Raw genomic sequence first — 57,671 nt, 5'->3', positions numbered from 1 at the left:
CTGGTATTTCGTTAAGTGACGTTGAACAAAAGCTAGCAACGAGAGACAAGCTGCGACTTAGTTACTTTTCTCAACAAGAGTATGAGTACTTGTTTTCTGCCGATACGGCCATTGACGCAAGGGCTCTTGCCCGTCTTGCTATTGCTAACGATCGGGGCCTCTCGAGGGAGCAAAAACGCAATGAAATCTTTGGTCAATTAAACGCATTAGATAAGCAAGCAAAAGCGGCATTTCAACCTACCTTAAACATGGAGAAAATTAATCAACTTAAGCAAAAACTTGTAGATTCAGAGTCTCGTTACCACGCCATTGCAGCTGAATTTGGCCATCAGACAGCCGAGCGGTTTTCGGCATTATGGGAGGCGCAAGCACTATGGCAACAACGCGTAGATGCCTACCGCAAATATCAGCAACTCATAAGCGCTAGCGGAATGAAAGAGGATGCACGGCAAGATGCCTTGTCAACGTACAGGCACACTCACTTCTCGAAGACCGAACAAAAGCGGCTGCGAGTGTTAATCGACGCAAATCCGTGAACAGGTATAACCATTCAAACTTTTAATAGTTGTACCCTAATGGAATATGATTTGAACCCATGCGCAAGCAGTACTAGTCTGGTTGTTTACATCCTAACAATACGATATTGCCCATGAAAATTTACGAGACCAAAACAGCGCCTAATCCTCGCCGTGTTCGCATGTTCCTTGCCGAAAAAGGGATAGATAAGTCACAAATAGAGTATGTACAAGTAGATATTCAAAAGGGTGAAAATTTAAGCGCAGAAATGCGCGCTAAAAATCCACTAGGTAAAATTCCTATTTTAGAGTTGGATGACGGTACTTGTATTGCAGAAACCGACGCTATTTGTACTTACTTTGAAGCCATTCATCCTGAGCCTTCATTATTAGGCGCTACCCCTATTGAAAAAGCCACTATTTCGATGTGGCAACGGCAAGTTGAAATGGCGCTAATGTTACAAGTAGGCATGTGCTTTCAACACACCACAGGTTATTTTAAAGACAGAATGGTGCCGGTACCGGAATACGGTAAAGAAGCCGGTATCAATGCCTCGAAGTACTTTAATATTCTCGAACGCCGACTCGAACTACACGAGTTCATAGCGGGAGATACTTTTTCCATTGCGGATATTACTGCGCTATGTGCCATCGATTTTGCACGGGTGATCAATATTCGAATTAAAGATGAACAAACTAATCTACAACGTTGGTACGACAACGTTAGCAGCAGAGCGAGTGCAAAAGCCTAATGATAGATTTATACACCGCAGCCACACCCAATGGTTGGAAAGCGTCAGTAGCACTAGAAGAAATGGAACTCGATTATACTGTGCACGCCGTAAATTTAATGAAAGGCGAGCAAAAAAACGCTGAGTTCCTCGCCATGAACCCGAATGGCAGAATCCCCGTTATTGTGGATAAAAGCGAAGGCGACCATGTGGTTTTTGAATCTGGCGCTATCATGCTTTACCTAGCTGAAAAGACGGGTAAATTTTTACCCACAGATGCCAAAGGCCGAAGCCAAGTAATGCAATGGGTTATGTTTCAAATGGGGGGGGTTGGGCCAATGATGGGGCAGGCGAATGTGTTCCATCGCTATTTAGAAGAAAAAATCCCCATTGCTATCGACCGATATCAAAATGAAGTACGCCGATTGTTTACGGTGCTAGATGGTCGATTGAAAGACAACGAATATTTAGCCGGTGATTACAGCATTGCCGATATGGCGAACTGGTGCTGGGTGCGAACCTATGAATGGTCGGGCGTGAGCATTGAAGGGCTAGATAATTTAACTCGCTGGAAAAACAGTATCGAGGCACGCCCTGCGGCGCGCCGTGGCGTTGAAGTTCCCAATAAAATCGATAAAGAAGCGTTAATAAAAGGCGCTAAAAAAGTGGTAACCCGATAGCACGTTACTCTAATGTGTTAACGAATCCCTGCGCCAGTACTTTTATGTGCGCAGGGCCTATGCCGCAACATCCGCCCACAATCGAAGCGCCAGCGTTCACCCACGTTTGTGCGTACGCTAAATATTTTTCAGGGGTGACATCCTCACGCAACGTAGACAGCATTTCATTAGCATCGTGCTTTCTAACATGCTCTGAAAAACTATTGGCATAAACACCAATGGGAATATCGGCATTGTGCGAGTGCGTAAACGTAATGGCTGCTTCCATCTCTTCAGGCTGCGAGCAGTTAAACAACACGGCATCCAAGTTTTCTAGTGTGGGCAGTATTGCATTCAGTGGCTCACTAGAACGTAAGGTAACAGGGTTTGAAAAGTCATGACGATTACTGAGTGAGTAAGAAAGCCAAATTGGTTTAGATGAGTGTTTTTTTATTAAAGAGGTTACGGCGATGGCTTCTTCTACCGAAGATACGGTTTCTACAAGCCAAAAGTCGATGTAGGGTGTTTGTGCTTCAATCAACGGCAGCAAAATAGCAGCGAGTTTCTCGGCACAGAATAGCTCAGGTTTGTAAGAGCCAAAAGCCGGAGGAATACAGCCAGCAACAGACACATCACGCTTCTTAGCCATATTGCTGGCAATAGTGGCCGCGCGCTCTGCGAGCGAAAATGCTTGCTCATCAAACTGTTTTTGCCCTATATGAAAAGGCACTAACGCGTAAGTGTTGGTGGTAATAATTTTTGCACCCGCATCCACGAAGTTCTGATGTACTTGGGCTACTAAATCGGGCGCTTCGATTAATGAAAGAGCCGACCATTCAGGTTGCCTAAAGGGGGCTCCAACTTTTTCTAATTCTCGGCCTAATCCACCATCAAGAATTATAACGTTTGACGATGTCCCTACCGATGAGGCTTTTGTAGCCTTGCCTGTGAGTGAAGTTGTAACCACGTTACCCCTGCTTTTGTTTAACATATATACACTAATAGTAGTTCGCGATTAGCGACAAGTTTGCGCTGCCGATAGACTGCGCTTTGCTCCCTACGTTACCTGCACTAATACTACCTTGAGTAACGCCTCGAAGATCAGCATCTTTTAACGCGCTTTGCACGCAGGTAACCAATTCTTGTTTTATATTCTGTGGCATGGCTCCATCGATAATAATGCCATCTAGGTCGAGCATGCTAAATGCGCAATGTGTGGCAAAGGCAATACCCTTGGCTGCCTGTTCCATCCACACTTGAACGATGTGCATAAATTCTGGATTAGTTTTTAATCCAGACCAATGTTCCGGAGCCTCATATAATTTATTGCCATTTAGTCCCGCGTCATTCAGTTGTTTTTCTAGCAAGTATAGCGATGACTGGGTTATTAGTTGTTGCTGTTGGATTTGGGCGTTGGATAAAAAAGGTAAAGAACCAATTGCGCCTGCATTCCCCGATTTTCCAGTAAATAGCTGATTGTTAATGACCAAGCCGCCGCCAAGAAAAGTGCCAACAAATACATAGAGGAAGTGGTTAAATCGATGCGGGTTGCCGAAAGCCATTTCTGCACTACACGCCGCCGTTGCATCGTTACTCACATAGATGGGTAACTCTAGAAGCTCAAAGAGCGCAGCCTGAATATCAAGACGCTTCCATGCTTCTAACGCGTCAGCAGGAGCCCCGGCTTCTTCTGCCCAACTCCAGATTTCAAACGGCATGGCAATGCCTAGTCCGCGGATACGGGTTCGTTGCTCGTTACTGAGCTGTTGCGTTATTACCGACACACCGCGCTGGGTAAATGACAATAAGTGATCGACGGTGGGGTAGTCGACTTTTTCGTGAAGCGACGATCTTACATTGCCAGCCAAGTCTAGCAAGGTCATGTCAAAACTGCGGCGACCAATTTTTAGACCCAATCCAAACGCACCCTCTGCATTCAATCCAAAAGGCACTTTAGGTTGCCCAACACCACCGCGAACCGGCGGCAATCTCTTAACGAGGTCGTCAGATTCTAGTTTTTTAATAATGACCGTTGCCGACTGCGCAGATAAACCTGTGCGTTGCGCGATGTCGGCTTTTGGAATGGCGCCATCTTGACGAATAAGGGTGAGTATATCCCGTTCATTTTGAGTACGGTTGTCTAGTGGGGCAGTTGCACAGTAGTGCATGTCTCTTTCTAATGCGCTTTCTGATGAACCCGTGTGCTCGTGGGATTTTGTCATTTACAGTGTACCTGAATCATTATGGAGTGAATGTTATAACAAACAGCATCAATAAGTCATGGATAGATACTAATTCAATATCTTCAACATAATTCACCGAGGCGAGTTTTTCTCTACCAATCAAGCCGATAGATTACGCATTCATCACTATGGGTGTCAAAGTGATAAAATAATAAATCAACAAGGTTGATTTATCTGTGGTGCTAGTTAATACTATGCCCCAATTAATTAACTATAATTTAACGTGCCCGTCGGAATATCCTTCGGCTACGCTTATTATCCATGACTACAGCGGCATAAAGACTAATGTCATCGCTGTTAGCTTCAGCCAGAGGTGTTTATGAAAATTTTATGTTTAGGCGAAGTACTTATCGATATGTTAAGTGCGGGTGCGGCGGACCAAAGCGAAATGCCAGCAATGAATTCATTTCAGCCATATGCTGGTGGTGCGCCCGCAAATGTAGCGGTTGCTGTTGCTAAGCTTGGCGGCCAAGGCGCTATGGTGTCTAAAGTAGGGGACGATACCTTTGGCCGTTTTCTTCAAGATATGCTTAGCTATCACAATGTAAACACTGATTATGTTTGGAGTACGAAAGACGCCAATACGGCACTGGCCTTTGTTAATCTAGATAAAGACGGTGAACGTTCTTTCGACTTCTATGTTGATAATGCCGCACATAAGCACATTGGCGAAGATGACTTAGCCACGGTTGCCTGTGACGATACTAGCGTGCTGCATTTTTGTTCTGGCTCAATTTCAGGCCCAGAATTGCTACCTGGCACCGACTATATTCTAAATAAAGCCAAGCAAGAAAATATGCTTGTCTGTTTAGATATAAACTATCGCTCAGCGTTTTGGGACGACACAGCTAATGCCCCAGGCCGAATTGACGACGTGGCTAAGAAAGTGAGTATCTTGAAAGCAAGCCGCGAAGAGTTGTCAGAGCTTTACGGTGAAGAAAATGCCCAGACTCACGTACAACAATGGCTAGATAGCGGCGTTAAAGTGGTATTAGTGACTGATGGCGGAGAACCTATTCAGTACATAACAAAAGATTTCAGCGGTACCTTGGCTTCGCCAAAAATGGACGTAAAAGATACGACTGCCGCGGGCGACTCATTCATTGGTGGCTTTTTGTATTTCTTATCTACTAAAGTGGCTAACAGTGCAGAATTCGATAAGTGGGCAAGCAGCTTCGAAAACGTAAGCGAAGCCACCGAGTTTGCTATTCGTTGTGGTGCATACACAGTAACGCAATACGGCGCGTTTAGTGCACTGCCTACCATGGAACATATTGCGAAATAGGGAATGTATTGGCGCACAAAGTGTTGATATGAATATAGAGATATTATTAAAAAAGCAAGGCGAGTATGCCTTGCTTTTTTATTGCCGGAAATACATAGCGATACAATTTAAGCGAAGAGAGTAGGGCTTCTCACCTCTATACCGTTTCGTCTAGATTTAGTTTTGATGGAAAGAGCCATACAAATCGAAAGTAGCAAAATGACTAATGAACTTGGCTCGGGAACGAAATAGTTATCTACGCCACTGTCTGCAACTAAAGCTAGAGATGCGACCCCCGAATTAATTTGCGCCCATTCTAAGAAGGCATCGAAGTGATCTGTGCGAGGTAAAGATAGATTTCGACCCATTATACTGTTGTTTCTGATGAGCTCTTCTGGGTTTAGTGCGCCGCCGCTGTATTCATCGAATAAACCTATCATATGGCCGAACTCATGAGCAGCTATTACCCCTTGACGATTATACGAATAACCTGATGGCCTACCCGTATACCAATGAGTCAAGTTCACATTTCCATCACCTTCAGTGACATAAACAGTATGGTCAGCGCCCGCATTCGTGCTTAACCAATCCACATTAAATACAGTGTCGTAAAAATAAGTACCGTCAGATAAATCAAAGGCATTACTCCAAATGGATTCAATGCCTTCTTCCCATATGTCCCGCAGTGCGCTACCGGGGTCATCATCAGTGAGAAAAACGTCAACATCAATAAGTAAATCCTGATCAACAAAGCCAATATCGTAACTTGCCGTCCACGTAAAATTACCCCAAGGGTTTTGAGATAAAATACTATAGCTGACAGTCTCAGTTGCGATATTAGTAATTAGGCCAGCGTTACTCGCTGTGGAAAAAAGGAAAAGGAAACCAATAAGGCAATGTTTGAACGATCGCGAATACAGCATTATTTTTTGTCCTTGGCGAAGCATTAATTTAGGCTCGCGCACATTTAAAATGTATAACAATTTCTTTTCTAACAGTAAGTTAGATGAAATAGAAAAAGCTAATATACATTAAGTGTAAGCCAAAACTAGCGTTTGTAAAAAAAATGTTTCATTCAGCTCATGATTCAATAAGCGCTTTCACGTTGATAAGTGAGTCAGCCTCGTTGGCAGGCTTATCCCAACGGATACGGTGTATGCGAGGAAATCGTAATGCCACCCCTGATTTATGCCGTTTGGACGGGTGAACCGCATCGAAAGCAACTTCTAGGACCAGCTCTTTTTTTACTTCTCGAACAGGGCCAAAACGGCCTATCGCGTTTCTTCTTACCCAGTTATCTAGCTTCTTAAGCTCTTCATCGGTAAAGCCTGAGTAGGCTTTACCGATAGGCAGTAATTGCTCATCTTGCCATGCGCCAAAGGTGTAATCGGAATAAAAGCTAGAGCGCTTACCGTGCCCTCGCTGGGCATACATCACCACGGCATCGACCACCAGAGGATCTCGCTTCCACTTATACCATTGTCCTTTTGGTCTGCCGGGTAGATAGTGGCTACTTGAACGTTTTATCATCAACCCTTCTACAGCACGGTTTTCACACACCTTTTTGTGTAGCGTTCGAAGCCATTTAGGTGAATCGGCATATAAACGCACTGACAGATGCAAGCGAGAGGGCGTATCTTTGTCTTGAGTACCATTGTGATAAAACCAATCTTCGAGTGCTTGACGTCGCGCGCTAAGGGGGGAGTCGGTTAAATGCTTCCCCTCTAACACCAATGCATCGTAAACAATAAGCCCCGCGGGGTTTGTTTTCATTAACGCGGCAGTGGGCTTCTTCTTATTTAACCTTTGTTGTAGGGCGTTGAAGGTATCTACTTCTTGGTTATGCATCACCAACAGTTCGCCGTCTAGCACCATGTTGCCACTAACACTGTCGAGAAGGTCGGGAAATGCGTGACTGATGTCATCACCAGTGCGGGAAAACAGGGCCTTTTCAGGCTTTTCTTTTGTGGTGTTGCAAACGAGTTGCACCCGAATACCGTCAAACTTATGTTCTATTTGCCATGCTTCGGGGTCGAAATTGTCAATATCGCTTTGTTCAATGGGATGAGACAGCATGACTGGGTGGAAGGTAACCGCGTTACTGATATCAGGTTTAGCCCCGTTACCTTCTAGCCATTCGAGAAGGTCGGTATAAGGCGGTGCGACGCCATGCCATAACTTTTCTATTTCAATGATATCTTGGTTGCCGTAGTCAGCCAAAATCTGTTTGATAGAGCGAGCAGATACACCAATTCGTAGCCCCCGTGTACCAAGTTTTAAGAGTGCCCAGCGCTGAGGTGGGGTCATTATAGTGAGGTAATTCGCCAACGTTGCTGCGACTTTTTGTTTACTTATACTCGCAAACGTATCTACCACTTCAGACAAGCTAGGCAGTGCTTCATCAGGTGCATTTTCAGGCGCTAGTTCGGGCCACAAGTGGGCTACGGTTTCACTAACTTCGCCCACATAATCGTAGCTCATTGCAAATAGCTCTGGGTCTACCCGCTCGGTGATCAGCTTTTTAACTGTATTTCGTTTGAAGAAATCAAACTTAAGCGTACCTGCCATAGCGGCGATTGCCCAGCCCCTATCGGGGTCAGGCGTAGTAGCAAGGTATTGCAGAATAAGCTGTGCTTTGGCTTTAGTGCCTGAGGTGTAGTAAAGCTGTTCTAATAATTCGCTAAACGCCTGCATTACTATTCCTCCTGCGCCGCTTCATCGTAACCTACCAGCGATAGCGCTCGTGCTTTAAACCCCATTTTCTGTGCCTGATATATTAAGGCATCTTCACGACCGTGGGTCACCCATACCTCACTAGGGTTGACTTCGGTAAGGGTTTGCAATAACTCTGGCCAATCACAATGATCTGAAATAATAAGTGGCAACTCAGCGTTGCGTTGCTTAGCTCTGGCGCGAATTTGCATCCAGCCAGACGCCAACACAGCACGAACGTGGGGTAAGCTTCTCGACCACCTATCGGCCAAGGCTGAAGGGGGCGCCAACACGATTTCGCCCGCTAATAACGCCTTATCCTCTACCTCGCTAACCGGAATAATACGACCAAGGGCGATACCTTCTCGTTCATATAAGTCACATAACTTTAGTAGCGCACCGTGAAGATAAATAGGTTTGGCATAGCCGGCTTCACGAAGCGCTAAAATAACCCGCTGGCATTTTCCTAGCGCATAAGTGCCAACTAGATGGCAGCGTGTTGGAAACACCTCAAGGGAGTGCAACAGCTTTTGCATTTCTTGTTCAATTGGCGGGTGGGCAAATACCGGTAAACCAAAAGTAGCTTCGGTAATGAGTACATCGCAAGGTACTACCTCAAACGGCGGGCATGTAGGATCGTGCCTACGTTTGTAATCGCCAGATATCACCAGCCGATAACCCGCATACTCAATGAGCAATTGTGACGACCCTAAAATATGGCCAGCAGGGTAAAAGGTGACCTTTATCTTGCGTTGGCCTTCTTTACTTGGGTCACTGTGACTTTCAGTAGTGGCTACTTCATCAAATTCTACGCTTTCACGATAGGGCACGGCTATCTGTTCTTCAGCCATATCATCACCGTACCGAGTGGTCATAATAGCCATGGTTTGCGGGTGGGCGAATACTCGTTTGTGCCCGGCTCTAGCATGGTCAGCATGACCGTGGGTAACAAGCGCGGTTTCAACGGGCTGCATTGGGTCGATATAAAAATTGCCCGGCACACAATACAAACCTGCGTCGTCTGTCTTCATCCACTTTGAAGGGTGTATTGTATTTTCAGCCGTCATATAAAACCTACATGCTCTTCGTTAGCGTTTCATATAACTACGGTGGTTTTACGTAATTGGTTGAGCGTAGTGGAAAATTAAACTCTTCTGCCGAATGAACGTATACGTACTATTGCTTACCATCGAAACAGCAGAGTAACGAAAAAATTATGGCGCAGGAGAAGTTCGGGCGATGGCATAAAGTTGTGCGCAATTTTTATATCAGAAGACATGTCTGTAAATATGCCTAAGACCAAAGCATCACCTAAGAAAGCAATTGAAACCGGTAGTGGTATTTTGCCCCCGGCGTTTAGCCAATGGTTCAACAATAAAGGCTGGGCGCTTCGAGATTACCAAAAGCAGATGCTTGCGCAAGATAGTTACAATACGACATTATTGATTGCCCCAACCGGAGCTGGTAAAACTTTATCGGGCTTTCTACCTAGCTTAGTCGAGTTAGCTCAATCGCCACAGCAAGGGCTTCACACCTTATACATTTCACCGCTTAAAGCACTAACCCAAGATATTCATCGCAACTTATTGCAACCTATTGAAGAAATGGAATTGCCGATAACGGCAGAAACCCGAACAGGCGATACACCTTCGCATAAAAGACAGCGCCAACGAAAAAAACCGCCAAATTTGCTGCTCACTACCCCTGAATCGCTCATGTTAATGCTGAGCTATGCTGATGCTGACAAACTATTTGGAAAATTAAAGCGAGTCATTATTGATGAAACCCATAGCCTAGTAGCAAACAAGCGAGGAGACTTTTTGTCATTAGCGCTAGCACGGCTTTCAGTATTGTCACCCGACATGAAGCGGGTAGGGTTGTCGGCCACGGTCGCTTACCCAGAAACGCTAGGTGCATGGCTTGCTGGCACAGAAGGCACCGCTAATATCATCAGCGTGAAAGCGGGTGAAAAACCAAAAGTAGACATGCTGCAATCTGAAAACCGTATGCCCTTCGGTGGCTTTATGGCGCGCTATGCCATTACCGATATATATAAGGCCATTGAAGACGCAAAAACCACTTTGGTGTTCGTAAATACGCGGGCCCAATCCGAACTGATTTTTCAAATGCTGTGGGAACATAACACCGCTGCCTTACCCATAGCCTTATACCATGGCAGTTTAAGTAAAGAGCAGCGGCGTAAAACAGAAGCCATGATGTCTAGCGGATTGTTAAGGGCAGTAGTGTGCACCTCGGCGCTAGAGCTAGGCATTGATTGGGGCGATGTAGACAAGGTAATACAAGTTGGAGCCCCAAAAGGGGTAAGCCGAATGCTACAGCGAATAGGGCGAGCAAATCATAGATTAGACGAACCCAGCGAAGCTTTGCTGGTGCCCGCTAATCGCTTTGAAGCCCTTGAATGCCAAGCCGCTATTGATGCAATTAACAAAGGCGAGCTAGATGGCGATGCGCCGCAATCGGGGGCATTGGATATTATCCCCCAGTTTATTGTGAACTGCCTATGCAGCAATGCTGACACGCCAGATACGCTTTACGAGCAAATACTTATGGCGTCGCCTTATCAAGGGCTCAACAAACAAGATTTTGAGAAGTTATGGCAGTTCGCATTGGATGGCGGTAGTGCGCTTAATGCCTACGAGCGATATCAGCGCCTAATGCAAAACGATGACGGTACGTTTTCACCGGCCAACAGGCGGGTAATACAAAGGCATCGGCAGAACATAGGCACTATTGTTGAAGCGGGTAGGCTAAAAGTGAAGCGTATTCGCCGTGGTAATCAAGGCAAAATTATTGGTGAAGTGGAAGAGTACTTTGCCCAGCAACTTACCCCAGGCGACACCTTTTACTTTGCTGGCGAAGTGCTTAAATACGAAGCCATTCGCGATATGCAGCTGCACGCTCGCCCTGCGAAGGCAAAAGAGCCTAAAATTCCTAGCTATTCTGGTGGTCAAATGCCACTGTCGACGTACCTGGCTGATGGGGTTAGAGCAATATTAGCGAATCCCAAGAGTTGGCGTAAATTGCCCGCGCAAGTACGAGAATGGTTGAATTTACAACAACAGTTCTCACAGCTTCCTGAGCCTGAAAAAGTATTGGTGGAGCAGTTTCCTTTTCGTAACGTGAACCATACGTTGTACTACACCTTTGAAGGACGAAAAGCGAACCAAACCTTGGGCATGCTGGTTACCCGTAGAATGGAAAAAATGGGAATAAAGCCATTGAGTTTCAGCGTGACCGACTATGGTTTGTCGATAAGTGCGGTTAAACAGATTACCGATAAGCAACTGCAGCAACTGTTTCAGCCAGATATATTAGGCGATGAGCTAGAAGATTGGATGCTACAAGCGCCGATGTTAAAGCGTTCTTTCAGGCAGGTGGCGGTAGTAAGTGGCTTAACCGAACAGCGTTATCATGCTAGTCAGAAAACCATGAAACAGGTAACGTTTTCTACTGATTTAATTTACGACACGCTGCGTGAGCACGACCCCGATCATATCCTTTTAGCGGTAGCGCGGGCTGATGCTGAACGGGAGTTGCTAGATTTACAGCGCTTAGCAAATTTACTTATTCGCTTTGTTGATAGAACCACGTTAGTAAACTTAGAAAAAGTATCGCCCATGGCGATCCCTATTGTGCTGAACATGCGAAGTGAACAAATTAAAGGGGCGGGTGCTCAGGCGATACTCGAGCAAGCCGATTTATATGCAGAAGCAGAAAATATGCTAGATGAAGTACGGGCTTTGTTGTCTTGAGAATATTAGGTTTGGTCGAGCAGTATTAGCCTCCGAAACACGCCGTAAATACATCCATGTAGGCTCTGCCGCAGCATTCATGCTGCGGAAGGTTTCTAGTGCCAATACTGCTCACCCAGTCTAATTCTATTGGTGTTAAAATGAGTGAATATGAATTGAATACATCCATGTAGGCTCTGATGCAGCATCCATGCTGCATAAGGTTCCATACCCAAGCCAACCCCACGCCACAGCTATAGATGGCTCCATACTTGAGGCTGAAGCAAACACAAAACTTAATTGAATCTGGCAGGCTGGTCTTTACGCGAAGCGGACCTTCTCTGCTACTTTAAAAGGTGGACTGTTGAGAGGGATCAAGGGACATTAGCGTATTAGCAAGCAAAGCTGTTTATTTATCCAAATAATCAGCGTCGCTCCCATATTCCGGAAAACGACCCAATCGTTCGTTTTTTCTCTTTAGCAGTTTATCCAGGTTGCCTGCTTTCCTTGATATAGCAATATGTTAGCTAGTTTGGTATTAATAGTGAAAGTATAAAAGCGAGTGATGCGTTGGCAGAAAAACACGTAATTTGCGCTATATTAAATTGTTAGTTTCAAGGAGAAATTTTGAAAGGTATACCAAGCACTCCAACAGATAATATTTATAAATTCATGGCCATTTCTGGTCTATGGTTTATCGCAGGCTTTATTGCCCTATGCATTTGGTTAATTAACACCCAGATTCAACTAGATAAAGAGGGTTTAAAGTCCCAATCTTATTTCTTTTCTGTAAATATGGAGAGGAAGATAAAAAGACGTTTAGAGTCAATTGAAAATAACGAGTTCGACAAAAATAGGCTTGACTGGGTTAATTCGTCATTTACGCCAGAACGAGAAAAATTATTTATAACTAAAGCTCTTGAAAGCCACCAAGAGGCCATCGAGAAAAACCGTGATATCCTCAATAGCAAAACTGGAGAAGAGCTAAAACTTTTGGAGCGTTGGGATGTAAGGATTGCTGGCTTATTATATATTGCCTTGATGGCTGGCCTAACTGGGATTGGCTTCTATAGATGGATAACAAAGACTCATCTCGTTGATGAAGAGACAAGATCTTTCGATCGAGACATTAAAGAAAAGACTTTAAAGAAGCTAAAATCTGAAGAGCAGGTGAGAGCTCTTGATCGAGACATTAAAGAACAGACTTTAGAGAAGCTAAAATCTGAAGAGCAGGTGAGAGCTCTTGATCGAGATATAAAAGAAAGAACCTTGAGAAAGCTTGATATGGAAATTCAACAACTAAAACTAACAAGTCAATCAACTTCGCGCCTACGGCGCCGGTCGCACTAAAGCGCGCCGGTTATTGAGGCGTTGAAGGTCTGCTCCTTGTCTAAGTGAGCCTGTCAATCTGACTGCCATACTTAAGTCTCCTATTATACAGGAGACAACTCATGGCAATTAAAATCCATACACCTTGGAACAAAAATCGTATTATCGGTCAGAAAAAGCCTCTTCAGATATCACATATATGGGGTATCCGGATTCGCTTGGAGCTTGAAGGACGGACGCGTGAGCTCGCACTGTTCAACCTTGGACTTGATAGCAAACTACGAGGTTGTGACCTCGTTAAACTCAAGGTTTCAGATGTTGTTTGCGGGCGTTCAGTTCTGAGACGCACTCATGTTGTTCAACAGAAAACAGGTAGTCCTGTCCAATTTGAAATAACACCAAACACCGGAGAATCGATCATGGCTTGGGTAAATAAAGCCGGATTGAAAGCATCTGACTATCTTTTCAAGTCTTGGATACATGACGCTGAGCACATATCAACTAGACAATACAATCGCATTTTTCACGGATGGATTGAAAAACTTGGTCTGGATACATCGCTCTACAGCACACATTTAATGCGTAGAACCAAGCCCTATCTGATTTACAAGAAGACTAAAAATCTTCGGGTAGTTCAACTCTTGCTGGGCCATAAAAAGTTAGAGAGCACTGTCCGCTACTTGGGCATCGAGGTAGACGACGCGTTGGAAATATCCGAATCTATTGAAGTTTAAGCTGTATGAGGCTGCTTGTGCAGACCCTTTGTACGTTAAGCCGCTGTACAAATGAGTTTTACTAAACAACTGAGGTGAGCGAATTATGGTGATGAGATAGTCAATTGGGAGTAATCAGCTTGAGGAAATATCTCTATAAAATAACTGATCTTTCGTGGCACCTTTATATTGAGTAGCTAACATGTCATCTATTCATTGAGTGGTAAACTTTAAAATTCAACAAATATTAGTCATATTGCCTAGCATCTATTGAGGAAAATAATGAAGTAGAGAATTATCATGAATTTTTAACGGAAAAACTTTCGCCATGTATTTATGAGAAATTTCACAAATGCATAAGGCCTATTTTCGTATCGTTGGATAACGGAGGAAAAGAGCAAGTCGGCACTGCAACTCTCTTAATAATAAATGGCGTACGTTTATTAGTTACCGCAGCTCACGTTTTTGATCACTTTGAAGATGGTAAACTTTTAATATCACTTGCTAATAAAATTCAATTGCTTCATCCAACATTTTATATTTCTGAAAAAATCAATGGTGAGCGGCGTTTAGATAGATTGGACTTTGCTGTTCAGGCAATGGACAGTAGTTGGTATAAACATATCGATGAGCAAGAATTCATTGAAGAGAAAGATATTACATTGCAAGTCACCCCAATTGCCGATGGTCCGCATATGTGTATCGGATATCCTAATTCAAAGAATAAAAAACGACGTAACCCCAAAACAAATGAAATTATAAAATTACATGTCCTTTCTTATACTGGTCATTCCTGCCTCGACCCAGAAGTCTACGTAAGGGTTGGTTGCAACAGCGAGTCGCATATATTAGTACAATATAGCGATAAAATTCGATATGACTCTAAATTAAACAAAACAGGGCCAATATCAGCACGAGGTCTAAGTGGCGGTCCTGTTGTCATGATGGGAATTCATCAAGATGCTGATGAAATGTTTAAGAGCCAAGCGTTAGGCATTGTCATTGAGTTTAAAAAAAGAGAACAAGTTTTAGTTTGTGTTAGATTCAGTGAAATATTCAAAAGAATTTCTTTGCTACTACATGAGATGAAATCGACTAAAAGAGATCATTCACAATAGGGATTTAACTAATAGGGCAGAGAGTGTCCGCTTTTGACTAATGAGATAAATCCAGCGCCACAATCCTGACCGTCCGCTCCTTGTCTCAAGGTGCCTCTGACGCTGTTAGGCTGCTCCGTACGTATTGCGGTCATTGGGGCATTGATTACTTTGTGTCGTCAACGCGCGAATTTAAGACATTCCCACGACTTATAACAACCTTGAGTTTTCGGTGCCATAGCTGACCAAATTGCTTTCATTGTTGAGAGTTGAGTATCTTTCTGAATATACAGTTGTGGCGGCCTTTCCCTATATTCAGAAAAACCACCCAATCGCGCATTTTTGTCTTAAATACAATTAGCCCAAATTATGCGCAACCTTAGTATTCTTTGACTTTCAGTAAGTTCGGAATGGTGGCAATATGCATAAAATCGAGCACACGCTCGAGAGAAAAATGCGCAATTTTTGCACTATTAAATTGTTATTCCTCAAGGAAGATCCAAATTGAAAAATATAGAAAATTTAAAGCTTTATGAAAAGATGTATCTTTTTGAGATTGAGCGAAGAGAAAAAATCAATGCTCGTCTGAATCTACCAATGGCAGTAATTGTCGCCATTTTTGGGCTTCTATCATATGTGTTTAATTTTGACACAAACTCTTTCTCTCCCTGTGAAAACTTTGTTTTTTATATACTCCTATTATTTGCATCTATTTCGTTGCTTGTAGCGTGCTATCACTTTAAAAATTGCTGGTCGGGGCTGGTCGACCAGTATATGCCTACTGCGAAGGACATAGAAGACTATCATCAAACTTTAGAGTCAACTTACGCAGAGTTTGATGAAAAAGAAGATCTTGTGAAGTCTTACTTCAATAAATTCCTTTTAGAAAGCTACACAGAATATGGCTCTTTCAATGCCAAAAATAATGACTATCGCTCCGAGCAACTTTACTTTACGGTAAGGGCATTGAGCGTTAGTTTGTTTCTAGCATTAATTGCAACGATCGTTTTAAAAATAATGGCTTTAACTTAAGAGGCTAAATATGTCTAAACAACCACCACCTCCGCCACCATCACCTGGACCTCGTAATGTTAGGAACCAAAATGTTCCCAAACCTAAACCCCCAGGGAAAAAGCCATAACGAAACGCAGTAGGCACTATTTTCGGTCATTGATTCGCAAACACGGGGCCGCTTCGCGATAATGGCCACGTGCCCTCGCCCGAAGACTAGTGCTATGCGGCAGATCAAATCAGGCGAACTGTGTAAACAAAGGAAGACAATGAAAGATAAAATGAAATTCGACTCGGACTATGATGAGCCACTTGGTCTTTCATCTGAAGAAACATTCTCGAGAATCAGTTCTTATACGATTTCATATAATATAGGAACTTTACTTGATTTAATCGAAAGAAGGGAGCTTGAGCTTGAGCCAGAATTCCAAAGAAATTTTGTTTGGGATAAGAAAACCGCCAGTCTTTTTATCGACTCTTTACTCATTGGATTTCCTACCCCGAATATGTTTTTTGGTAGGAATTCTGAGAGAGAAGACTTTATCGTTATTGATGGTCTTCAACGATTAAAAACAATTTACTTCTTTGTGCGTGAGGAGTTTACAAGTCAAAGTCAATTTAGGCTGACAGGTCTTAATGATCGTATGTGGGAGGGCATGTCTTTCTCAGAGCTACCTCGAAAATACCAACGCCGTTTGATGAACTCACTTATAAACGCCACTGTAGTAGACGATATAGACTTCAATCCCAATATTGTTCATGAGCTTTTCTACAGAATTAACACTGGAGGAATTCCTCTTACCAACCAGGAAGTAAGAAACTGTGTGTACAGTGGTCCATTCAACAGAATGCTACATGAACTAAATGCCTTTAAGCCATGGAGAAAGCTGTTAGGCGATCCAGAACCTCATAGAAGATTGGCAGATATAGAGTCAATCGCAAGAGTGTTAGCTTTGGTAGAGCGCTTAGAACTATTCAAACCACCCATGAGAGAGTTTGTAAGCTATTTTCAGTCTGACAACAGGGAAGAAAAGCGTACTGATTTAGCAGAGCTATTTAAAGAAAGTTGTGAAATAGTTTTAAATTCATTAAATGAAGATGCGTTTAGAAAAAAGAAAGTGGTAAACAGGACTCAGTTAGAGTCAATAATTACCGCCATCTGCTTAAGTCTGAAGAATGGAAGATCTATCAATAGATTGGAGCGAGGCTACCACAACTACCTTGATTTTCTCAATAAGCATAAGGACTACTTAATAGGTGGCTCAAATAGTGAGAGGGTAGTTAAAGAACGTATCTATCGTGCTTTAGAATTAATTGGGGAGTAACTAATGTTTAACTCGCCAGACATTCAAACACTGAAAAGCAGCCTAGATGGGTGCATACAATCTGCTTTACTACACAGACCTAACACACACGCAGCTATAAAGATTCAGTCTTTACTTGATTTGACTGTCTATATTATGGCTACTCGCTTTCTAGAGGGCTCTGTAAAGCACATTGTATATAATTGTGCAGTTATGCGAGGCGACGACGAAGACGCTCTCGATGAGCTATATACAAGGTTGAAATCATTTAATAATCCTGAATTCTCGAATATTAAGGAACTGTTTGAGTGTGAGCTCGATTTCGACATTCTCCAAGGCCGCGGAACTAGCTACACAAACAGAGATGTAAGTTATTTAAATGAAATCTGCAAAAATAGGCATCGAAATGTTCATGCAACTCCAGATCCAAGAGAGTGGTACAACACAAATACTAAGTCGATTACCGACTTCGATAGAGAAAAGGAAGGCTTGTTCAATATAGTAAAATATATAGATGGTTTGGTTTTCAATGCAGATACAAGCGTATACGAATATCGAGAAGCCGTATAATGAGTCAATTAATTACGCCCCCTTCGGCGCTGTAAGCAGCAAATCTGCACCGGTTATCAGACGTTGACCGTCCGCTCCTTGTCTTGAGTTCAATTGGTGAGTGCAACGCTATCCTTATTAAAGGGGGAATGTTGCCATGAAACAAAGAAAACGTATCTATTACTCACCAGAACAGAAAGCACTTATTTGGGACAGATATAAGCGAGGTGATTCGCTGCATGATATCGCTAGAATGTTTGACCGCTTTCATTCTTCTATTATGCCAACCATTTATCAAACTGGTGGGTATCGGCCACCAGAACGAAAAAGACATCCACAGTCTCTCTCGCTTGATGAAAGAGAAGAAATATCACGATGCTTAGTCGGTAAACAATCCATTCGAGAAATTGCCAGACGTTTGTCTAGAGCGCCATCTACAATTAGCCGTGAAGTAACAAGAAATGGTGGATTGAAGCACTACCGTTCCGTAAAAGCTGAAGAACGAGCATGGGACGAAGCATTGAGACCTAAGCCATGTAAGTTAATTGGCTCCCCAGAGTTATGTAAACTGATAGCCGTTAAGCTTAAAAGGGCATGGTCACCACAGCAAATTGCAGGTTGGTTAAAGCGACAATACCCCGATAATCAGGAAATGTACCTGTCTCACGAAACCATCTATAAAACACTCTTCATTCAGACGCGAGGCGCTCTAAAGAAAGAGCTGCAAAAGTGTTTGCGGTAAAAAAGAGTGGTTCGCAAATCTCGTCAATCTTCACTGAAAAGATTAGGTCTAGGCAAAATCCCTGATGCCGTTTCTATAAGTGAACGACCTGCATCAGTTGAAGATAGAGCGATACCTGGTCACTGGGAAGGCGACCTTATATGTGGCTCTAACAACAGTTACATAGCGACACTAGTAGAGAGGCACTCTCGATTCGTAATGCTGGCGAAAGTAGATAGTAGTAAAACGTCGATCGTGATTGCTGCACTTATCAAACACGCTCAAAAGCTACCTAAGGAACTATATAAATCTCTAACTTGGGACAGAGGGAGAGAAATTAAAGACCACAAACAATTTACTCTAGCCACTGATATAAAAGTCTATCTTTGCGATCCTTACTCACCGTGGCAACGTGGTACCAATGAAAACACCAATCGATTACTACGGCAGTATTTTCCAAAAAGTACCGACTTATCAGTACACAGCCAACAAAAACTTAGCAGTGTAGCGAGACAACTTAACGAAAGACCAAGAAAAACGTTAGACTATGAAACACCAGCACAGAAATTTAACCGATGTGTTGCGCCCATTGATTGAACTCAAGGTCTATAACAGACTCTCCAAGTAGGTCGAAATTCAATAACGTAAAGTAGCAAGCAAAACGTGAGCTGCTGTTATCCAAGTTCCATAGTATTCCTCATTCAGCCAAAACGCTCAATTAAGCATAATTGGGCTGGAATGCGTATAATGCACTGAGTAAAGCATTTTCAAAGAGGTCAGTAATTGGCAATCAGTGAGCAGTGGCTATCTTCACAGGTGGCGTTGCGTAGTATTAGTATTGTGAAATTTGCAGAGATGCTTTGGTTGTTAGATGCCAGAGGTGTGGCGTATTTGCCTGCGCTTGACTGGCTGGTGGTATCAGATTTACACCTTGAAAAGGGCAGCTACTTGCGTAGTTATGGTAATCCGCTGCCAAGTGTAGATTCCGTTGCCACGCTTAAACGTTTGCAGCACATTATTAGCGATTACAACCCTGCTCGGGTGATTAGCTTAGGTGATAGTTTCCACGATAAACATAGTATGTCTCGTATGACCGCTGAAGACAGAAACCTTTTATGCGATATCATAAATAACGTTCCCCACTGGGATTGGGTAGAAGGGAATCACGACCCCGACTTACCTGAAGGTATTCCTGGCAACCCTTGCCATGAAATTGCACGAAATGAAGTGGTGTTTCGCCATGAGCCAGAAATCCATGATCCAGAACCACGTGAGCCAGAATCAAGTGGAACAGAGCCACATGAAAGAGAACCAAGTATAAAGGATGGGGTGCAAGCTAAGCCACAAGCCAAGCTCCAAGCTAAGTCGCAAGTCATTGGCCATTATCATCCTAAAATACGTAAAACTATTTCCCGTCGTCGATTTTCCGGTAAGTGCTTCGTGGTGACTGAAGACTTATTTATCATGCCAGCTTTTGGGCAATTCACAGGGGGCTTAGATGTGGATGAAGAGGTCATGTTATCGCTAGCATCCAAAAAATCCCGCGCTTGCTATATGTTGTATGACGGTACGATTTTTAAAGCTTAATCGGCAAATTTTCATAATGCTGAGCGCCATAAAAAAACGGGCAACTAAGTGCCCGTTTTAATTCGTGGTAAAGCCTTGTAAAAGAATATAAGGCCGTTAGTGCTAATCGCGCCAGCGTTTGGTTAAGTCTTCGTATGCATCAATGCGACGGTCACGGAAATAAGGCCAAATACGTTTTACTTTTTCAGTGCGGGTTAAATCTAGCTCTACCGAAAGGGTAGTTTCACCTTCGGCTTCTGCTTTCGCTAGAATTTCACCTTGCGGGCCCGTAATAAAGCTTTGCCCCCAAAACTGAATGCCTGGGTCGCCATCAACAGGTGATGCTTCAAAGCCTGTGCGGTTTGCTACGATGACCGGCACCGAGTTTGCTACCGCATGTGAGCGCTGAATGGTTTCCCATGCGCCATGCTGGCGGCTACGCTCTTCTTCAGTATCCGTGCTATCCCAGCCAATTGCCGTTGGGTAAAACAATAAATCAGCGCCAGCCATTGCCATCAAGCGTGCGGCTTCTGGATACCATTGATCCCAACACACTAATACGCCCAATTTACCCACGCTGGTTTCAATTGGCGTAAAGCCCATGTCGCCCGGTGTGAAGTAAAACTTCTCGTAAAAGCCTGGGTCGTCAGGAATATGCATTTTGCGATATTTACCGGCAATCTCTTTGCTTCTATCAAATACCACAGCGGTATTGTGATAAAGACCAGAACCGCGCTTTTCAAATAAAGAGGTTACTAACACAATATTGTGTTTTTCAGCCAGGTCACCAAAGAAATCTGTTGCAGCACCTGGAATAGGTTCGGCTAAATCAAAGGCGTCGGTATCTTCCTGCTGGCAAAAATAAAGGGTGCTATGAAGTTCTTGCAGCAAAATACACTCACAGCCTTCAGCGGCGAGTTTCGCGACTTGCTCAGCACTTTTGTTCCAGTTAGTTGCTTTGTCGTTATCAGCAACAGACTGTTGTACCAAGCCTATCTTTAGCTTAGTTCGTTGCATGTACAGACACTCCTTTTGAGAAGGTGGAAATAACAGATTCTTTCAACGTATTTGTGGGTACCTGCATGGAAATACAATGTAAACTGCCAAATTGCTTCACCAACACCGAGCAATCTATAGGCTCGATAATATGGTCGGGGTAAGCCTGCTGCATTTGGCTAATCGCCGCTTCATCTTCAGGTTGCCCGTAAATAGGTAAGAGCACCGCACGATTACAGATCAAAAAGTTGGCATACGATGCAGGTAAACGCTCGCCCTCGTCGTTAACAATATTGGGTAGTGGTAATCGATATTGTTCGTGCTCAGGCATTGCACTGGCGCACTCATCACAAAGCGCACTTAACCCTGCATAATGACTGTCGGTTTTGCGATTATCAGCCGCTTGAATAACTAGGCCTTTATTTGGCGTGAAACGCACAAGGGTATCTATATGCCCGTCAGTATCGTCACCTTCAAGGTGACCATGTTCTAACACGGTAAACGTTTTGCAGCCTAGCATGTCGTTAAAGGTTTCAGCGTAATCATTGATAGTCATATCACCGTTGCGCTTAGGGTTTAATAAACACTGAGAGGTGCTAAGCAAGTGGCCTAGGTCGTCAATTTCTAACGCGCCACCTTCAGCCACTACTGGGCTACTTCGAAGGGGCAATTTACACAATGAAGCAAGGTAGCGTTGGTTAGCCATATTGTCTTCACTGGCATCAAACTTTTCACCCCAACCATTAAAGCGAAACTCTACTGGCGCCCCAAAACCTTCTGTATCGCGACAGGTTAAAAAACCGTAGTCACGCACCCAAGTGTCGTTATAAGACGCAGGCACAATCAGCACACGTGCGTGATCGCCTAAACGCGATTGCACATTATCAACATCGTCAGGGGCGCACAGCAATATCACACCCGCATGATAACGGTTGACCGCCGCAATCACGTTCAAGTAGGTCTCACGGGCTTCTTCTAGCCATGGCGCCCAGTCGGTTTCTGCATGCGGCCACGCCAGCATTACAGCATCAACGGTTTCCCATTCAGGAACCAGTTTACGACTACCTTGCATGTTTATTCTCGATAGAAATAAATAATGCGTGGATTATAACTATCCTACTCACGCCAACCAATAGCAAACTTGATGAAATTCTTTGGCTGTCACGATTACAACAGCGACTTGTTCTTTCGACACATTTTGTGACAATTCTTCTGCTGCTCCTATCAAGCTAAGCTTTCTGATGTTTATGAGGTGAGCTTCCTAGTATTTCTAGCCTGTATTTCGATGATCAGGTTTGCAACATCAATTCATGCATTATTCGACATTTTATTTTAATTGGCACCTATATCAGAGGCTGGTATAACGGGGCAACAACGTATTTAATGTGCTTAGCTTGCAGGAAATATAAATTTCACCAAGGTGAATTTGATAATAAAAGGATGTGATATGCAATTTCAAAAATTAATGAGTATTAAGGTTCTTACCTTAGCTGTTGTCGCTATTGCCGTAGTCTCTGGTTGCGCTAGTACCTCTTCAAAAGTGGTTGAAACCCCAAAAGTGGAAAGCTTCAACTCTCAGTATACGGGCACCAAAAGTAAGCTGGTTGTGGGGCAATTTGTAAATCGTTCTAACTTTCAAAATGGCATCTTTTCAAATGGTCAGGACCGGTTAGGCAACCAAGCAAAAACTACCTTGATGGGGCATTTGCAGCAAACAAATCGCTTTAGTGTTCTCGATCGCGACAATATGGATTTGCTTGCCACTGAAGCATCTCGCTCAGGTACTACGCAATCGATAGCTGGCGCACGATTTGTAGTAACAGGTGATGTTACCGAATTTGGACGCAAAGCCATCGGTGATAAGCAATTATTTGGTCTTCTAGGTAAAGGGAAATCTCAAATTGCTTATGCAAAAGTCACTCTAAATGTAGTAGATGTAACAACATCTGAAGTAGTTTACTCCGTAGCAGGAGCTGGCGAATATAGTTTGTCTGAACGTGAAGTTATTGGGTTTGGGAGTACCGCTAGCTACGACGCAACGCTTAATGGAAAAGTGCTTGATTTAGCCATTCGCGAAGTAGTGAACAATTTAGTTGATGGCTTAGAGTCTGGTGCTTGGGCAATTTAAAACAATAAAAGGTCGTGAGTAAAAAATAATGAAAAAAATGATACTAATAACCTTACTTGCCCTAGGTATAGTTGGTTGTAAAACCACTGAGCCGCTTTATTACTATGGCGAATACAATAGTGCCGTGTATAGCTACTTTAAATCTGAAGATGTATCGCTGGAGGCGCAGATTACTGTGCTTCAACAAGCAATAGAGCAAGCGGCCGCACAAGATAAAGCCATTGCTCCTGGTATTCATGCACACTTAGGAATGTTGTATTTCGAAAGCGGGAATGGGGATAGAGGGACACTGCATTTTGAACAAGAAAAGGCGTTGTTTCCGGAGTCTGCGCAATATATCGACTTTTTATTAAACGCATCTAACGCCAAAGGAGTCTAGTAAAATGAATGTATTTAAATTAGCTGCTTCATTTATGGCGATAAGTTTATTAACAGCCTGTGTTAGTGCTCCACCAGCATATGATTACACTGCATTTAAAAATGCTGCGCCTGCGTCAGTTGTGGTATTACCTCCAATTAACAATACGCCTGAAGTTATCGCACCTTACAGCGTGATGTCTCAACTTGCTCGACCCATTGCAGAGTCTGGCTTTTATGTCTTTCCAGTAGCGTTAGTAGACCAGACGTTTAAAAACAATGGGCTTACGGTAGCAGAAGATATTCATGCTGTTCCGACAACGAAATTACATGAAATATTTGGTGCTGATACAGCGCTTTACGTCACGATCACAGATTATGGCACAAGCTACGTAGTTATCTCGAGCGAAACGAGAGTCACAGTATCTGCGTCGTTAATGGATTTAAAAGGCAATACTGTGCTTTGGGAAGGAATGGCAACGGCTTCATCAGCTGAGACCCAGAACGCCAACTCAGGTGGCCTTGTGGGTATGTTAGTTCAAGCTGCCGTTAGTCAGATTTTCGAAACAGTAACTGATAGAGGTTTTGATATTGCAGCATTAACGTCTAACCGTTTGCTGTCGGCAGAAAGTCACAACGGTTTATTGTTCGGTCCTCGCTCACCGAAGTATGGCCAACCTACCCCAAGTGAAAGTGCTAATTAATATTGCTTGAATTTTGGTCTGTTTTTCATGGCGCTTTGTTTTCATAAACGAAGCGCTATTTGAGTGAGTGACACTGTGCCACTATTCCTAGTGGCTATTACTAGTCGTTTGTTTTTTGATCTTATTCCCCTTAAAGAGCGTTTTATCTGAATAACTATAAAACACGCCCTTAATAGCATTTTCAGATGAGGCTAATCTCAGCATTTGCTCGATCAATAGCCGCTAGAATGCTAAAATATGGCCATTAGATGTCGCCAAACCTTTGCCAAAGCGTAGTTATATGCCTTGGCCGTAATCATGCTATTCAGTAGTCTTGCGTTGGCTTTCAGGCGGTATTGTCATTTGCATCTTGGTATCAAGTTAGCCTTAATCGTGTTGATTACGTTTAAGGGTAAAGAAGTATTTACGGATAGGGTTAATGTTAGCAAAAGAAGCGGTAATTGTGCGTGACGCACTAGAGCCATCAATTTCTGAATCGGCACAACGTGTCAGAGCAGCGCTTGAAGAAAAAGGGCTTGAAACGCCTATGGTGGCGAACGGTTTGTCCGACGAGCAAAAACGTCAGAAGATTGAAATCGCAATGCGTGACGTGATGAATACGCTTGGGCTCGATCTTACCGATGACAGTTTGCACGACACGCCAACCCGAATTGCTAAGATGTACGTGAACGAAGTTTTTGGCGGTTTGGATTATCGTAATTTTCCCAAAATAACCCAAATCGAAAATAAGATGCGTCTTGATCAGCCTGTTCAAGTGTCAGATATTAGTTTAACAAGCACATGCGAACACCACTTTGTGACTATTGATGGTCTCGCTACCGTTTCTTATATCCCCAAAGATACTATTATCGGGTTATCGAAATTAAACCGCTTAGTAAGTTTTTTTGCACAGCGCCCTCAAGTGCAAGAGCGATTAACGCAGCAAGTACTTGTTGCCATCCAGACCTTAGCATCCACCGATGACGTAGCAGTAAGCATTAATGCTACGCATTATTGTGTGAAAGCCAGAGGGATACGCGATACTAATTCGTACACTAAGACGTCTGCGTTAGGTGGAAAATTTTTGTCTGATGTGGAATTGCGAAGAGCATTTTTTAGTTAACCTTCTTTTAGAAACACGAACGACAGTCACTAAAAACCGCTCTTAGAGCGGTTTTTTATTTTGAATGAAACTCTGTTTCTAGTTCGCTGATAATAAGGTTGATACGACCTTCTACACCATTTGCTGCGATAAGGCTTAAGTTCTTTTTGCAACACCCACAAGTTTCAACTTGCTCTTGATACATATCGCGAATGGTGTGCTCAGAAAAGTCGTTGAAAGCGCCGCAGTATGGGCACATGTATTCTAGGGTTGTTTCGGGCTTCATATATTGTCCTTTTAAGCTTCATCCATATCCATATGGTGACTGCATATTTTAAGCTTCAGTGTTGAATGACTGCGTCTATTCGTACAGTAATACGATGCTATTTAGCAAATCGATTACTCTTACTAAATTATAGTCGTAAATTGATAGGTTGCCTGAGGAATACGCTAGAATCTCGCTAAGTTGCGGCAGAGTAAAAGAAAATACATTGTCCATTACTGGCCGCCGAAAAGAATAGGGGCTGAAAGTACCGTTATTGCTTTAGCCAATACTGTTGAAAGGGGGCGAGGGAGATTGTTGATTCGTTGCCGTTCAGTACGTTGCCGGTAAGTAAGTCGGTGGCGGGCTTGTGCCCAAGCGCACCGAGTAAGCCACCGGTTATTTGCTGTGATTGTTCGCTAAAATTACAAATAGCCAATAGCTTTTCACCCGAATCGTTTTCTCTTATATAAGCGAAGCAATGTTGATTGTCATTGTCCACAATGGTAGTACGTGATGCACCGAAGATAGGGTTACTACGTCTTATCGCTAACATGTTTTGCAGGCCTCGAAATACCAGCAAGCTGGCATCTTGTTCTGCCGTTAGCTGACTGCTTGGCTCAGAAAGCGCAAGTTCAGTATCTTGTTGAGTTATAGCAATCCTATTAACCCATCTGTCATCGTGGCGCTTTGAAGGGTCGTTCAAATAATCATAGTCGTTTAACTTAGCGAGCTCGTCACTTGAATACAGCAAGGGAATACCGCCGATACTAAAGGTAATGCCGTACATAAGAAGCATGCGCTTAATAGCATCTTCAATGCCTTGTTGGTCATTGGTGTCAAGTGCCCCTTCTAAGCCGCAAAGTGAGGCTAGAGAGCCACATACACGGCAATCGCCGTTAGATGGATTTTCAGCAAATGGTACACCATTAGCAAAGCTACCTTCGAACCTACCCGTAAAAAATTGATTTAAAAAGAAACGGTGGTCATGCGGGTTCACGCCAAGCTCGTTGGCAATATTATCGTCAAACGTCCACCCAATATCATCATGGCAACGCACATAGTTAACCCAAGTGCATTCATCGCTAATCGAAAAGCTTTTTTGCATTGAGCGCGTCAACAGGCGTGTTTTACGGGTAGCCAAACTGTTCCACAACAATGCCATTAATAGCGGGTTATAGGAAAGTTGGCACTCGTTTTTACCAATGTATTTAACCACTTCATCGGGGTGCACAATGGCCTCAGACTTAAACACCACCGCTGGCGCAACAATTTGCAAGCAGGTGTTAAAGGCTTGAATGAGCAGATGGGCTTTTTCTTGATTTTCACAGTCAGTTCCCATTTCTTTCCAAATGAATGCAAGGGCATCTAGTCGCAGTGCTGCACAACCAATATTCGCAAGAAATAGCATTTCTCCGGTAATGGCATTAAACACCTCGGGGTTACTGTAATTTAAATCCCATTGAAAACTATTAAATGTGGTCCATACCCACTTTTGCATGTGTTCATTAAAAGTGAAGCTTCCACGCCTAACCTGAGGAAATATTTCTCGAAGCGTGTGCTCGAACTGATCTGGCAACGTGCGGTCGTTGAACAAGTAGTAGTAATGTTGGAACTGTTTGTTTCCCGCTAATGCTTCTTTCGCCCAATGATGCTCGTCTGACGTATGATTAAACACAAAATCGAGGACGAGATTTATTCCCTCTTTTTGTAGTGTGGCCGCTAGCGACTCAAGATCTTCCATAGTCCCTAAGCAAGGGTTCACTTTACGATAATCAGATACAGCATAACCGCCATCGCTGTCTCCTTTAGGTGAATCGTAAAGCGGCATTAAGTGTAGATAGGTTATCCCGAGCGCTTTGTAATAAGGAATACGCGTGTGTAAATCTTTGATGGTTGGGCCAGCAAGGTCTACGTAAAGCGCCATACCTACTTGGTTTTCATCTTTGTACCAGTTAGGAGATTGAAGTCGAAGGTTATCTATTTTTTTCAGCGCAGGTTTGCGGTTTTTAACACCGTCACGCAGCACATTGATAAGCTGTTGAAGATGAAAGTAACAGTCGAACTGGTGGCCGTAAATAGTGATGTATTTATCGAATAAGTCGCCAAAATGCGTTTTAACTCGGCGAGTAAATAAGGCGGCATCTTTTTTAGTTAGCATAGATAAATCAGTGCTTGCCATAATACGATTTAGGCAAACATTACTATCAGCGGCATAGTTCATAGCTTGTTCCATTTTATTACCTTAAAACTACCTTACAAAAAGCGTGGCAAAGTAAACTCAGTTTAATTTGCGTTTTCGACAATTCTAGCGAAAATTGTCACGACGAACTTAATCGATTAAGTTGTATTGTAGTTTAGGTTTGCAAATGAATCTACTTATCTGTTTAGTACCATACCCTTCATTGTTTGATGTACTGCGAAAACCTTTAAATATTAGCGGCATAAAGTCTTAAAAAAAGCAGGCTAAGCCTGCTTTTTTTTTATCTAATAGTGCAGAGGTACATTTCGTACCAAGCCGGTTACACAGAAACACTTACATAAAACTACATTTCATAGAGTTCAAGCGGTAAACCGTCGGGGTCAGCGAAAAAGGTAAACCGTTTCCCGGTGTATTCATCTGCGCGAATGGGCTCACATTGCACCTTATTTGTGGCTAAATGCGCAATGACCTCATCAATGTCGTCTACCCTGAACGCCAAGTGACGCAACCCCTGAGCCTCCGGCCTTGAGGGCCTCGCTGGCGCACCAGGAAACGAAAATAGTTCAAGTTGACCGCCATCGGGTAATGCTAAATCGCACTTGTATGATTTTCTCGCTTCGCGATAATTTTCAGCAATAACGCTAAGGCCAAGAATGTCGGTATAAAAGCGTTTAGACGCAGGGTAGTCGCTACAAATTAGCGCGACGTGGTGAATTCCTTTTAACATAAGTAAACTCCGTTAAAGCATGACCCGAGGGTGCTGCACACAATCATACCCTATGGCATCTCTTGTCCACGAGCGGTTTCAAGCAATAAGTACCAATGTTCGCGAGTCAGTTTAACATTCATTGCTTTATGACAAGCTTTTATACGCTCAATATTGGTTGTACCGAGCACCGGTTGAATATTGGTAGGATGGCGCATTAACCAAGCTAATACGATGGCTTCTGGGCTAGTCTCGTATTCGGCGGCCAGAGAGTTGACTAATGCAGCCGTAGCGGCATCAGTATCGTTGTGGGTACTGGCGCCCGTATACTTGCCTTGTGCCAAGCTTCCCCATGCCTGAAGTTGCACTTTGTTCATCATGCAATACTCAAGTGTACCTGGTGCATAACCAGAGTTACGGTTTGCCGGGCTATTAGTGGTAACACCATCTTCTAGCCAGTCTCGAAACGCTAAGCTCATCTCCAATTGGTTCGCCACAATTGGGCTTGAAAGCGCCGATTGAAGGTACGCCATTTGATGCCCATGCATGTTTGAAACGCCAACGTGCTTTATCTTACCTTGTTGTTGCAAGGAAGAAAGCGTGGTAGCAACTTCGTCCAATTCCATTAACGGATCGGGGCGATGAAGCAGCAAAATATCAAGTTGCTCAATGTTCAAACGCTGCAAGATACCTTCTACCGAAGATTCAATCCATTTTGCTGAGAAATCGTAGCGCTTTGGTCCTAAATCATCTTCGAATCGTATCGCACACTTAGATTGCAGAATCATACGTTCTTTCAGCGACGGGTTTTCTTTTAAAACCTTGCCAAACACTGTTTCAGCTTTGCCAAAAGTATAGATATCTGCATGATCGAACACATTTATATCAAGAGCCAATGCTTGTTCTATTACCTGGTGTGCTTGTAACACATGTTCTTTTGTTGCTGCTTCGTTGTTCCAGCCACCACCAAGGCCCATGCAGCCATAGACGAGTCTGCTTGCGTTTGGGAAATAGTTTTGCATCTTATACTCCAAATAAATGTGCAACTGCGTTGGCAGTCACAATAACGTGCTATTTTGCTAAAGTAAGCCATATATAGATGAAGCTAGGGGATTAGTCGATGTTTAACACATTGAATACGTATGAAGGTATTTTTCGCCGATTGTTTAGCCAGCATAGTAAAAAATGGTTTAGTGTAGCCATGTTATTTACGTTGGTTGGATGTACATCAATACCAGATGGCATCAAGCCGGTGGAAGGATTTGAGTTAGACCGCTATTTAGGTCAGTGGTACGAAGTAGCGCGCTACGATCACAGTTTTGAAGAGGGGCTATCCAATGTGACGGCCACCTACGCTATGCGCGGCGATGGTGGCGTAAAGGTTATCAACCGAGGTTATTCTCAAGAAGAAGCAAAGTGGGATGAGGCTGAAGGGAAAGCTTATTTTGTATCAACGGCCGATACTGCGCATTTGAAAGTATCATTTTTTGGTCCTTTCTATGCCAGTTATGTTGTGATGGCATTAGACAAAGAAGACTATCAATATGCCATGATAACAGGGCCTGATAGAGACTATTTGTGGATATTAGCGAGAGAAAAGACCTTACCTCAAGAAACTATCGACGCCCTTTTAGCCCAAGCTACGCAGAACGGCTTCGATACTAGCAAATTGATTTGGGTCTCTCACGACACGCCTTGATAGTGAGAAGCAGACGTTTTTGCCAGCCCCTATTTAGTCGAATTGTGGTATACTTTGCGGCAAAATATTGTAGGGACATTTGCTGTGCTTCAAGAAGCTGTTTTCAATCGAGCGGATAACGCTTGCGAGTTGTGTAAGAACACCGAAAATTTAGACGTTTACATGGTACCCGAGTCACCAGATGAAACTGCTGGCTGCGCGATACTTACTTGCCAAACCTGCCGAGATCAACTTAACAGTGAAGCCGACATAGACGCCAACCACTGGCGTTGTCTTAATGACGCCATGTGGTCACCCACACCCGCAGTTCAAGTGGTTGCTTACCGTATGCTTAATAAAATAAGCGGTGAAAGCTGGGCACAAGATTTGTTAGACATGGCCTACTTAGAAGACGATGTTAAACAGTGGGCTGAAGCGGGACTTATTGAGCAAGAAGCGACGCTTGATTGTAACGGTGCTGCACTGCAAGCTGGTGATAATGTGCACCTTGTTAAAGATCTTACCGTGAAGGGAGCTGGCTTTACGGCGAAGCGCGGTACACCAGTAAGAGGCATTAGCCTAAGCGATAATCCTTTGCATATTGAAGGTAAAGTGAATGGTACCCGCATTGTTATTATCGCGGCTTATACAAAAAAATCTTAATTGGTCTTAAAGAAGAGAGCTTTCGGTTATGCAAACGCTAACGATTAGAACCCCCGATGATTGGCACTTACATTTTCGTGACAACGAAATGTTAGCAGAAACTGTCCCAGCTACAGCCCGTTGTTTCCAGCGTGCCATTGTTATGCCCAACTTAGTTCCACCTGTGGTGAATGCAAGTATGGCGGTTGATTACAAACAGCGGATAGAAGCGGCTCGCCCAGCCGGCAGCAACTTTGAACCTCTAATGACTCTCTTTTTGACGAACACCACATCAGTACAAGATATTGCTGATGCGAAGTCCGCTGGCGTAACGGCGTGTAAGCTATACCCAGCTGGCGCAACGACCAATTCAGATGCTGCAGTAAAAGGTATCGAGGCGTTATACCCTGTTTTTGAAGCCATGGAGGCTCACGGGTTACTACTGCTTATCCATGGTGAAGTTACCGAATCGCATATTGATATCTTCGACCGTGAAAAAGTGTTCATCGATACGCACTTGTCACCTATCGTGGCGGCTTTTCCGAACTTAAAAGTAGTATTTGAGCATATTACTACCGCAGACGCAGCAGCTTTTGTGGTAGATGCTAGCGCCAACGTAGGAGCGACAATCACTCCGCAGCATTTATTGTTAAATCGCAATGACTTACTGGTTGGTGGGGTTCGACCACACAACTATTGCTTGCCAGTGTTAAAGCGAAATACACATCAAAAAGCACTGCAAGATGTGGTCGCCAGCGGTAACAGCAAATTCTTCTTAGGTACTGATTCAGCACCTCATGCAAAGCATAAAAAAGAGAACGCGTGTGGTTGTGCAGGTTGCTACAGCGCATGGTCTGCCATCGAACTTTATGCCGAAGTGTTCGAGCAGTTGGGCGCATTAGATAAGTTAGAAGGGTTCGCCAGTAACTACGGTGCCGATTTCTACGGATTACCAAGAAACAACACAACAATGACGTTAGTAAAAGAAGCGTGGACAGTACCTGAAGAGGTCACGTTGGCTGATGGTACCGATATGGTGCCTTTCTATGCAGGGCAGACGCTTCAATGGAAACTAAAAGATACTTTCCAAACACGTTAGCCAGACTAACCAAATGCCTTGTACTGCTTGTGCTAGTGATAAATTCGGTAGCGCATCCAGCAGTTCGGGCAGAAAACGCAGTAATACAGGTGTCTTCTGTTGAAGACGCCAGTACGCATTTTGAATGGCTAAGTCATTATCAGCAACGTTTAGTCAAAGAGATTGCCTTATTAGCGGGTTATCAAACGCAGTTCGATTTACCTGAATCTTCAGTTATCGGTGCAACTACCGATTCAAAAGCCGCTGGTCATTTTGAGGGGCTCATGCCTTCGCCCCGTCTATATGCTGGAGTGCGAAGAACCCCAGAAAATGAGCATCAGTATTACTGGGTGACCGCCATTGCGGCATTTGCATGTGAAAAAGCGGTGTCAGTGTGTAGTAATAATACAGGGGCAGGTAACGGAAACGTTAGTCTAAGCTACGTAGCCTTAAAAAATAGCGAAGAAAATAAAACGTTAGCAGAATCTCTCTCCTTAGCGGCGAGTGAATATAAAGTGTCTGCTGACTATAAAGAACTACAACATAGCGTTGCTGAGAAACTCGGCACATCAAAGCATGTGTTTTCATTCGGTATTTTGAGCTTTGTTGGCGAGTTGAACGTTGATTCCAGCGATTTGTGGATCATTTCAGATTTGGTTCCGCTTTTCAGTGAAGTGGGTGAGCATAATGAGTTAGAAGGTATTGCTGCTGATTTCGTTAGAGATGTATTGGATGATGCGGGTATTGCTTCACCCATACTCTACGCCCCTTGGCAGCGCATCGCGAAAGAAGCGATTTCCAAGCCAAATGTACTGGTTTTTTCTATCGTTCTCACTGCGCAAAGAGAGCCTGTATTTCATTGGATTTCACCTATATCCCGTAATCTGCATGGTTTGTTTGGTATAGATCAACACTCATACCGCAATATCGATGACGTTCCTTCTACAATGCGGGTGGGTACGTTAAAGAATGATTACCGTTTCGAGGTGGCTAGTGCAAGGGGCTTCCACACGGTGGCGTACGGTAGCTGGAAGGAAATAGTGAATGCGCTTTTAAGCAATGAGGTGGATGTCATCTTTGCTTCTCAAGGTGCTATAGATTTCGGGTGTGTTGATAAGACACGGTGTAACGATATAAAACAAGTCGCACCATATAAAGTGTCTTCAGCCTACTTGGCATTATCTAAACTCGATACGTCGCTGGTGTTAGTAGAAATGCTTAAACTCACGTCAGCGAAAATTAAAAAAAGTAAGAAATTTAGGCAAACTTCTCAACAATGGAGTGAAGCCGTTCATAATAATCACAATGTTGCCCATCATATTGAAAATGGTGTTGTGCATCTTTGGAAAAAACAGAAATGACAATTGAAACAATAAAGCAGTTGGAAATAAATCCAGCGATTACAAAAGCGTTAGATGCACAAGGTATTTTTACCTTATCGCCTATTCAAGCACAGTCTTTACCTCATGCATTAGCGGGAAGCGATGTTATTGGGCAAGCGCAAACAGGCAGTGGTAAAACGCTTTGCTTCGTAATACCGGCGCTTGAAAAGATTGACCCTACATTATTTGCCACTCAAGTACTGGTATTGTGCCCCACGCGAGAGTTGGCAGATCAAGTTGCCGTGCAGTATAGAAATGCTGCAAAGCAAATTGGCAATATAAAAGTGATGACCATTTGTGGCGGCCAACCTATGGGTCCTCAAATTCAGTCGCTTAAGCACGGCGCTCATGTTGTAGTGGGCACGCCTGGTCGCGTGATGGAGCACGTAGAGAAGCGCAGGCTGATGCTAAAAGATGTACGTTTACGCGTGCTTGATGAAGCCGACCGCATGCTAGACATGGGCTTTGAAGATGACTTAAAAGTCATTTTTTCACCGATGAAGAAGGGCGTACAAACGTTACTGTTTTCTGCTACTTATACGGAAGAAATTGAGCGTATTGCCGATCAGTATTTAACCGAACCAGTGATTTGTAAGGTTGAAAGTGATGAGTCGAACAAACCGTCGATTACTCAAATTGGTTACAACGTACTTGCGCACACACGAATACAAACGCTCAAAGCAATTCTTACCGATTCTCAGCCTAAAACGGCTATCGTGTTTTGTAACCGTCGGGTACAAGTGACCGAAGTGGTCGCGTCGTTACTTGAAGATGGCTTTAGCGCAGCAGGTTTACAAGGCGAAATGGAGCAGTACGAGCGTACAGCAGTTCTTAATCAGTTCGCTAGTGACGCACTACAAGTGCTGGTTGCTACTGATGTAGCCGCACGTGGGCTTGATATTGATGATATTCCTTGTGTAATTAACTACACAGTGAGCGAAGAGCCGGAAACACATATTCACCGTATTGGGCGTACCGCTCGTGCGGGCGCTGAAGGTACAGCAATAACGTTAGTGGGCGACGAGGAAGAACATTTCTTGCGTAAAATTGAAGTGCTACAAGGTACTGATATTCCGCTAAAAGGTGCACAAGGCTTACGTTTCCATAAAAATCGAATCATCCAACCTGAATTTAGCTGCATTTCACTGAGTGCAGGTAAAAAGCAAAAGCTTCGTCCTGGCGACTTAGTTGGTGCGCTTACTAAAGATGCAGGCATACCAGGCGATGATGTAGGCAAAATTGCGGTGCAAAATAGCCAAAGCTTTATTGCGGTTAAGTTGCGTAGTGTAAAGCGTGCTATGAATCACTTCCGCGAAGGTAAAATTAAAGGCAAACGAGTAAGAGCGCGTAAGTTATAGGTGATATCAACTATAATAGCCTAAGCGTATAGAACAAATGCTATGCAAGTATATTTAACGAGTTCAATAGGCAGAGTAAAGGCGATTTCATGTCAGGCGAAACAGATTTAAATACCTTATTGCAAACACTTCAGCCAGTGTTAAGCATTGAAGCGTTTGTATTTGTGAGCGTGCCTTACGCTGTTTCGCCAACTCAACTGGCCAATGCCTTAATGGTGTATAAAGAAGATGAAGGTACAACCCTTATTCTTGAATCATCTTTTGCAAGTAACGAAGGCTTTGCTGTAGACATTACCTTTAAGCGCATCACGTGCAATGTCCATTCAAGTTTAGATGCGGTAGGTATGACCGCAGCAATGTCGGCTGCTCTTACGCGGGCTAATATTAGCGCGAATGTGGTAGCTGGCTATTATCACGACCATATTTTCGTTCCGGTTGGCCGAGCCGATGAAGCCATTGCAGTATTGCTTGAATTGGCCAATCCTTCATAAGCCATAAGCCTCACGCATTCCCCCTAAAGCGCAAACCCTTAATCCGTCAGATTCAGAACAAAAGCTAGCTAGCGCTCGAACCTTGATAACTAACCGCCCCTTTCACGATAAAAAATTGTGCAAGGTAGTATGTTGTCATTACTAGGAAGCTAGATAAGGGAAAGGGTTCTTTAAATAGGGAATGCGCCAGAATACTGTCAGAGCAAATAAAGCAAAAAGCGCCTAATACGATGGTGTTACTCATGTTAAATACTAGCGCAGTGATCCCCATTAAAGATATAGCCGCTAAGTACACGCACACAGGTACAAATAGCTGCCCAGTACTGGGCAATATATGGCGTCCAATAATGAGAGCAAAGACAATAACCCCGAGCACGCCTACTAAGCGCCATCGGTTTAACGAGTTGTTCATAGTCGACAAGCTCATAGTCCCCTGCGTGCAAAAACTCACGATGTAAATAATGTGGGCAACTAAAAAGCTAATTAGCCCAAATATAAACCCGTTTTCAAGCTGTATTGCTAGGAATACATCGCCACATCCACTGGCAATAATAGCCAATGAAATGAGCTGGCGAAAGCGACCTTGTAGCATCGTTATGCTAGTAACGAGCAATATGCAAATAGGCAATACCTTAGGCAAAAACTGAAAAGGGTAAGAAGCTAACGTGAGGGTGAGGAGATAAAAGCAACTTGTTATTAAAAATAGAAGATAAAGGTTTGCGCCGTTCAAGTAGTGGCGTAAATGCGAGGCAAACTTCATAGTATTAAGCTCCGAAAAACCATAGTAAATCTGCAGCTATCAGGCCAACGTGGCTAGCGAATCAATGCTATCGATTTTCGTACGATTTAGGCACGATTCAAACATTCAATGCAGATATAAAAAAGCGACAATGAATGAATTGCCGCCTCTTCAATAACACTATCCAATACCTATTACCAAATTTTTACGCGCTCTTCTGGCGGTAAATACAAATCATTTTCCTCGGTAACATCAAACGCCTCGTAAAATTCAGGAACGTTGCGCAATGCACCGTTAGTACGGAATTTTGTTGGTGAGTGGGTGTCGGTTTGAATTTGGTTGCGTAAGGCTTCATCACGATACTTGCTTGCCCATACTTGGCCGTAACCAATAAATACGCGCTGATCGCCAGTGTAACCGTCAATAACAGGGGCTTCTTCACCCTCTAAGGTTAAGTGATAGGCTTTAAGCGCAATACTAATACCGCCCAAGTCGCCAATGTTTTCCCCAAGGGTGTATTCACCGTTAACGAAGAGTTCTGGCAGGGCTTCGAATTCGTTGAATTGCTCGACAAGTTTCGCCGTTCTCGCTTCAAATTCTTGTCGGTCTGTATCAGTCCACCAGTTTCGTAACGCGCCATCGCCATCAAACGTCGAACCTGAATCATCAAAACCATGACCAATTTCATGTCCGATAACGGCACCAATACCACCGTAGTTTACCGCGTCTTCTGCATTCATATCGAAAAATGGCGGCTGAAGTATGGCTGCTGGGAAAACAATTTCATTCGCCGTTGGGTTGTAGTAAGCATTAACGGTTTGAGGCGTCATACCCCACTCATGCTTCCATACTGGGCCGCCTTGTTTCTTGAGCATTTCTTCGTAGGCAACATCAGCCGAGCGCTTTAAGTTACCAAATAAATCACTGCCTTTAACGACCAGCTGAGAATAGTCTTTCCACGTATCGGGGTAACCAATCTTCACGGTAAATTTAGATAGTTTGTCTAACGCCTGCTCACGCGTTTCGTCTGTCATCCAATCTAGTTTTTCAATACTGTCTTTATATGCCAGTAAAAGATTGCTCACCATCTCGGTCATGCGCTCTTTTGCTTCAGGCGGGAAGTATTGTTTCACGTAAACTTTACCGATAACTTCACCTACATGGGCATTAGAAAGGCTAACAGCTCTGCGCCAGCGTGGCTCAGGCTCTTCAACTCCGCGTAATGTCTTGCTGTAAAAATTGAAATTAGCGGTGTCGAAATCTTCACTCAAACGGCTGGCTGAGGCATTAAGTAAGCCCCATTTTAAGAATACCTTCCAATCTTCCAATGAGGTTTCAGTAATGAAAGTATCCATTTGCTTCATGAAATCAGTTTGAAGAAATACAATACTGTCTACATCGTCTAATTCCATTTTTTTAAGAAATAATGACCACGGGAAGTTAGGCATAAGAGTGCTTAGTTCTGACACAGGCACTTTGTTGTAGTTAGCCGCCCAATTACGTACTTCCTCTTTCTTCATATGAAGCTCAGCAATACGGCTTTCCATATCAAACAACATTTGTGCGTTATCTGATGGCGCATCAAATTCAGCGAGGGTAAACATGGTTTCAATATGTTTAACGTAGGCATCGCGGATTTCTTGTGATTTGGTGTCGTCTTTAAAATAGTAATCGCGCTCAGGCAGGCCAAGGCCAGACTGCCATGTATAAATCATATAAGATTCTGGCGATTTGAAATCTGCATTTTGACCAACGTTGAAAGGGGTCACATAGCCGTACCGGATGGCATAGGCAAAGTATGCAGCTAATTCATCGTAATTAGTGATATCTTCAATTTTTTCAATGTCGGCATTAATTGGACTTATACCCAACTCATTAAGCGTATCCGTGTCCATGTAAGCACGGTAGAAGTCGCCCACTTTTTGCTCATCGGTACCATCTGCGAAGTCGCCTTCGGCAGAGCTTTTAATAATTTTCATCACATGGTCTTGAGATTCATCACGCAAAATCGTGAAAGCGCCATAACTTGATTTGTCGGCTGGGATCTCAAGGTTATCCACCCACGTGCCATTCACGTATTGGAAAAAGTCGTTGCCTGGATCGGCCGTTAAATCCATGTTTTCTTTGTTCACGCCTGACTTCAACTCTTGCTGTTGCGATACAGCGGTTGGCGCTTGGCTTTCTGGTTGTGTGTTTTGCGGACTACATGCGGTTAGTGCTAATGCAACACTTAAGCTAACTACGCTTTTCAACATGGATTGTTATTCCTATTTTATAAGCTTGTGTGTGAACCAAGTCGTTATTAATTTATGTCGTTAAGTTCATATCTCGTTGGCTGAATACTGACCCATGGCCTATCGAATAAGACATGAAAGACAGTATTCTCTTACGTTAATATTTATCACGCCCCTTCCATTAGAAAAAGCACTTATAGTGAAAATACATAGCTTGTAACAACTTCTGTGTGTAATTTCGATATATTGACCACATAGGGCAGGCAAATCCACCTTTACACTCCATTTAACGCTGAAGGAATTTACATGATTCAATTCGATACCGTGTCACCTTGCGAGTACGCCGATGCATTGCCACGGGAGCAGTTTATGGATTATAGAATTAAGCCGTTATGGCAGCCTATACCACGTATTGCTGGCCCTGCGTTTACAGTGAAATGTGAGGCAGGAGATCACCTTATGCTTCACGCGGCCATTTATCGCGCTAACGCCGGCGATATCATCGTGGTTGAAGCTGATGATAAATTCGCGGTGGCGGGCGGTAACGTGTGTGCAATTGCGCAGTCTAGAGGCATTAAAGGGTTTGTTATCGACGGTGTTATTAGAGACTTAGCAGAAACTAGAGAAAATCAATTCCCTGTCTTTGCCCGTGGTGTAGTGCCTAAGCCAGGTGCTAAAAAGTGTACATCGCCCCTTAATCAGCCCATTCAATGTGGTGGCGTGACAGTGAATGCCGGTGACATTATTGTGGCTGACGAAGAGGGTATTGCGGTAATTCCACAAGCGCAAGCACAAGAAGCTTTTGATATAGCCTTTGCCCGTGGTGAGAAAGATGCAGCCATGACACTTGAGCAGTGGCAAGCGCAGCATAGTGCAAAGGTAGAGAGCATTCTGACAAACTTAGGCTACAAAGAGGAGTAAGCCGATGTTTTAAACCCGAGCATTGAACATATCGTGTAGAATGATGTAATTAAACGCAGTTGATGTAGAACGACACGAGTTATGTTGCATGTTTTCATTTTTTGAACGATTAACACAGCCTTTCCCTAAAGCCCCACCAGGGCAACCTCCAACAGGTATTGTTGCCTTTTGTAAGTACTACACCCAAGGAATGTGGGGCGTTATCGCAACCGTCTCTATTTTAAGTGCCATTGTTGCGGTACTTGAAGTCGCGCTGTTCGGTTTCTTGGGCCAATTGGTAGATTGGTTTTCAGAACAAAATCGAGAAACTTTTTTAGCCGAGCAAAAATGGACCTTAATTGGCATGGCGGTTACCGTGCTGGTGCTGATTCCAGGCTTTATCCTGTTACGCTCACTGTTTTCACGCCAATCGCTTATGGGAAATTTCCCGATGCGTATTCGCTGGCAAGCCCACCGCTATTTATTAGGCCAAAGCTTAACTTTTTTTCACGATGAGTTTGCGGGTCGCGTGGCCACTAAAGTCATGCAAACCGCGCTATCGGTACGTGAAACCGTAACCAAAGTCCTCGATTTACTGGTATACATTAGCGTTTACTTTATTTCTATGGTGGTACTGGTGTTCAGTACCGATTGGCGCTTAGCGGTGCCGCTTGTGGTGTGGTTCTTTGTGTACATGTTCATCTTGCGCATGCTGGTACCCAAGCTTAAAGAAGTGTCACAAAAACAGGCCGATGCTCGCTCTATGATGACGGGTCGAATTGTTGACAGTTACACCAATATCACGACAGTAAAGTTATTTTCTCATAGCCGCCGCGAAGCTGACTACGCCAGAGAAAGCATGGATGGCTTTTTAAAAACGGTGTATCCACAAATGCGTTTGGTAACGGTATTAGAGTTTTGTGTAGAAATGTCGAATGCCATATTGGTATTTACCATTGGCGCACTGTCTGTGTATTTGTGGATGGAAAACTTGGCTACCCCTGGGGATATTGCCATTGCGATTAGTTTGTCTCTTCGCCTAAATGGTATGTCGCATTGGATCATGTGGGAAGTATCGGGCCTGTTTGAAAATCTAGGCACGGTGCAAGATGGTATGAATACCCTAGCCCAACCTATTGCAGTGAAAGATAATCCTAAAGCCACGGCGCTTAGTGTGCAGGGCGGTGGTATTAAGTTCGATAATGTGGACTTTAACTACGCAGGTGCAGATAACCAACCCATCGATGTATTTTCTAATCTAGAGCTTGCCATTCACCCGGGTGAGAAAGTGGGCTTGGTAGGGCGCTCAGGCTCAGGCAAGTCCACGTTAGTTAATTTGCTGATGCGATTTTACGATACCCAATCGGGGCGCATTGTTATTGATGGGCAAGATATAACCCAAGTTGGCCAAGAAACCTTGCGGGCTAAAATTAGCATGGTGACGCAAGATACGTCGCTTATGCACAGGTCAGTACGTGACAACATTCTTTATGGGCGCACCAATGCCAGCGAAGAAGAAATGATAAACGCCGCCAAGCTATCAGAAGCTCATGAGTTTATTCTTACGCTCACTGACAGCCAAGGAAGAACAGGCTACGACGCCCATGTTGGGGAGCGTGGCGTGAAGCTATCGGGCGGGCAACGACAACGTATTGCGATTGCTCGCGTGCTATTGAAAGACGCACCTGTACTAATCTTAGATGAAGCCACTTCTGCCTTAGACTCAGAAGCTGAAGCCGCTATTCAAGCAAGCCTAGATAAAGTGATGGAAGGTAAAACCGTATTGGCTATCGCGCATAGGCTTTCAACGATTGCGCAAATGGACCGATTATTAGTGTTAGAAAAAGGGCAGATAGTAGAGCAGGGTACACATGCCGAATTAATTGCGCATAATGGTATTTATGCCAAGTTATGGGCACATCAAACAGGCGGCTTTATTGGCGTGGAATAGTTTTTCACTGAGATAACGAGTTAAACGGCACAGTAAGTTGCAGAACAACTTGCACTGAGGGAATTACCACCAACATGGTTAACAAAAACCTTGTGCCGCTTGTTATCTTGAGTATAATACGCCTCCCTCCCTTGCGATACCGCACTTTCCATTGAAATGACGCTGAATTCCCAAGGGTAGTGTAAGTAAAATTTGTGAGTTAAACACCACAGGGGTGTAGTTCGAATTGGTAGAACAGCGGTCTCCAAAACCGATGGTTGGGGGTTCGAGTCCCTCCACCCCTGCCAAATTACAAGTTCGCGTATTAGCGCGAGCAAAACGACGCTGTAGTGCTAGGATCGTGACATGAGCGAAAAGACGGAAAATCAGTCCAATGCATTGGACATGTTTAAATGGGTAGTGGTATTTGCCCTACTTGCTGGATTGGTTACGGCCAACACAGTGTTCGGTGAAATTTCAGTATTATACCGTGCAGTTACCGCAGTAGTGGTAGTGGTTATTGCTGGCTTCATCGCAGCATCAACGGTGAAAGGCAGCACTTTCCTTAGCTTTGCTAAAGAGTCGCGCACTGAAGTTCGCAAAGTAGTATGGCCGACCCGTCAAGAAGCAAACCAAACTACTATCATCGTACTAGCGGCTACGTTGGTAATGGCATTAATCCTTTGGGGATTAGACGGCATTATCGTTCGTGTTGTTGGATACATTACTGGAATAGGAGCATAACGTATGTCTGAAGAAGAAATTAAAAAAAGATGGTACGTAGTACAAGCATATTCTCAGTACGAAGGTCGCGTTCAAAAAACGCTACTTGAATATATCAAGATGCACGGTATGGAAGAGCACTTCGGTCAGATTCTAGTTCCGACTGAAGAAGTTGTTGAAATGCGTGCTGGCCAAAAGCGTAAATCTGAGCGTAAGTTCTACCCAGGTTACGTATTGGTAGAAATGGCAATGAACGAAGAATCTTGGCACTTAGTGAAAAGCGTTCCTCGTGTACTTGGTTTCATCGGTGGTACTTCTGACCGCCCAATGCCAATTACCCAAAAAGAAGCAGACGCCATTCTTAACCGTCTTGAAGAGTCAGTTGATAAGCCTAAGCCGAAGACATTGTTCGAGCCAGGCGAAGTGGTTCGCGTTACAGACGGTCCATTTGCAGACTTCAACGGTGTGGTAGAAGAAGTAGACTACGAAAAGAGCCGCGTAAAAGTGTCGGTACTTATCTTCGGTCGTTCTACACCGGTAGATCTAGAATTCGGACAGGTAGAGAAAGGCTAGGTCTTTTTATCTACCTCCAAATTCATAAAAAAAGCCCCTTAATAGGGGCTTTTTTGTGCGAGGAGCTTTTGTGGGATTCAGATAGTAATGGGTGAAACATCATTACTTCTTTTTTTGTAAAAAATAGACGGTTAATTCACCCACAAAAACACGCTTAAAAAAGCAAAAAAAAAATGAAAATAAAAATTGCAGAATTAGGCTCGTGTTTTTGGATATTTGTTTGCTACTACTAAAAGAGTCCCAAAATCCGACATTTAAAGCGCGCTTTAAAATGAAGTTGACTATGATAAGGCAAATCATCCAGACTAGAAATTTAGTGGCATGTTCCATTTTTTTTTATTCATCTGTTGTTGCTGCATCTTCGGCGTCTGAAAGTACGTTGACAATTGCACCTGAAGCCACACCCCCTCCAACGGATGTAGCAAGTGAGCGAAAACCTGTTACTGGACTGATTGCACCTACAACCATTCCGGAAATTGTTCCAGCGCATTTCCCCACAACGCTCCAAACACTTCTTCTTTGCTAAAATTAAGGCTTAGTGCAACTTACACAAAGCCGCGTTAATTTTGACAACCCTGAATATTTAATAAAACTGGCCATGAGAACGTTTTTTAGTCACATTTATGCTTGCATACCATTTGAACACCTTATATAATGCGCGCCCTTTTAAACGGAAACGGGAAGCCGATTGAGCAGGTAATCTCTGTACTTGCAAGGCGCTATACCCAAACAAGAGAGCATTTAAAATGGCTAAAAAAGTAAGCGGTATTATTAAGCTTCAGGTTGCAGCAGGCGCTGCTAACCCAAGTCCACCAGTTGGTCCTGCACTAGGTCAACACGGTGTGAACATCATGGAATTCTGTAAAGCGTTTAACGCAAAAACAGATAGCCTTGAGAAAGGTGCTCCGGTACCTGTAGAAATTACGGTTTATGAAGATCGTTCTTTCACATTCGAAACTAAGACTCCTCCTGCGTCTTACCTGCTTAAGAAAGCAGCGGGCATCAAGAGCGGTTCTGGCCGTCCTAACACTGAAAAAGTGGGTACTGTTACTCGCGCTCAGTTGGAAGAAATCGCCAAAACTAAAGAACCAGACTTAACTGCAGCTGACCTAGATGCAGCGGTTCGCACTATCGCGGGTTCTGCTCGCTCAATGGGCTTGAACGTAGAGGACTAATCGAATGGCTAAATTATCTAAACGCGCTCGCATTATCCGCGAAAAAACAGACGCGACTAAAGAATACGAAATCAACGAAGCAGTTGCTTTGCTTAAAGAATTAGCGACAGCTAAATTCGCTGAAAGCATTGACGTTGCAGTAAACCTTGGTATCGACGCTAAGAAATCTGACCAAAACGTTCGTGGTGCTACTGTACTACCTAACGGTACTGGTAAAGACGTTCGCGTTGCAGTATTTACTCAAGGTGCTAACGCTGAAGCCGCTAAAGAAGCTGGTGCTGACATCGTTGGTATGGAAGACCTTGCTGAGCAAGTGAAGAAAGGCGAAATGAACTTTGACGTTGTTGTTGCCAGCCCAGACGCTATGCGTGTTGTTGGTCAACTAGGTCAAATCTTAGGTCCACGTGGCCTAATGCCTAACCCTAAAACGGGTACAGTAACGCCAGACGTTGCTACTGCTGTTAAGAACGCTAAAGCTGGTCAGGTTCGCTACCGTAACGATAAGAACGGTATCATCCATGCTAGCATTGGTAAGATTGCGTTCGAAACAAACCAAATTCAAGAGAACCTTGAAGCATTACTAGAAGCATTGAAGAAAGCTAAGCCTTCTTCTGCTAAAGGTACTTATATCCAGAAGATCAGCCTAAGCACCACTATGGGCGCTGGCGTATCTCTAGATAAAGCTTCAGTAGGTCTTTAATAGCCTGCCGAGGCAACTCGGCTTCTCTGTAAAGGTAATGGGTTGGAGTCGTCAATACAGCAGTGCTGATTGGCAACTCCCGTCCAAGACCGCAGGTGCGATGTGGTGATTGAGGTAAGAGAACTTTCACATTAAACATATCGCTTAATAGAACAACCTGCGCAGACGGTGGTTTGACTCAGACTCTCTGGGGTAACAAACACCGTAGAGCGGTATCATCAATTATGTTGATATCAATCTGTGAACCCTGATGGCGTAAACAGGTAACTGTATACAAAGTCAGATACAAAGAGGTGAACTCAGTGGCACTAGGTTTAGCAGCAAAAAAAGAGATCGTAGCAGAAGTTTCTGAAGTTGCGTCTCGCGCTCTATCCGTTGCCGTCGCTGAATACCGTGGGATGGAAGTTGCAGAACTGACTGACCTTCGCGTAAAAGCTCGTGAGCAAGGCGTATACCTTAAGGTTATACGTAACACTCTAGCTAAGCGTGCATTGGCAGACAGTAAATTTGCAGACTTAGATAGCGCCCTTACTGGTCCTCTTATCTACGGCTTCTCAGTTGAGGCACCTGGTGGTGCAGCACGTCTTTTCAAAGACTTTGCGAAGCAAAACGATAAGTTGAACGTAACCGCTCTATCTATTGGTAGTGGTCTTCTTGGTCCAGATAAATTGGACGCAGTTGCTTCACTTCCTACTCGCGACGAAGCGCTTGCAAAACTTCTTGCAACCTTCAAAGCACCGGTTGGGAAATTCGTTCGTACTATCAACGAAGTACCTACCAAGTTTGTGCGCGTATTGGCGGCGATCAAAGACGAGAAGTAATTCCCGTTTTTGGCATATTGATTTTTTTAACATTTTAAAAACCCAGGAGTTTAGACCACATGGCTCTAACTAAAGAAGATATCTTAAACGCGATTGCTGAAATGCCAGTTATGGAATTGGTTGAGCTTATCGAAGCAGCTGAAGAAAAATTCGGTGTTGACGCATCTGCAGCAGTAGCTGTAGCTGGTCCAGCAGCGGGCGAAGCAGCAGCAGTTGAAGAAAAGACTGAGTTTGACGTTGTAATGACTTCATTCGGCGCAAACAAAGTTGCAGTAATCAAAGCAGTTCGCGCAGCGACTGGCCTAGGTCTTAAAGAAGCTAAAGAAGTAGTTGAATCTGCTCCTAAAGCTATCAAAGAAGGCGTAAGCAAAGAAGAAGCTGAAGAACTTAAAGCACAGCTAACTGAAGCTGGTGCTGAAGTTGAAGTTAAGTAATCTATTTGTTTAGATTATTTGCCTGAGACGGCAAGGCTGGTGGTTTTTTAAACCACCAGCCTTTTTGCGCTGTACAGTGTGTAGATTCTAACCCTTGACTACACTACTAAATGCGCACCTCGGAAATGACACATAAAAGCATAAAACCAACAAGTTAACTAATAATTGGTTAAATTTTGTTGTATGCTGTGGAATTGCCCCGAAAAAGGGTTGTGGAAGTTTGTTGCTTATGCGCAATTCAACACGAAGCTCATAGCTTGAAGCACTCGTCGCGATGCATAATGCAGCAGGTTGGGTCATAAATCAGCAGGCTGAGGAACCCATGGTTTACTCTTATAGCGAAAAGAAACGTATCCGTAAGGATTTTGGCAAACGCCCACAGGTATTGGAAATTCCATACCTTCTTTCAATTCAGCTTGATTCTTTCAAAAAGTTTATTGAGATCGACGCCGATGCTCAATACGGCTTGGAAGCAGCATTTCGTTCCGTTTTTCCGATAAAAAGCTACTCAGGTAACTCGGAGCTTCAATATGTTAGCTACCGTTTGGGAGAGCCAGTATTCGACGTTAAAGAATGTCAAATTCGTGGCGTCACATTCTCTGCTCCATTAAGAGTAAAACTACGGTTAGTATTGTTTGATAAAGACGCTGCACCAGGTACCGTAAAAGACATTAAAGAACAAGAAGTGTACATGGGCGAAATTCCATTGATGACTCAGAACGGTACGTTCGTTATCAATGGTACAGAGCGTGTTATCGTGTCACAACTACACCGTTCACCTGGTGTGTTCTTCGATCACGATAAAGGCAAAACTCACTCGTCAGGTAAAGTGCTTTATAATGCACGTGTAATTCCTTACCGTGGTTCATGGCTAGACTTCGAGTTCGATCCTAAAGATAACCTGTTTGTTCGTATTGACCGTCGTCGTAAGTTGCCAGCAACTATCATCTTACGCGCGCTTGAAATGACGTCAGAAGAAATCTTGGATACGTTCTTTGAGAAAGTCAGTGTACGTATCGATAAAGATAAGTTAATGATGGAAGTGGTGCCAGATCGTCTTCGTGGCGAAACAGCGGCATTTGATATCATTGATGGCGAAGGTAATGTTGTCGTTGAAACTGGTCGTCGTGTATCTGCACGTCATACTCGTGCGCTTGAAAAAGCGGGTTTAACTGAACTTGAAGTTCCAGCAGATTACCTAATTGGTCGCGTATTCGCGGCAACGTACGTAAATGAAGATACTGGCGAAGTTATCGTTAGCGCTAACGAAGAGTTAACGCTTGAGAACTTAGCGGCACTAAGCCAAGCTGGTATTAAAGAGTTCGAAACGCTGTACATTAATGAATTGGACCACGGCTCATACATTTCTGACACATTGCGTATCGACTCTTCAACAAACCGCCTAGAAGCGCTTGTTGAAATTTACCGCATGATGCGTCCTGGTGAGCCACCAACAAAAGACGCAGCAGAAACCTTATTCCAAAACCTTTTCTTCTCAGATGAGCGTTATGACCTATCTTCTGTAGGTCGTATGAAGTTCAACCGCCGTTTAGGCCGTGAAGAATTGATTGGTTCAGGCACCCTAGATAAAGACGATATTGTTTCAGTAATGAAGCAACTTATCGAGATTCGTGACGGTAAAGATGAAGTGGACGATATCGACCACTTGGGTAACCGCCGTATCCGTTCTGTGGGTGAAATGGCTGAAAACCAATTCCGTGTTGGTTTAGTACGTGTTGAGCGTGCTGTTAAAGAGCGTCTAAGCTTAGGCGACCTTGATAGCATTATGCCGCAAGACCTTATTAACGCTAAGCCTATTTCGGCTGCGGTTAAAGAGTTCTTCGGTTCATCACAGCTTTCTCAGTTCATGGACCAAAACAACCCGTTATCAGAAGTAACGCATAAGCGTCGTATTTCTGCATTAGGCCCGGGTGGTCTTACGCGTGAGCGTGCAGGCTTCGAAGTACGTGACGTACACCCTACGCACTACGGTCGTCTGTGTCCTATCGAGACCCCTGAAGGTCCAAACATCGGTTTGATCAACTCATTGGCAAGCTTCGCGCGTACCAATGACTTTGGTTTCCTTGAAACGCCGTTCCGTCGCATTGTTGATGGTGTGGTAAGTGAAGAAATCGATTACTTGTCTGCAATTGAAGAAGGTCAATTCGCAATTGCACAGGCAAACATTGTTTTAACCGCAAACGGTGAGCTAGTAGACGACCTTATTCCATGTCGTCACCGTGGTGAAACCACCTTGATGCCGAAAGAAGACATCAAGTACATGGACGTTTCTCCACAGCAAATCGTTTCAATCGCTGCGAGTATCATTCCGTTCCTAGAACACGATGATGCTAACCGCGCATTGATGGGTGCGAACATGCAACGTCAGGCTGTACCTACATTACGTGCTGATAAGCCGCTTGTTGGTACCGGTATGGAAAGAACCATTGCTGTTGACTCAGGTGTTACTGTAGTTGCTAAGCGTGGTGGTAGAGTTGACTATGTTGACGCTAGCCGTATCGTTATTAAAGTAGAAGAAGATGAAATGCTTCCTGGTGAAGCAGGTATCGACATCTACAACCTGACTAAATACACACGTTCAAACCAGAACACCTGTATCAATCAGCGCCCTACTTGTAGTGTAGGCGACCCGATTGTTGCTGGCGATGTATTGGCTGACGGTCCATCTACTGACTTGGGCGATCTTGCGCTTGGTCAGAACATGCGTATCGCGTTCATGCCTTGGAACGGTTATAACTTCGAGGATTCAATCCTTATCTCTGAGCGTGTAGCTCAGGAAGACCGTTTCACCACTATCCACATTCAAGAACTAAGCTGTATTGCTCGTGATACTAAGCTTGGGCCAGAAGAGATTTCTTCTGATATTCCGAATGTTGGCGAATCTGCACTAAGCAAACTTGATGAATCAGGTGTTGTTTACATTGGTGCGGAAGTGAAAGGCGGCGACATTCTGGTAGGTAAAGTAACACCTAAAGGTGAAACTCAGCTTACGCCAGAAGAAAAACTATTAAGAGCTATCTTCGGTGAAAAAGCGTCTGACGTAAAAGATACGTCACTACGTGTGCCTAACTCTGTTCACGGTACGGTTATCGACGTTCAAGTCTTTACCCGTGACGGCGTAGAGAAAGACAAACGTGCGCTTGAAATTGAAGACATGCAACTTCGTCAGGTTAAGAAAGACCTTACTGACGAATTTGAAATTCTTGCAGACGGTATCTTTGCTCGTGCACAAAACGCATTACTACGCTCTGGTGTTGAACAAGCTAAGCTTGACAGCCTACCGCGTGAGAAGTGGTTTGAAATTGCATTAAACGACGAAGACGTTCAGCTTGAGATCGACCAAATTGCTGATCAGCACGCAGAAATCAAAGAAGACTTCGATAAGAAGTTTGAAACTAAGCGTCGCAAGATCACACAAGGCGATGACCTAGCACCTGGTGTCCTTAAGATTGTTAAGGTTTACCTAGCTGTTAAGCGTCACATCCAGCCTGGTGATAAGATGGCCGGTCGTCACGGTAACAAAGGTGTAATTTCAACGATTCAGCCTGTGGAAGACATGCCATATGATGCTAACGGTACGCCGGTAGACATCGTATTGAACCCACTAGGTGTACCATCGCGGATGAACATCGGTCAGATCCTAGAAACACATATGGGTATGGCTGCTCACGGTCTTGGTGTGAAAATCGACCGCATGCTCAAAGAGCATGAAGAGATGCAAAAGCTTCGTAATTTCTTAAAAGAAATTTATGAGCTTGGCGAAAATCACCAAGAAGTGGACATCGATAACTTCACCGACCACGAAATTACACGTCTTGCAAACAACCTACGTAAGGGTGTTCCAATTGCAACACCTGTATTCGACGGTGCACGTGAATCTGAAATTAAGGAAATGTTGAAGTTAGCTGACATTCCTGAAAGCGGTCAGATTTCGTTGTTCGACGGTCGTACTGGTCGCGAGTTTGAGCGTCCTGTTACGGTTGGTTACATGTACATGCTGAAACTGAACCACTTGGTTGACGACAAAATGCACGCTCGTTCAACTGGTTCGTACAGCCTTGTTACACAACAGCCGCTGGGTGGTAAAGCTCAGTTCGGTGGTCAGCGCTTCGGAGAGATGGAAGTGTGGGCCCTTGAAGCTTACGGTGCAGCATATACCCTTCAGGAAATGCTTACTGTTAAGTCGGATGATGTTAACGGCCGTACTAAGATGTACAAGAACATCGTCGATGGTGACCACAGAATGGAACCTGGCATGCCAGAATCATTCAACGTATTACTTAAAGAAATCCGCTCGTTGGGTATTAACATCGAGTTGGAAGAGAAGTAACACGGCAATCGCCACGTTATGACAAGAGATGGCCCGGCGCTTGCGCCGGGTTCTAGAGACTGACTCCGCTGGGAGAGTAATGTGAAAGACTTATTAAAGTTTCTAAAGCAACAAAACAAGACTGAAGAATTCGATAATATTCGAATCGGTCTTGCTTCACCTGACATGATTCGTTCATGGTCTTTTGGTGAAGTTAAGAAGCCAGAAACAATTAACTACCGTACGTTCAAACCAGAACGTGACGGCCTGTTTTGTGCGCGTATTTTCGGACCAGTTAAAGACTACGAATGTCTTTGTGGTAAGTATAAGCGCCTGAAGCACCGTGGTGTTATCTGTGAAAAATGTGGTGTTGAAGTAACCCTAACTAAAGTACGTCGTGAGCGTATGGGTCACATTGAACTGGCAAGCCCAGTTGCACACATCTGGTTCCTTAAATCACTTCCGTCTCGTATCGGCTTAATGCTTGATATGACACTTCGTGATATTGAACGTGTACTATATTTTGAATCTTACGTAGTAACCGAGCCGGGTATGACTACCCTTGAGCGCAGCCAACTTCTTAACGAAGAAGATTACTTGGATGCACTTGAAGAGCACGGTGACGAGTTTGACGCAAAAATGGGTGCTGAAGCCGTATTTGACCTTTTAAAAGTGTTAGATGTAGATGCTGACGTAGCTTCCATGCGTGAAGAGTTGCCTTCAATCAACTCTGAAACTAAGCGTAAGAAAATCACCAAGCGTCTTAAGTTGCTTGAATCATTCCAACAGTCTGGCAACAAGCCAGAGTGGATGATCTTGACTGTACTTCCAGTACTTCCGCCGGATCTTCGTCCGTTGGTACCTCTGGATGGTGGTCGATTTGCAACGTCTGACCTGAACGATTTATACCGTCGTGTTATCAACCGTAACAACCGTCTTAAGCGTCTTCTAGACCTTGCGGCGCCTGACATTATCGTACGTAACGAAAAACGTATGCTTCAGGAAGCGGTAGATGCACTACTAGATAACGGTCGTCGTGGCCGCGCTATCACAGGTTCTAACAAACGTCCTCTTAAATCACTTGCCGATATGATTAAAGGTAAGCAAGGTCGTTTCCGTCAGAACTTACTTGGTAAGCGTGTTGACTACTCTGGTCGTTCTGTAATTACCGTTGGTCCTACATTACGTCTTCACCAATGTGGTCTTCCTAAGAAAATGGCACTTGAGTTATTCAAGCCGTTTATCTACGGAAAACTTGAAGGTCGTGGTTTAGCAACAACTATCAAAGCAGCGAAGAAGCTGGTTGAACGTGAAGCACCAGAGGTATGGGACGTACTAGATGACGTTATCCGTGAACACCCTGTTATGCTTAACCGTGCACCAACACTTCACCGTTTGGGTATCCAGGCATTTGAACCAACCCTTATCGAAGGTAAAGCGATACAGCTTCACCCACTAGTATGTGCGGCCTACAACGCCGATTTCGATGGTGACCAAATGGCTGTACACGTGCCGCTGACTATTGAAGCTCAGCTTGAAGCACGTGCGTTGATGATGTCGACCAACAACATTCTGTCACCTGCAAATGGTGAACCTATCATCGTTCCTTCACAGGACGTTGTATTGGGTCTTTATTACCTAACCCGTGACAAAGTTAACGGTTTGGGCGAGGCAATGGTATTTACCAGCCCGAATGAAGCAGAAAAAGCATACCGCACAGGTAACGCAGAACTTCACTCACGCGTTAAAGTACGTATCACTGAATACGACATTGACGAAGATGGCGTGAAGACTGAGAAAGTAACGCTAACAGATACTACTGTTGGTCGTGCGATTTTCTCACTAATGCTACCTAAAGGTTTGCCGTTTGAAATTATCAACCAGGCAATGGGCAAAAAGCAGATTTCACGTTTGCTAAACGCTTGTTACCGTACACTGGGTCTTAAAGACACAGTAATCGCTGCTGACCAAATCATGTATACCGGTTTCCACTACGCAATGATTGCGGGTGCATCTGTTGGTATCGATGACATGGTAATCCCAGCTGCGAAGAAAGATATTATCGACGCTGCAGAAGCGGAAGTTATCGAGATCCAGGAACAGTTCCAAAATGGTCTTGTAACCGCCGGTGAGCGCTACAACAAAGTTATCGATATCTGGTCAAATGCCAACGAAAAAGTTGCTAAGGCCATGATGGATAACCTTAAGACTGACATCGTAATTAACCGCGATGGCGAAGAAGAAGAGCAAACCTCATTTAACTCTGTTTATATGATGGCCGACTCGGGTGCTCGTGGTAGTGCCGCTCAGATTCGTCAGCTAGCGGGTATGCGTGGTCTGATGGCTAAGCCAGATGGCTCAATCATCGAAACGCCAATCACGGCTAACTTCCGTGAAGGTCTTAACGTACTTCAGTACTTCATCTCTACTCACGGTGCGCGTAAAGGTCTAGCCGATACAGCACTTAAGACTGCGAACTCGGGTTATCTAACTCGTCGTCTAGTAGATGTTGCACAAGATTTGGTTATTACTAACGACGACTGTGGCACCTTCGGTGGTGTTCAGATGACACCGCTAATTGAAGGTGGTGACGTTGTAGAACCACTTCGTGAGCGTGTACTAGGTCGTGTAGTTGCAGAAGATGTTGTTAAACCAGGTACTACAGAGGTATTGGTTGAGCGTAATGTGTTACTAGACGAAGCGCTAGTAGACATGCTTGAAGCTAACTCTGTTGACCAAATTCAAGTACGCTCGGTTATCACATGTGATAACGACTTCGGTGTGTGTGCAAACTGTTATGGTCGTGACCTTGCTCGCGGACATATGGTTGGAAGCGGTGAGTCTGTGGGTGTTATTGCCGCACAGTCAATCGGTGAACCAGGTACACAGCTTACCATGCGTACGTTCCACATCGGTGGTGCGGCATCACGAGCTTCTGCTGAGAACAGCGTTCAGGTTAAAACAGCGGGTAGCCTTAAGCTACACAATGAAAAATCTGTACGTAACTCAGACGGCAAAGTGGTTATTGTTTCTCGTTCAACAGAACTTACTGTTATCGATGAACAAGGTCGTGAGAAAGAGCGCTATAAAGTACCTTACGGTGCTGTACTTAGCGTGGATGACGGTGCAACTATTGCAGCTGGCGACGTTGTTGCTAACTGGGATCCGCATAGTCACCCAATCGTTACTGAACGTGCAGCTAAGATTAGCTTCGCCGACATCGACGACTCTAACACCGAGATGCAACAAGACGAACTAACTGGTCTTACGCGTATCGTAGTTAAAGATCTTGCGAAGAGTAACTCTAAAGAACCTAAACTTATCCTAGAAAGTGATGAGTTCGGTCTTCAAGAGATTCGCTTACCAAGCTTTACCACTATCGAAGCGAAAGAAGGTAAGGTTGCTAACGAAGGTGACGTGTTAGCACGTATACCTCAAGAAAGCTCGAAGACACGTGATATCACGGGTGGTCTACCTCGCGTAGCCGACTTGTTTGAAGCACGTAAGCCTAAAGAGCCAGCTATCCTTGCTGAAGTTTCAGGTACTATTGGTTTCGGTAAAGAAACCAAAGGTAAGAAACGTTTGGTTATCACGCCGCCAGAGGGTGATGCATACGAAGAGATGATTCCAAAATGGCGTCAGCTTAACGTGTTCGAAGGTGAAAAAGTGGAACGCGGTGAAGTTATTGCAGATGGCCCTGAGTCTCCGCATGACATCTTGCGTCTACGTGGTATCTCTGCTGTAGCAAACTACATCGTGAACGAAGTTCAGGAAGTTTACCGTCTACAGGGTGTAAAAATTAACGATAAGCACATCGAAGTTGTTATTCGTCAGATGTTGCGTAAGTGCGTTATTACCCATTCAGGTGATACTCAGTTCCTTGAAGGCGAACAAGTTGAAGTGTCTAACGTGAAAGTGACCAACCGTGAAGTTGAAAAACACGGTAAGATCCCAGCGCAGTATGAAACACAACTGCTTGGTATCACTAAGGCGTCACTATCTACTGAGTCATTCATCTCAGCTGCATCGTTCCAAGAGACAACACGTGTTCTTACCGAAGCTGCAGTTCAAGGTAAAGAAGATGACCTTCGCGGTCTGAAAGAAAACGTAATCGTGGGTCGATTGATTCCAGCGGGTACAGGTTTCGCTTACCATGAACGTCGTGCACAACGTCGTAAAGAAGAAATCGAAGAAATGTCAGTTTCTGCTGCTGATGCAGAACAGGCACTAACCGAAGCACTTAACGCCGGTGACGACTCAGCCGAATAAGGCATGATCGTAGGAGTACGTTAACGTACTCCTAACAAATTGGCATGTTAAGCTGACAGATTGCAGTTAAATGGCTGCTTAACCTTTGTACAGCTTGACACGCCGAGCTATGATCATTAATATTCCGCGACCCGATTTTGGATGACCTCTAAAAGGCAGAAGAAAATGGGCGCGGTTTTTTGTATCAGAGCTCAGTTAATGCTGACAAGCACAGTATTAACATCAAATGAGTGACGTTAGAAAAGTCGCTTTAATGGACCCAATCAGAGTGATTGGGTTTTTGTAGTTTTTAATCAGGAGCTAGTTAATGGCAACAGTTAACCAGTTAGTCCGCAAGCCGCGCAAAAAGCCCGTTGAAAAAAGCAACGTAGCTGCATTGCAAGCTTGTCCTCAAAGACGCGGTGTATGTACTCGTGTATATACTACTACGCCTAAGAAACCAAACTCTGCACTACGTAAAGTATGTCGTGTACGTCTAACTAACGGTTTTGAAGTTTCTTCATACATCGGTGGTGAAGGTCACAACCTACAAGAGCACAGTGTAGTACTTATCCGTGGTGGTCGTGTTAAAGATCTACCAGGTGTTCGTTATCACACAGTTCGCGGTACATTAGACTGCGCAGGTGTAAACGATCGTAAGCAAGCCCGTTCTAAGTACGGTGCGAAGAAGCCTAAGTCTTAACGGTTCTCCGTTAGTAAGGCCAAACTGAAGTTTAAGAGTTTTGGGTAATTCCTGAATTCATACGGAGAATAGAAATGCCAAGAAGAAGAGTCGTAGGTCAACGTAAAATCCTACCAGAGCCAAAATTTAGCTCACAACTGCTTGCAAAATTCATGAATGTCGTAATGCTTGACGGCAAGAAGTCAGTCGCTGAAAAAATCGTTTACGGTGCGCTCGATATTGTTGCTGAAAAAACCAGCAAAGCTCACCTAGATGTATTCGAAGAAGCACTTGATAACATCCGTCCTACTGTAGAGGTTAAATCTCGTCGTGTAGGTGGTTCAACTTATCAAGTACCAGTAGAAGTTCGTCCAGTTCGTCGTAATGCCCTAGGTATGCGTTGGTTGGTAGATGCTGCTCGTAAACGTGGCGAGAAGTCAATGGCTCAACGCCTGGCTGCTGAAATGATTGATGCATCAGAAAATAAAGGTTCTGCGGTTAAGAAACGTGAAGACGTTCACCGTATGGCCGAAGCAAACAAAGCGTTTGCTCATTACCGTTGGTAATAAACGTAATATAACTGAGAGAGATGTATGCCTCGTAAGACCTCGATTGAGCGTTACCGCAATATTGGTATTGTGGCTCATGTGGACGCGGGTAAAACCACGACCACAGAGAGAGTCCTGTTTTATACAGGGTTGTCTCATAAAATCGGTGAAGTGCATGATGGTGCTGCAACCATGGACTGGATGGAACAAGAGCAGGAGCGTGGTATTACTATCACGTCTGCTGCAACCACTTGTTTCTGGTCAGGCATGGAAAAGCAGTTCGATCAGCATCGCATAAACATTATAGACACGCCAGGACACGTGGACTTTACCATTGAGGTAGAACGTTCACTACGGGTACTGGATGGGGCTGTAGTGGTTTTTTGCGGGTCTTCTGGGGTTGAACCTCAATCAGAGACAGTCTGGCGACAGGCTGACAAATATGAGGTGCCACGTCTCGTGTTCATCAATAAGATGGACCGAGCTGGCGCCGATTTTGAGCGTGTTGTGGGTCAAATCCGTAAACGCTTAGGCGCAAACTGTGTTCCTATTCAATTGAACATGGGCGCTGAAGAAGAATTCCATGGCGTTATCGATCTTATTAAGATGAAAGCCATAAACTGGAATGCCGCAGACATGGGTATGACGTTTACCTATGAAGATATTCCAGCGCAATATTTAGAAAACGCGGAAAGGTATCGTACAGAGATGATTGAAGCAGCCGCTGAAGCCTCTGACGAGCTAATGGATAAGTATTTAGAAGGCGAAGAGCTAACTGAAGCTGAAATCCGACTTGGTTTACGTACCCGTACACTGAACAACGAAATTGTTCTTGCCACCTGTGGCAGTGCCTTCAAAAACAAAGGTGTTCAGGCAGTACTAGACGCGGTAGTAGAATACTTACCGTCACCAAGTGAAGTAAAAGCTATTACGGGTGTTTTAGACGATAAAGATGAAACTGAAGCTGAGCGTCATGCAGACGACAGCGAGCCATTCTCGGCCCTTGCATTTAAAATCGCTACCGACCCATTCGTAGGAACGCTAACTTTCTTCCGTTGTTACTCTGGCGTTGTTAATACTGGTGATACGGTATACAACCCAGTGAAAGGTAAACGCGAGCGTTTTGGACGTATCGTTCAAATGCACGCTAAAGACCGTGAAGAAATTAAAGAAGTTCGTGCAGGCGATATCGCCGCGGCCATTGGTCTTAAAGATGTGACCACAGGTGATACGCTTTGCGATCCGAATAATGTCATTACACTAGAGCGTATGGAATTTCCTGACCCGGTAATTTCTATCGCAGTTGAGCCTCGCTCTCAGGCTGACCAAGAAAAGATGGGACTCGCGTTAGGTAAACTAGCCGCTGAAGACCCGTCATTCAAGGTTAAGACTGATGAAGAGTCGGGCCAAACGATTATCTCTGGTATGGGTGAGCTTCACCTTGATATCATTGTTGATCGTATGAAACGCGAATTTAAAGTTGAATGTAACGTGGGTAAACCTCAGGTTGCTTATCGTGAGACTATTCGCAAGAAAGTAGAAGTTGAAGGTAAATTCGTACGTCAGTCTGGCGGCCGTGGCCAATTTGGTCATGTTTGGCTTCGTATTGAGCCACAAGCAGAAGAAGGCGCAGGCTACGAATTTGTAAATGACATCGTCGGTGGTGTGGTACCAAAAGAGTTCATACCAGCGGTTGATAAAGGAATTCAGGAGCAGTTGCAAAGTGGTGTTGTAGCAGGGTATCCGGTACTAGATGTAAAGGTAACTTTGTTCGACGGTTCGTACCATGATGTTGACTCTTCTGAAATGGCGTTTAAGATCGCCGGCTCTATGGGTTTCAAAAAAGGTGCCGCAGAAGCAAATCCGGTGTTGCTTGAACCCATGATGAAAGTTGAAGTAACTACTCCAGAAGACTGGATGGGTGATGTGGTTGGTGACCTAAATCGTCGTCGCGGCATGATCGAAGGTATGGAAGAAGGCGTAGCAGGTATTAAAATAATACGTGCTAAGGTGCCGCTTTCAGAAATGTTCGGGTATGCTACCGACTTGCGTTCTCAAACGCAGGGTCGCGCATCATACTCTATGGAGTTCTTCAATTATTCTGAGGCGCCGAACAATGTGGCGCAGGCTATTATTGAATCTAGAATTTAATCTAAATGAAGGTTCGGTCCGGTCTATGTTTGGGTCGGACTTTTAACTTAGGAAACGAGAAAAATGGCAAAAGAAAAGTTTGAACGTACGAAACCCCATGTAAACGTGGGTACAATCGGCCACGTTGACCACGGTAAAACAACCCTTACTGCAGCTATCACTACTGTTCTTTCAAAGACATACGGTGGTTCAGCTCAGGCTTTCGATCAAATCGATAACGCGCCTGAAGAAAAAGCTCGTGGTATTACCAT

Annotated in this window: 50 protein-coding genes, 1 tRNA gene and 1 pseudogene (1 of these 52 running past the window's edge); 38 read left to right on the top strand and 14 right to left on the bottom strand. The window is 44.1% G+C overall.

Annotated elements, in window-relative coordinates; all coding sequences use genetic code 11:
* From JKP82_RS09505 to JKP82_RS09495, 3 genes are all read left to right on the top strand, one after another.
* Positions 1-536 carry the 3' portion of a lipase chaperone family protein gene (locus tag JKP82_RS09505; RefSeq protein WP_159533709.1) on the top strand. It extends 475 nt beyond the left edge of the window, so only the last 536 of its 1,011 coding nucleotides appear in the window; its start codon lies off the left edge, out of view; it ends in the stop codon at positions 534-536.
* A gap of 113 nt (positions 537-649) precedes the next feature.
* Positions 650-1,267: a glutathione S-transferase family protein gene (locus JKP82_RS09500; RefSeq protein WP_159533707.1), complete on the top strand. Its 618-nt coding sequence runs from the start codon at positions 650-652 to the stop codon at positions 1,265-1,267.
* Positions 1,267-1,926 carry a glutathione S-transferase family protein gene (locus tag JKP82_RS09495; RefSeq protein WP_159533705.1) on the top strand — a complete coding sequence of 220 codons (660 nt, stop codon included), beginning with the start codon at positions 1,267-1,269 and terminating at the stop codon, positions 1,924-1,926. Before JKP82_RS09500 ends, JKP82_RS09495 begins: the two co-directional genes overlap by 1 nt.
* Before the next feature lie 4 nt (positions 1,927-1,930).
* On the opposite strand, the gene JKP82_RS09490 is transcribed toward JKP82_RS09495, so the two are convergent.
* Positions 1,931-2,872, bottom strand: a complete 942-nt coding sequence (locus JKP82_RS09490) for a homocysteine S-methyltransferase family protein (protein WP_159533703.1) — start codon at positions 2,870-2,872, stop codon at positions 1,931-1,933.
* A gap of 31 nt (positions 2,873-2,903) precedes the next feature.
* Positions 2,904-4,127, bottom strand: coding sequence for an ROK family transcriptional regulator (locus JKP82_RS09485; RefSeq protein WP_246604380.1), 1,224 nt, complete (start codon positions 4,125-4,127; stop codon positions 2,904-2,906).
* A gap of 340 nt (positions 4,128-4,467) precedes the next feature.
* On the opposite strand from JKP82_RS09485, the gene JKP82_RS09480 reads away from it, so the two are divergent.
* Entirely contained in the window at positions 4,468-5,433 is a 966-nt protein-coding gene (locus tag JKP82_RS09480; RefSeq protein WP_159533701.1) for a carbohydrate kinase family protein, read from the top strand.
* A 107-nt stretch (positions 5,434-5,540) separates the two neighbouring features.
* Here the strand turns inward: JKP82_RS09480 and JKP82_RS09475 are convergent, their stop codons facing one another.
* From JKP82_RS09475 to JKP82_RS09465, 3 genes are all read right to left on the bottom strand, one after another.
* The gene (locus JKP82_RS09475) at positions 5,541-6,335 is read right to left on the bottom strand and encodes a PEP-CTERM sorting domain-containing protein (RefSeq protein WP_218396780.1); all 795 of its coding nucleotides are present in this window, start codon (positions 6,333-6,335) and stop codon (positions 5,541-5,543) included.
* Positions 6,336-6,492: 157 nt separating this feature from the next.
* Positions 6,493-8,106 (bottom strand): cisplatin damage response ATP-dependent DNA ligase, encoded by a 1,614-nt coding sequence (locus JKP82_RS09470; RefSeq protein ID WP_218396778.1) that lies wholly within the window; start codon positions 8,104-8,106, stop codon positions 6,493-6,495.
* A gap of 2 nt (positions 8,107-8,108) precedes the next feature.
* Positions 8,109-9,191, bottom strand: coding sequence for a ligase-associated DNA damage response exonuclease (locus JKP82_RS09465; RefSeq protein WP_220099905.1), 1,083 nt, complete (start codon positions 9,189-9,191; stop codon positions 8,109-8,111).
* Positions 9,192-9,413: 222 nt separating this feature from the next.
* Here JKP82_RS09465 and JKP82_RS09460 point away from each other — a divergent pair, with 222 nt between their 5' ends.
* The 9 genes and pseudogenes from JKP82_RS09460 to JKP82_RS09420 all read left to right on the top strand — a co-directional run bounded on the left by JKP82_RS09460 (position 9,414) and on the right by JKP82_RS09420 (position 20,187).
* The gene (locus JKP82_RS09460) at positions 9,414-11,897 is read left to right on the top strand and encodes a ligase-associated DNA damage response DEXH box helicase (RefSeq protein WP_159534729.1); all 2,484 of its coding nucleotides are present in this window, start codon (positions 9,414-9,416) and stop codon (positions 11,895-11,897) included.
* Between the two features lie 606 nt (positions 11,898-12,503).
* Positions 12,504-13,226, top strand: a complete 723-nt coding sequence (locus JKP82_RS09455; protein WP_218396777.1) for a hypothetical protein — start codon at positions 12,504-12,506, stop codon at positions 13,224-13,226.
* 101 nt (positions 13,227-13,327) lie between these two features.
* Entirely contained in the window at positions 13,328-13,939 is a 612-nt protein-coding gene (locus tag JKP82_RS09450; RefSeq protein WP_218396776.1) for a tyrosine-type recombinase/integrase, read from the top strand.
* Positions 13,940-14,295: 356 nt separating this feature from the next.
* Positions 14,296-15,036 (top strand): hypothetical protein, encoded by a 741-nt coding sequence (locus tag JKP82_RS09445; RefSeq protein WP_218396774.1) that lies wholly within the window; start codon positions 14,296-14,298, stop codon positions 15,034-15,036.
* 483 nt (positions 15,037-15,519) lie between these two features.
* Positions 15,520-16,047: a hypothetical protein gene (locus JKP82_RS09440; RefSeq protein ID WP_218396772.1), complete on the top strand. Its 528-nt coding sequence runs from the start codon at positions 15,520-15,522 to the stop codon at positions 16,045-16,047.
* 248 nt (positions 16,048-16,295) lie between these two features.
* Complete coding sequence (locus JKP82_RS09435; protein WP_218396770.1) at positions 16,296-17,351, top strand: DUF262 domain-containing protein; 1,056 nt, start codon at positions 16,296-16,298, stop codon at positions 17,349-17,351.
* 3 nt (positions 17,352-17,354) lie between these two features.
* A complete protein-coding gene (locus JKP82_RS09430; RefSeq protein WP_218396768.1) occupies positions 17,355-17,900 on the top strand; it encodes a hypothetical protein in 546 nt (181 codons plus the stop codon).
* 136 nt (positions 17,901-18,036) lie between these two features.
* Positions 18,037-19,197: pseudogene (locus tag JKP82_RS09425) on the top strand (IS30 family transposase).
* 186 nt (positions 19,198-19,383) lie between these two features.
* Entirely contained in the window at positions 19,384-20,187 is an 804-nt protein-coding gene (locus JKP82_RS09420) for a metallophosphoesterase family protein (protein ID WP_218396766.1), read from the top strand.
* Between the two features lie 102 nt (positions 20,188-20,289).
* On the opposite strand, the gene JKP82_RS09415 is transcribed toward JKP82_RS09420, so the two are convergent.
* Entirely contained in the window at positions 20,290-21,183 is an 894-nt protein-coding gene (locus JKP82_RS09415) for a carbon-nitrogen hydrolase (protein WP_159533691.1), read from the bottom strand.
* Entirely contained in the window at positions 21,170-22,234 is a 1,065-nt protein-coding gene (locus JKP82_RS09410) for an agmatine deiminase family protein (RefSeq protein WP_159533689.1), read from the bottom strand. The genes JKP82_RS09415 and JKP82_RS09410 overlap by 14 nt, the downstream gene beginning before the upstream one ends.
* A 393-nt stretch (positions 22,235-22,627) precedes the next feature.
* Between JKP82_RS09410 and JKP82_RS09405 the strand changes: the two genes are divergently transcribed.
* The 4 genes from JKP82_RS09405 (at position 22,628) to folE (ending at position 25,453) form a co-directional block, all read left to right on the top strand.
* The gene (locus JKP82_RS09405; protein ID WP_159534727.1) at positions 22,628-23,290 is read left to right on the top strand and encodes a CsgG/HfaB family protein; all 663 of its coding nucleotides are present in this window, start codon (positions 22,628-22,630) and stop codon (positions 23,288-23,290) included.
* A gap of 28 nt (positions 23,291-23,318) precedes the next feature.
* A complete protein-coding gene (locus JKP82_RS09400; RefSeq protein ID WP_159533687.1) occupies positions 23,319-23,669 on the top strand; it encodes a DUF4810 domain-containing protein in 351 nt (116 codons plus the stop codon).
* Between the two features lie 4 nt (positions 23,670-23,673).
* Entirely contained in the window at positions 23,674-24,351 is a 678-nt protein-coding gene (locus JKP82_RS09395) for a DUF799 domain-containing protein (protein WP_218396765.1), read from the top strand.
* 418 nt (positions 24,352-24,769) lie between these two features.
* A complete protein-coding gene (folE, locus tag JKP82_RS09390; protein WP_057795639.1) occupies positions 24,770-25,453 on the top strand; it encodes a GTP cyclohydrolase I FolE in 684 nt (227 codons plus the stop codon).
* A 55-nt stretch (positions 25,454-25,508) separates the two neighbouring features.
* Here the strand turns inward: folE and JKP82_RS09385 are convergent, their stop codons facing one another.
* From JKP82_RS09385 to JKP82_RS09370, 4 genes are all read right to left on the bottom strand, one after another.
* Complete coding sequence (locus JKP82_RS09385) at positions 25,509-25,718, bottom strand: hypothetical protein (RefSeq protein ID WP_159533683.1); 210 nt, start codon at positions 25,716-25,718, stop codon at positions 25,509-25,511.
* 250 nt (positions 25,719-25,968) lie between these two features.
* A complete protein-coding gene (locus JKP82_RS09380) occupies positions 25,969-27,918 on the bottom strand; it encodes an alpha-amylase family glycosyl hydrolase (protein ID WP_159534725.1) in 1,950 nt (649 codons plus the stop codon).
* Between the two features lie 322 nt (positions 27,919-28,240).
* Complete coding sequence (gene gloA2, locus JKP82_RS09375) at positions 28,241-28,624, bottom strand: SMU1112c/YaeR family gloxylase I-like metalloprotein (protein ID WP_218396763.1); 384 nt, start codon at positions 28,622-28,624, stop codon at positions 28,241-28,243.
* A 50-nt stretch (positions 28,625-28,674) separates the two neighbouring features.
* Entirely contained in the window at positions 28,675-29,625 is a 951-nt protein-coding gene (locus JKP82_RS09370; protein ID WP_218396761.1) for an aldo/keto reductase, read from the bottom strand.
* Between the two features lie 98 nt (positions 29,626-29,723).
* On the opposite strand from JKP82_RS09370, the gene JKP82_RS09365 reads away from it, so the two are divergent.
* From JKP82_RS09365 to JKP82_RS09340, 6 genes are all read left to right on the top strand, one after another.
* Positions 29,724-30,302, top strand: a complete 579-nt coding sequence (locus tag JKP82_RS09365) for a lipocalin family protein (RefSeq protein WP_373996593.1) — start codon at positions 29,724-29,726, stop codon at positions 30,300-30,302.
* A gap of 84 nt (positions 30,303-30,386) precedes the next feature.
* The gene (locus tag JKP82_RS09360) at positions 30,387-30,944 is read left to right on the top strand and encodes a PhnA domain-containing protein (RefSeq protein ID WP_159533677.1); all 558 of its coding nucleotides are present in this window, start codon (positions 30,387-30,389) and stop codon (positions 30,942-30,944) included.
* Positions 30,945-30,972: 28 nt separating this feature from the next.
* Positions 30,973-32,022 carry a dihydroorotase gene (gene pyrC / locus JKP82_RS09355; RefSeq protein WP_159533675.1) on the top strand — a complete coding sequence of 350 codons (1,050 nt, stop codon included), beginning with the start codon at positions 30,973-30,975 and terminating at the stop codon, positions 32,020-32,022.
* Positions 31,989-33,362, top strand: coding sequence for a substrate-binding periplasmic protein (locus JKP82_RS09350; protein WP_159533673.1), 1,374 nt, complete (start codon positions 31,989-31,991; stop codon positions 33,360-33,362). The genes pyrC and JKP82_RS09350 overlap by 34 nt, the downstream gene beginning before the upstream one ends.
* Positions 33,359-34,741: an ATP-dependent RNA helicase DbpA gene (dbpA, locus tag JKP82_RS09345; RefSeq protein ID WP_159533671.1), complete on the top strand. Its 1,383-nt coding sequence runs from the start codon at positions 33,359-33,361 to the stop codon at positions 34,739-34,741. The genes JKP82_RS09350 and dbpA overlap by 4 nt, the downstream gene beginning before the upstream one ends.
* Before the next feature lie 89 nt (positions 34,742-34,830).
* Entirely contained in the window at positions 34,831-35,232 is a 402-nt protein-coding gene (locus JKP82_RS09340; protein ID WP_159533669.1) for an ACT domain-containing protein, read from the top strand.
* 64 nt (positions 35,233-35,296) lie between these two features.
* Here the strand turns inward: JKP82_RS09340 and JKP82_RS09335 are convergent, their stop codons facing one another.
* Positions 35,297-35,992, bottom strand: a complete 696-nt coding sequence (locus tag JKP82_RS09335) for a lysoplasmalogenase (RefSeq protein ID WP_159533667.1) — start codon at positions 35,990-35,992, stop codon at positions 35,297-35,299.
* A 173-nt stretch (positions 35,993-36,165) separates the two neighbouring features.
* The gene (locus JKP82_RS09330) at positions 36,166-38,226 is read right to left on the bottom strand and encodes a M13 family metallopeptidase (RefSeq protein WP_159533665.1); all 2,061 of its coding nucleotides are present in this window, start codon (positions 38,224-38,226) and stop codon (positions 36,166-36,168) included.
* 285 nt (positions 38,227-38,511) lie between these two features.
* Here JKP82_RS09330 and JKP82_RS09325 point away from each other — a divergent pair, with 285 nt between their 5' ends.
* The 5 genes from JKP82_RS09325 to nusG all read left to right on the top strand — a co-directional run bounded on the left by JKP82_RS09325 (position 38,512) and on the right by nusG (position 42,331).
* A complete protein-coding gene (locus JKP82_RS09325; protein WP_159533663.1) occupies positions 38,512-39,126 on the top strand; it encodes an RraA family protein in 615 nt (204 codons plus the stop codon).
* 88 nt (positions 39,127-39,214) lie between these two features.
* On the top strand, positions 39,215-41,056 hold the full coding sequence (locus JKP82_RS09320; RefSeq protein WP_159533661.1) for an ABC transporter ATP-binding protein: 1,842 nt from the start codon (positions 39,215-39,217) through the stop codon (positions 41,054-41,056).
* Between the two features lie 210 nt (positions 41,057-41,266).
* Positions 41,267-41,343 (top strand) — tRNA-Trp (locus JKP82_RS09315).
* 58 nt (positions 41,344-41,401) lie between these two features.
* Positions 41,402-41,779, top strand: coding sequence for a preprotein translocase subunit SecE (secE, locus tag JKP82_RS09310; RefSeq protein ID WP_057795659.1), 378 nt, complete (start codon positions 41,402-41,404; stop codon positions 41,777-41,779).
* A gap of 3 nt (positions 41,780-41,782) precedes the next feature.
* Positions 41,783-42,331: a transcription termination/antitermination protein NusG gene (gene nusG / locus JKP82_RS09305; RefSeq protein WP_013786334.1), complete on the top strand. Its 549-nt coding sequence runs from the start codon at positions 41,783-41,785 to the stop codon at positions 42,329-42,331.
* 336 nt (positions 42,332-42,667) lie between these two features.
* On the opposite strand, the gene JKP82_RS20830 is transcribed toward nusG, so the two are convergent.
* Positions 42,668-42,799: a hypothetical protein gene (locus JKP82_RS20830; RefSeq protein ID WP_258544372.1), complete on the bottom strand. Its 132-nt coding sequence runs from the start codon at positions 42,797-42,799 to the stop codon at positions 42,668-42,670.
* A gap of 278 nt (positions 42,800-43,077) precedes the next feature.
* Here JKP82_RS20830 and rplK point away from each other — a divergent pair, with 278 nt between their 5' ends.
* From rplK to JKP82_RS09255, 10 genes are all read left to right on the top strand, one after another.
* Positions 43,078-43,506, top strand: coding sequence for a 50S ribosomal protein L11 (rplK, locus tag JKP82_RS09300; protein WP_013786332.1), 429 nt, complete (start codon positions 43,078-43,080; stop codon positions 43,504-43,506).
* 4 nt (positions 43,507-43,510) lie between these two features.
* Positions 43,511-44,206 carry a 50S ribosomal protein L1 gene (gene rplA, locus JKP82_RS09295; RefSeq protein WP_159533657.1) on the top strand — a complete coding sequence of 232 codons (696 nt, stop codon included), beginning with the start codon at positions 43,511-43,513 and terminating at the stop codon, positions 44,204-44,206.
* Positions 44,207-44,508: 302 nt separating this feature from the next.
* Positions 44,509-45,027 carry a 50S ribosomal protein L10 gene (rplJ, locus tag JKP82_RS09290; RefSeq protein ID WP_013786330.1) on the top strand — a complete coding sequence of 173 codons (519 nt, stop codon included), beginning with the start codon at positions 44,509-44,511 and terminating at the stop codon, positions 45,025-45,027.
* A gap of 59 nt (positions 45,028-45,086) precedes the next feature.
* A complete protein-coding gene (gene rplL / locus JKP82_RS09285; protein WP_013786329.1) occupies positions 45,087-45,461 on the top strand; it encodes a 50S ribosomal protein L7/L12 in 375 nt (124 codons plus the stop codon).
* 322 nt (positions 45,462-45,783) lie between these two features.
* Positions 45,784-49,812 carry a DNA-directed RNA polymerase subunit beta gene (gene rpoB / locus JKP82_RS09280; protein WP_061093608.1) on the top strand — a complete coding sequence of 1,343 codons (4,029 nt, stop codon included), beginning with the start codon at positions 45,784-45,786 and terminating at the stop codon, positions 49,810-49,812.
* Between the two features lie 81 nt (positions 49,813-49,893).
* The gene (gene rpoC, locus JKP82_RS09275; RefSeq protein WP_013786327.1) at positions 49,894-54,060 is read left to right on the top strand and encodes a DNA-directed RNA polymerase subunit beta'; all 4,167 of its coding nucleotides are present in this window, start codon (positions 49,894-49,896) and stop codon (positions 54,058-54,060) included.
* Between the two features lie 307 nt (positions 54,061-54,367).
* Positions 54,368-54,742, top strand: a complete 375-nt coding sequence (rpsL, locus tag JKP82_RS09270) for a 30S ribosomal protein S12 (RefSeq protein WP_013786326.1) — start codon at positions 54,368-54,370, stop codon at positions 54,740-54,742.
* 74 nt (positions 54,743-54,816) lie between these two features.
* The gene (gene rpsG, locus JKP82_RS09265; protein ID WP_013786325.1) at positions 54,817-55,287 is read left to right on the top strand and encodes a 30S ribosomal protein S7; all 471 of its coding nucleotides are present in this window, start codon (positions 54,817-54,819) and stop codon (positions 55,285-55,287) included.
* Between the two features lie 27 nt (positions 55,288-55,314).
* Positions 55,315-57,420, top strand: a complete 2,106-nt coding sequence (gene fusA, locus JKP82_RS09260; RefSeq protein ID WP_218396760.1) for an elongation factor G — start codon at positions 55,315-55,317, stop codon at positions 57,418-57,420.
* 63 nt (positions 57,421-57,483) lie between these two features.
* A partial coding sequence (locus JKP82_RS09255; RefSeq protein ID WP_246604378.1) for a GTP-binding protein occupies positions 57,484-57,671 on the top strand: 188 nt, incomplete at its 3' end.

This window comes from Alteromonas lipotrueae, assembly GCF_019249215.1.
Taxonomy (GTDB): Bacteria; Pseudomonadota; Gammaproteobacteria; order Enterobacterales; family Alteromonadaceae; genus Alteromonas; species Alteromonas lipotrueae.
The sequence above is the reverse complement of the archived record's forward strand: the minus strand, read 5'-3'. Positions and strand labels throughout refer to the sequence as shown.

What these genes read in the sequence shown, in the direction of transcription:
- JKP82_RS09500 (WP_159533707.1), top strand. Translation starts at nt 650, where the DNA reads ATGAAAATTTACGAGACCAAAACAGCGCCTAATCCTCGCCGTGTTCGC.
- JKP82_RS09495 (WP_159533705.1), top strand. Translation starts at nt 1,267, where the DNA reads ATGATAGATTTATACACCGCAGCCACACCCAATGGTTGGAAAGCGTCA.
- JKP82_RS09485 (WP_246604380.1), bottom strand. Translation starts at nt 4,127, where the DNA reads ATGACAAAATCCCACGAGCACACGGGTTCATCAGAAAGCGCATTAGAA.
- JKP82_RS09480 (WP_159533701.1), top strand. Translation starts at nt 4,468, where the DNA reads ATGAAAATTTTATGTTTAGGCGAAGTACTTATCGATATGTTAAGTGCG.
- JKP82_RS09475 (WP_218396780.1), bottom strand. Translation starts at nt 6,335, where the DNA reads ATGCTGTATTCGCGATCGTTCAAACATTGCCTTATTGGTTTCCTTTTC.
- JKP82_RS09470 (WP_218396778.1), bottom strand. Translation starts at nt 8,106, where the DNA reads ATGCAGGCGTTTAGCGAATTATTAGAACAGCTTTACTACACCTCAGGC.
- JKP82_RS09465 (WP_220099905.1), bottom strand. Translation starts at nt 9,191, where the DNA reads ATGACGGCTGAAAATACAATACACCCTTCAAAGTGGATGAAGACAGAC.
- JKP82_RS09460 (WP_159534729.1), top strand. Translation starts at nt 9,414, where the DNA reads ATGCCTAAGACCAAAGCATCACCTAAGAAAGCAATTGAAACCGGTAGT.
- JKP82_RS09450 (WP_218396776.1), top strand. Translation starts at nt 13,328, where the DNA reads ATGGCAATTAAAATCCATACACCTTGGAACAAAAATCGTATTATCGGT.
- JKP82_RS09435 (WP_218396770.1), top strand. Translation starts at nt 16,296, where the DNA reads ATGAAAGATAAAATGAAATTCGACTCGGACTATGATGAGCCACTTGGT.
- JKP82_RS09430 (WP_218396768.1), top strand. Translation starts at nt 17,355, where the DNA reads ATGTTTAACTCGCCAGACATTCAAACACTGAAAAGCAGCCTAGATGGG.
- JKP82_RS09415 (WP_159533691.1), bottom strand. Translation starts at nt 21,183, where the DNA reads ATGCAACGAACTAAGCTAAAGATAGGCTTGGTACAACAGTCTGTTGCT.
- JKP82_RS09410 (WP_159533689.1), bottom strand. Translation starts at nt 22,234, where the DNA reads ATGCAAGGTAGTCGTAAACTGGTTCCTGAATGGGAAACCGTTGATGCT.
- JKP82_RS09405 (WP_159534727.1), top strand. Translation starts at nt 22,628, where the DNA reads ATGAGTATTAAGGTTCTTACCTTAGCTGTTGTCGCTATTGCCGTAGTC.
- JKP82_RS09400 (WP_159533687.1), top strand. Translation starts at nt 23,319, where the DNA reads ATGAAAAAAATGATACTAATAACCTTACTTGCCCTAGGTATAGTTGGT.
- JKP82_RS09395 (WP_218396765.1), top strand. Translation starts at nt 23,674, where the DNA reads ATGAATGTATTTAAATTAGCTGCTTCATTTATGGCGATAAGTTTATTA.
- folE (WP_057795639.1), top strand. Translation starts at nt 24,770, where the DNA reads ATGTTAGCAAAAGAAGCGGTAATTGTGCGTGACGCACTAGAGCCATCA.
- JKP82_RS09385 (WP_159533683.1), bottom strand. Translation starts at nt 25,718, where the DNA reads ATGAAGCCCGAAACAACCCTAGAATACATGTGCCCATACTGCGGCGCT.
- JKP82_RS09380 (WP_159534725.1), bottom strand. Translation starts at nt 27,918, where the DNA reads ATGAACTATGCCGCTGATAGTAATGTTTGCCTAAATCGTATTATGGCA.
- gloA2 (WP_218396763.1), bottom strand. Translation starts at nt 28,624, where the DNA reads ATGTTAAAAGGAATTCACCACGTCGCGCTAATTTGTAGCGACTACCCT.
- JKP82_RS09370 (WP_218396761.1), bottom strand. Translation starts at nt 29,625, where the DNA reads ATGCAAAACTATTTCCCAAACGCAAGCAGACTCGTCTATGGCTGCATG.
- JKP82_RS09365 (WP_373996593.1), top strand. Translation starts at nt 29,724, where the DNA reads ATGTTTAACACATTGAATACGTATGAAGGTATTTTTCGCCGATTGTTT.
- pyrC (WP_159533675.1), top strand. Translation starts at nt 30,973, where the DNA reads ATGCAAACGCTAACGATTAGAACCCCCGATGATTGGCACTTACATTTT.
- JKP82_RS09350 (WP_159533673.1), top strand. Translation starts at nt 31,989, where the DNA reads ATGGAAACTAAAAGATACTTTCCAAACACGTTAGCCAGACTAACCAAA.
- dbpA (WP_159533671.1), top strand. Translation starts at nt 33,359, where the DNA reads ATGACAATTGAAACAATAAAGCAGTTGGAAATAAATCCAGCGATTACA.
- JKP82_RS09340 (WP_159533669.1), top strand. Translation starts at nt 34,831, where the DNA reads ATGTCAGGCGAAACAGATTTAAATACCTTATTGCAAACACTTCAGCCA.
- JKP82_RS09335 (WP_159533667.1), bottom strand. Translation starts at nt 35,992, where the DNA reads ATGAAGTTTGCCTCGCATTTACGCCACTACTTGAACGGCGCAAACCTT.
- JKP82_RS09330 (WP_159533665.1), bottom strand. Translation starts at nt 38,226, where the DNA reads ATGTTGAAAAGCGTAGTTAGCTTAAGTGTTGCATTAGCACTAACCGCA.
- JKP82_RS09325 (WP_159533663.1), top strand. Translation starts at nt 38,512, where the DNA reads ATGATTCAATTCGATACCGTGTCACCTTGCGAGTACGCCGATGCATTG.
- JKP82_RS09320 (WP_159533661.1), top strand. Translation starts at nt 39,215, where the DNA reads ATGTTTTCATTTTTTGAACGATTAACACAGCCTTTCCCTAAAGCCCCA.
- secE (WP_057795659.1), top strand. Translation starts at nt 41,402, where the DNA reads ATGAGCGAAAAGACGGAAAATCAGTCCAATGCATTGGACATGTTTAAA.
- nusG (WP_013786334.1), top strand. Translation starts at nt 41,783, where the DNA reads ATGTCTGAAGAAGAAATTAAAAAAAGATGGTACGTAGTACAAGCATAT.
- JKP82_RS20830 (WP_258544372.1), bottom strand. Translation starts at nt 42,799, where the DNA reads ATGGTTGTAGGTGCAATCAGTCCAGTAACAGGTTTTCGCTCACTTGCT.
- rplK (WP_013786332.1), top strand. Translation starts at nt 43,078, where the DNA reads ATGGCTAAAAAAGTAAGCGGTATTATTAAGCTTCAGGTTGCAGCAGGC.
- rplA (WP_159533657.1), top strand. Translation starts at nt 43,511, where the DNA reads ATGGCTAAATTATCTAAACGCGCTCGCATTATCCGCGAAAAAACAGAC.
- rplL (WP_013786329.1), top strand. Translation starts at nt 45,087, where the DNA reads ATGGCTCTAACTAAAGAAGATATCTTAAACGCGATTGCTGAAATGCCA.
- rpoB (WP_061093608.1), top strand. Translation starts at nt 45,784, where the DNA reads ATGGTTTACTCTTATAGCGAAAAGAAACGTATCCGTAAGGATTTTGGC.
- rpsL (WP_013786326.1), top strand. Translation starts at nt 54,368, where the DNA reads ATGGCAACAGTTAACCAGTTAGTCCGCAAGCCGCGCAAAAAGCCCGTT.
- rpsG (WP_013786325.1), top strand. Translation starts at nt 54,817, where the DNA reads ATGCCAAGAAGAAGAGTCGTAGGTCAACGTAAAATCCTACCAGAGCCA.
- fusA (WP_218396760.1), top strand. Translation starts at nt 55,315, where the DNA reads ATGCCTCGTAAGACCTCGATTGAGCGTTACCGCAATATTGGTATTGTG.